At 65.8% G+C, this 55,512-nt stretch carries 59 protein-coding genes and 2 tRNA genes (1 of these 61 cut by a window edge); 29 read left to right on the plus strand and 32 right to left on the minus strand.

From position 1 onward, the window contains the following. On the plus strand, positions 1-586 hold the 3' portion of the coding sequence (gene virB11, locus ASD67_RS22095; protein WP_056351750.1) for a P-type DNA transfer ATPase VirB11. 416 nt of this gene lie to the left of the window's left edge; 586 of the gene's 1,002 nt are visible here — the last part of the coding sequence; its start codon lies off the left edge, out of view; its stop codon occupies positions 584-586. A 50-nt stretch (positions 587-636) separates the two neighbouring features. Here virB11 and ASD67_RS22100 read toward each other — a convergent pair whose 3' ends face one another. The 4 genes from ASD67_RS22100 to ASD67_RS22115 form a co-directional block, all read right to left on the minus strand. Next, entirely contained in the window at positions 637-1,695 is a 1,059-nt protein-coding gene (locus ASD67_RS22100) for a right-handed parallel beta-helix repeat-containing protein (protein ID WP_200938083.1), read from the minus strand. After that, entirely contained in the window at positions 1,661-2,632 is a 972-nt protein-coding gene (locus ASD67_RS22105) for a right-handed parallel beta-helix repeat-containing protein (protein WP_056351758.1), read from the minus strand. Before ASD67_RS22105 ends, ASD67_RS22100 begins: the two co-directional genes overlap by 35 nt. Positions 2,633-2,807: 175 nt before the next feature. Then, positions 2,808-3,755: a NosD domain-containing protein gene (locus tag ASD67_RS22110; protein ID WP_056351761.1), complete on the minus strand. Its 948-nt coding sequence runs from the start codon at positions 3,753-3,755 to the stop codon at positions 2,808-2,810. Positions 3,756-3,814: 59 nt separating this feature from the next. Further along, positions 3,815-4,783 (minus strand): hypothetical protein, encoded by a 969-nt coding sequence (locus ASD67_RS22115; protein WP_056351765.1) that lies wholly within the window; start codon positions 4,781-4,783, stop codon positions 3,815-3,817. 341 nt (positions 4,784-5,124) lie between these two features. Here ASD67_RS22115 and ASD67_RS22120 point away from each other — a divergent pair. Continuing rightward, positions 5,125-5,214, plus strand: a tRNA-Ser gene (locus ASD67_RS22120). Between the two features lie 69 nt (positions 5,215-5,283). Here the strand turns inward: ASD67_RS22120 and ASD67_RS22125 are convergent. Further along, positions 5,284-5,931, minus strand: a complete 648-nt coding sequence (locus ASD67_RS22125; protein ID WP_056351769.1) for a Yip1 family protein — start codon at positions 5,929-5,931, stop codon at positions 5,284-5,286. A gap of 180 nt (positions 5,932-6,111) precedes the next feature. Between ASD67_RS22125 and hspQ the strand changes: the two genes are divergently transcribed. Beyond that, complete coding sequence (hspQ, locus tag ASD67_RS22130) at positions 6,112-6,495, plus strand: heat shock protein HspQ (protein ID WP_082545292.1); 384 nt, start codon at positions 6,112-6,114, stop codon at positions 6,493-6,495. A gap of 9 nt (positions 6,496-6,504) precedes the next feature. Here hspQ and ASD67_RS22135 read toward each other — a convergent pair whose 3' ends face one another. Continuing rightward, entirely contained in the window at positions 6,505-7,389 is an 885-nt protein-coding gene (locus ASD67_RS22135) for an ABC transporter permease (RefSeq protein WP_056351774.1), read from the minus strand. A gap of 111 nt (positions 7,390-7,500) precedes the next feature. On the opposite strand from ASD67_RS22135, the gene ASD67_RS22140 reads away from it, so the two are divergent. Next, on the plus strand, positions 7,501-8,193 hold the full coding sequence (locus ASD67_RS22140) for a GcrA family cell cycle regulator (RefSeq protein WP_056351777.1): 693 nt from the start codon (positions 7,501-7,503) through the stop codon (positions 8,191-8,193). Positions 8,194-8,203: 10 nt separating this feature from the next. Further along, on the plus strand, positions 8,204-8,605 hold the full coding sequence (locus ASD67_RS22145) for a PaaI family thioesterase (RefSeq protein ID WP_056351780.1): 402 nt from the start codon (positions 8,204-8,206) through the stop codon (positions 8,603-8,605). Between the two features lie 63 nt (positions 8,606-8,668). Here ASD67_RS22145 and ASD67_RS22150 read toward each other — a convergent pair whose 3' ends face one another. Then, positions 8,669-9,505 carry an outer membrane protein gene (locus ASD67_RS22150; RefSeq protein ID WP_056351783.1) on the minus strand — a complete coding sequence of 279 codons (837 nt, stop codon included), beginning with the start codon at positions 9,503-9,505 and terminating at the stop codon, positions 8,669-8,671. A gap of 168 nt (positions 9,506-9,673) precedes the next feature. Here ASD67_RS22150 and parE point away from each other — a divergent pair, with 168 nt between their 5' ends. The 4 genes from parE to ASD67_RS22170 all read left to right on the plus strand — a co-directional run bounded on the left by parE (position 9,674) and on the right by ASD67_RS22170 (position 14,143). Then, positions 9,674-11,653: a DNA topoisomerase IV subunit B gene (parE, locus tag ASD67_RS22155; RefSeq protein ID WP_056351787.1), complete on the plus strand. Its 1,980-nt coding sequence runs from the start codon at positions 9,674-9,676 to the stop codon at positions 11,651-11,653. 83 nt (positions 11,654-11,736) lie between these two features. Further along, a complete protein-coding gene (locus ASD67_RS22160; protein WP_200938084.1) occupies positions 11,737-12,258 on the plus strand; it encodes an RNA polymerase sigma factor in 522 nt (173 codons plus the stop codon). Continuing rightward, positions 12,255-12,842 (plus strand): hypothetical protein, encoded by a 588-nt coding sequence (locus tag ASD67_RS22165; RefSeq protein WP_056351792.1) that lies wholly within the window; start codon positions 12,255-12,257, stop codon positions 12,840-12,842. Before ASD67_RS22160 ends, ASD67_RS22165 begins: the two co-directional genes overlap by 4 nt. After that, the gene (locus ASD67_RS22170; RefSeq protein WP_056351796.1) at positions 12,839-14,143 is read left to right on the plus strand and encodes a serine hydrolase; all 1,305 of its coding nucleotides are present in this window, start codon (positions 12,839-12,841) and stop codon (positions 14,141-14,143) included. The genes ASD67_RS22165 and ASD67_RS22170 overlap by 4 nt, the downstream gene beginning before the upstream one ends. Here ASD67_RS22170 and ASD67_RS22175 read toward each other — a convergent pair whose 3' ends face one another. From ASD67_RS22175 to uvrC, 8 genes are all read right to left on the minus strand, one after another. Next, positions 14,144-14,620: a DUF417 family protein gene (locus ASD67_RS22175; protein ID WP_056351800.1), complete on the minus strand. Its 477-nt coding sequence runs from the start codon at positions 14,618-14,620 to the stop codon at positions 14,144-14,146. It lies immediately after the preceding gene. Positions 14,621-14,681: 61 nt separating this feature from the next. Continuing rightward, positions 14,682-15,473 carry a LysR family transcriptional regulator gene (locus ASD67_RS22180; protein ID WP_056351805.1) on the minus strand — a complete coding sequence of 264 codons (792 nt, stop codon included), beginning with the start codon at positions 15,471-15,473 and terminating at the stop codon, positions 14,682-14,684. Next, positions 15,470-15,871, minus strand: a complete 402-nt coding sequence (gene apaG / locus ASD67_RS22185; protein ID WP_187141451.1) for a Co2+/Mg2+ efflux protein ApaG — start codon at positions 15,869-15,871, stop codon at positions 15,470-15,472. Before apaG ends, ASD67_RS22180 begins: the two co-directional genes overlap by 4 nt. Positions 15,872-15,891: 20 nt before the next feature. After that, a complete protein-coding gene (locus tag ASD67_RS22190) occupies positions 15,892-17,097 on the minus strand; it encodes a trans-sulfuration enzyme family protein (RefSeq protein ID WP_056351808.1) in 1,206 nt (401 codons plus the stop codon). 5 nt (positions 17,098-17,102) lie between these two features. Continuing rightward, entirely contained in the window at positions 17,103-18,149 is a 1,047-nt protein-coding gene (gene leuB / locus ASD67_RS22195) for a 3-isopropylmalate dehydrogenase (RefSeq protein ID WP_056351809.1), read from the minus strand. Positions 18,150-18,326: 177 nt separating this feature from the next. After that, positions 18,327-19,064 (minus strand): DNA repair protein RecO, encoded by a 738-nt coding sequence (gene recO, locus ASD67_RS22200; protein ID WP_056351812.1) that lies wholly within the window; start codon positions 19,062-19,064, stop codon positions 18,327-18,329. Further along, the gene (locus ASD67_RS22205; protein ID WP_056351815.1) at positions 19,052-19,444 is read right to left on the minus strand and encodes a PaaI family thioesterase; all 393 of its coding nucleotides are present in this window, start codon (positions 19,442-19,444) and stop codon (positions 19,052-19,054) included. Before ASD67_RS22205 ends, recO begins: the two co-directional genes overlap by 13 nt. 13 nt (positions 19,445-19,457) lie before the next feature. After that, positions 19,458-21,392: an excinuclease ABC subunit UvrC gene (gene uvrC / locus ASD67_RS22210; RefSeq protein WP_056351818.1), complete on the minus strand. Its 1,935-nt coding sequence runs from the start codon at positions 21,390-21,392 to the stop codon at positions 19,458-19,460. An 83-nt stretch (positions 21,393-21,475) separates the two neighbouring features. Between uvrC and ASD67_RS22215 the strand changes: the two genes are divergently transcribed. Both ASD67_RS22215 and ASD67_RS22220 read left to right on the plus strand, forming a co-directional pair. Next, a complete protein-coding gene (locus tag ASD67_RS22215) occupies positions 21,476-22,195 on the plus strand; it encodes an SDR family oxidoreductase (RefSeq protein WP_056351820.1) in 720 nt (239 codons plus the stop codon). A gap of 11 nt (positions 22,196-22,206) precedes the next feature. Next, on the plus strand, positions 22,207-22,851 hold the full coding sequence (locus ASD67_RS22220) for a glutathione S-transferase family protein (protein WP_056351822.1): 645 nt from the start codon (positions 22,207-22,209) through the stop codon (positions 22,849-22,851). Between the two features lie 64 nt (positions 22,852-22,915). On the opposite strand, the gene ASD67_RS22225 is transcribed toward ASD67_RS22220, so the two are convergent. From ASD67_RS22225 to ASD67_RS22260, 8 genes are all read right to left on the minus strand, one after another. Further along, positions 22,916-23,461, minus strand: a complete 546-nt coding sequence (locus ASD67_RS22225) for a F0F1 ATP synthase subunit B family protein (RefSeq protein WP_056351825.1) — start codon at positions 23,459-23,461, stop codon at positions 22,916-22,918. Continuing rightward, on the minus strand, positions 23,454-23,951 hold the full coding sequence (locus ASD67_RS22230; RefSeq protein WP_056351828.1) for a F0F1 ATP synthase subunit B family protein: 498 nt from the start codon (positions 23,949-23,951) through the stop codon (positions 23,454-23,456). Before ASD67_RS22230 ends, ASD67_RS22225 begins: the two co-directional genes overlap by 8 nt. A gap of 71 nt (positions 23,952-24,022) precedes the next feature. Beyond that, positions 24,023-24,253 (minus strand): F0F1 ATP synthase subunit C, encoded by a 231-nt coding sequence (locus ASD67_RS22235; RefSeq protein WP_037515205.1) that lies wholly within the window; start codon positions 24,251-24,253, stop codon positions 24,023-24,025. Between the two features lie 44 nt (positions 24,254-24,297). Continuing rightward, positions 24,298-25,050, minus strand: coding sequence for a F0F1 ATP synthase subunit A (locus ASD67_RS22240; RefSeq protein ID WP_056351830.1), 753 nt, complete (start codon positions 25,048-25,050; stop codon positions 24,298-24,300). A gap of 61 nt (positions 25,051-25,111) precedes the next feature. Continuing rightward, a complete protein-coding gene (locus ASD67_RS22245; RefSeq protein WP_056351833.1) occupies positions 25,112-25,441 on the minus strand; it encodes an AtpZ/AtpI family protein in 330 nt (109 codons plus the stop codon). A gap of 232 nt (positions 25,442-25,673) precedes the next feature. Beyond that, complete coding sequence (locus ASD67_RS22250) at positions 25,674-26,072, minus strand: YdbL family protein (RefSeq protein WP_156377831.1); 399 nt, start codon at positions 26,070-26,072, stop codon at positions 25,674-25,676. A gap of 12 nt (positions 26,073-26,084) precedes the next feature. Next, on the minus strand, positions 26,085-26,210 hold the full coding sequence (locus tag ASD67_RS23840; protein WP_235535788.1) for a YnbE family lipoprotein: 126 nt from the start codon (positions 26,208-26,210) through the stop codon (positions 26,085-26,087). Between the two features lie 86 nt (positions 26,211-26,296). Further along, positions 26,297-29,461 carry an intermembrane phospholipid transport protein YdbH family protein gene (locus tag ASD67_RS22260; RefSeq protein WP_235535789.1) on the minus strand — a complete coding sequence of 1,055 codons (3,165 nt, stop codon included), beginning with the start codon at positions 29,459-29,461 and terminating at the stop codon, positions 26,297-26,299. 156 nt (positions 29,462-29,617) lie between these two features. On the opposite strand from ASD67_RS22260, the gene radC reads away from it, so the two are divergent. Then, complete coding sequence (gene radC, locus ASD67_RS22265; RefSeq protein WP_056351838.1) at positions 29,618-30,295, plus strand: RadC family protein; 678 nt, start codon at positions 29,618-29,620, stop codon at positions 30,293-30,295. Positions 30,296-30,527: 232 nt separating this feature from the next. Then, positions 30,528-30,944 carry a nucleoside diphosphate kinase regulator gene (gene rnk, locus ASD67_RS22270; RefSeq protein ID WP_082545252.1) on the plus strand — a complete coding sequence of 139 codons (417 nt, stop codon included), beginning with the start codon at positions 30,528-30,530 and terminating at the stop codon, positions 30,942-30,944. Between the two features lie 61 nt (positions 30,945-31,005). On the opposite strand, the gene ASD67_RS22275 is transcribed toward rnk, so the two are convergent. Next, complete coding sequence (locus ASD67_RS22275) at positions 31,006-31,548, minus strand: hypothetical protein (RefSeq protein WP_056351841.1); 543 nt, start codon at positions 31,546-31,548, stop codon at positions 31,006-31,008. Positions 31,549-31,743: 195 nt separating this feature from the next. Between ASD67_RS22275 and purB the strand changes: the two genes are divergently transcribed. The 8 genes from purB to ASD67_RS22315 all read left to right on the plus strand — a co-directional run bounded on the left by purB (position 31,744) and on the right by ASD67_RS22315 (position 39,365). After that, positions 31,744-33,057, plus strand: a complete 1,314-nt coding sequence (purB, locus tag ASD67_RS22280; protein WP_056351845.1) for an adenylosuccinate lyase — start codon at positions 31,744-31,746, stop codon at positions 33,055-33,057. Between the two features lie 232 nt (positions 33,058-33,289). After that, complete coding sequence (locus ASD67_RS22285) at positions 33,290-33,652, plus strand: LapA family protein (protein ID WP_056351847.1); 363 nt, start codon at positions 33,290-33,292, stop codon at positions 33,650-33,652. After that, entirely contained in the window at positions 33,649-34,323 is a 675-nt protein-coding gene (gene pyrF / locus ASD67_RS22290) for an orotidine-5'-phosphate decarboxylase (protein WP_056351851.1), read from the plus strand. The genes ASD67_RS22285 and pyrF overlap by 4 nt, the downstream gene beginning before the upstream one ends. 115 nt (positions 34,324-34,438) lie before the next feature. Beyond that, positions 34,439-35,071, plus strand: a complete 633-nt coding sequence (locus ASD67_RS22295) for a phosphoribosylanthranilate isomerase (RefSeq protein WP_056351854.1) — start codon at positions 34,439-34,441, stop codon at positions 35,069-35,071. Then, positions 35,068-36,279 carry a tryptophan synthase subunit beta gene (gene trpB / locus ASD67_RS22300; RefSeq protein WP_056351856.1) on the plus strand — a complete coding sequence of 404 codons (1,212 nt, stop codon included), beginning with the start codon at positions 35,068-35,070 and terminating at the stop codon, positions 36,277-36,279. Before ASD67_RS22295 ends, trpB begins: the two co-directional genes overlap by 4 nt. Further along, a complete protein-coding gene (gene trpA, locus ASD67_RS22305; protein WP_056351860.1) occupies positions 36,276-37,067 on the plus strand; it encodes a tryptophan synthase subunit alpha in 792 nt (263 codons plus the stop codon). The genes trpB and trpA overlap by 4 nt, the downstream gene beginning before the upstream one ends. Continuing rightward, positions 37,064-37,915, plus strand: a complete 852-nt coding sequence (gene accD / locus ASD67_RS22310) for an acetyl-CoA carboxylase, carboxyltransferase subunit beta (RefSeq protein ID WP_056351863.1) — start codon at positions 37,064-37,066, stop codon at positions 37,913-37,915. Before trpA ends, accD begins: the two co-directional genes overlap by 4 nt. A gap of 109 nt (positions 37,916-38,024) precedes the next feature. Further along, positions 38,025-39,365, plus strand: a complete 1,341-nt coding sequence (locus tag ASD67_RS22315) for a bifunctional folylpolyglutamate synthase/dihydrofolate synthase (protein WP_056351866.1) — start codon at positions 38,025-38,027, stop codon at positions 39,363-39,365. Positions 39,366-39,527: 162 nt separating this feature from the next. On the opposite strand, the gene ASD67_RS22320 is transcribed toward ASD67_RS22315, so the two are convergent. From ASD67_RS22320 to ASD67_RS22330, 3 genes are all read right to left on the minus strand, one after another. Continuing rightward, complete coding sequence (locus tag ASD67_RS22320) at positions 39,528-40,271, minus strand: tetratricopeptide repeat protein (RefSeq protein ID WP_056351869.1); 744 nt, start codon at positions 40,269-40,271, stop codon at positions 39,528-39,530. A 2-nt stretch (positions 40,272-40,273) separates the two neighbouring features. After that, positions 40,274-41,686: an MFS transporter gene (locus tag ASD67_RS22325; protein WP_082545253.1), complete on the minus strand. Its 1,413-nt coding sequence runs from the start codon at positions 41,684-41,686 to the stop codon at positions 40,274-40,276. 103 nt (positions 41,687-41,789) lie between these two features. Continuing rightward, on the minus strand, positions 41,790-42,230 hold the full coding sequence (locus ASD67_RS22330; protein WP_056351872.1) for a response regulator: 441 nt from the start codon (positions 42,228-42,230) through the stop codon (positions 41,790-41,792). Between the two features lie 154 nt (positions 42,231-42,384). Here ASD67_RS22330 and ASD67_RS22335 point away from each other — a divergent pair, with 154 nt between their 5' ends. Together ASD67_RS22335 and rsmD are read left to right on the plus strand one after the other, a co-directional pair. Further along, complete coding sequence (locus tag ASD67_RS22335) at positions 42,385-43,257, plus strand: pseudouridine synthase (protein WP_082545254.1); 873 nt, start codon at positions 42,385-42,387, stop codon at positions 43,255-43,257. Further along, positions 43,257-43,799, plus strand: a complete 543-nt coding sequence (rsmD, locus tag ASD67_RS22340; protein ID WP_056351875.1) for a 16S rRNA (guanine(966)-N(2))-methyltransferase RsmD — start codon at positions 43,257-43,259, stop codon at positions 43,797-43,799. Before ASD67_RS22335 ends, rsmD begins: the two co-directional genes overlap by 1 nt. Before the next feature lie 31 nt (positions 43,800-43,830). On the opposite strand, the gene ASD67_RS22345 is transcribed toward rsmD, so the two are convergent. After that, positions 43,831-45,096: an MFS transporter gene (locus ASD67_RS22345; RefSeq protein WP_056351878.1), complete on the minus strand. Its 1,266-nt coding sequence runs from the start codon at positions 45,094-45,096 to the stop codon at positions 43,831-43,833. A 158-nt stretch (positions 45,097-45,254) separates the two neighbouring features. Between ASD67_RS22345 and ASD67_RS22350 the strand changes: the two genes are divergently transcribed. Further along, entirely contained in the window at positions 45,255-45,662 is a 408-nt protein-coding gene (locus tag ASD67_RS22350) for a hypothetical protein (RefSeq protein ID WP_056351881.1), read from the plus strand. A gap of 21 nt (positions 45,663-45,683) precedes the next feature. On the opposite strand, the gene ASD67_RS22355 is transcribed toward ASD67_RS22350, so the two are convergent. Further along, a complete protein-coding gene (locus ASD67_RS22355) occupies positions 45,684-46,238 on the minus strand; it encodes a septal ring lytic transglycosylase RlpA family protein (RefSeq protein WP_056351884.1) in 555 nt (184 codons plus the stop codon). Between the two features lie 185 nt (positions 46,239-46,423). On the opposite strand from ASD67_RS22355, the gene ASD67_RS22360 reads away from it, so the two are divergent. The 4 genes from ASD67_RS22360 to ASD67_RS22375 all read left to right on the plus strand — a co-directional run bounded on the left by ASD67_RS22360 (position 46,424) and on the right by ASD67_RS22375 (position 52,147). Continuing rightward, a complete protein-coding gene (locus tag ASD67_RS22360) occupies positions 46,424-48,718 on the plus strand; it encodes an ATP-dependent helicase (RefSeq protein ID WP_056351887.1) in 2,295 nt (764 codons plus the stop codon). 255 nt (positions 48,719-48,973) lie between these two features. Next, positions 48,974-49,870, plus strand: coding sequence for a DUF4349 domain-containing protein (locus ASD67_RS22365; RefSeq protein WP_056351890.1), 897 nt, complete (start codon positions 48,974-48,976; stop codon positions 49,868-49,870). 47 nt (positions 49,871-49,917) lie between these two features. Beyond that, positions 49,918-50,967 carry an aspartyl/asparaginyl beta-hydroxylase domain-containing protein gene (locus ASD67_RS22370; protein ID WP_235535790.1) on the plus strand — a complete coding sequence of 350 codons (1,050 nt, stop codon included), beginning with the start codon at positions 49,918-49,920 and terminating at the stop codon, positions 50,965-50,967. Positions 50,968-50,983: 16 nt separating this feature from the next. Continuing rightward, positions 50,984-52,147 (plus strand): acyl-CoA dehydrogenase family protein, encoded by a 1,164-nt coding sequence (locus ASD67_RS22375; protein WP_056351895.1) that lies wholly within the window; start codon positions 50,984-50,986, stop codon positions 52,145-52,147. Positions 52,148-52,177: 30 nt separating this feature from the next. Here ASD67_RS22375 and ASD67_RS22380 read toward each other — a convergent pair. Beyond that, positions 52,178-52,253, minus strand: a tRNA-Ala gene (locus ASD67_RS22380). A gap of 87 nt (positions 52,254-52,340) precedes the next feature. Here ASD67_RS22380 and ASD67_RS22385 point away from each other — a divergent pair. Continuing rightward, complete coding sequence (locus tag ASD67_RS22385) at positions 52,341-53,357, plus strand: NADP-dependent oxidoreductase (protein ID WP_200938085.1); 1,017 nt, start codon at positions 52,341-52,343, stop codon at positions 53,355-53,357. A gap of 105 nt (positions 53,358-53,462) precedes the next feature. Here ASD67_RS22385 and ASD67_RS22390 read toward each other — a convergent pair whose 3' ends face one another. Together ASD67_RS22390 and ASD67_RS22395 are read right to left on the minus strand one after the other, a co-directional pair. Then, entirely contained in the window at positions 53,463-54,866 is a 1,404-nt protein-coding gene (locus tag ASD67_RS22390; RefSeq protein WP_056351900.1) for a DEAD/DEAH box helicase, read from the minus strand. A 114-nt stretch (positions 54,867-54,980) separates the two neighbouring features. After that, positions 54,981-55,508, minus strand: coding sequence for a hypothetical protein (locus tag ASD67_RS22395; protein ID WP_056351903.1), 528 nt, complete (start codon positions 55,506-55,508; stop codon positions 54,981-54,983). Positions 55,509-55,512 lie beyond the last annotated feature (4 nt).

The following is a 55,512-nucleotide window of genomic DNA, read 5'->3' on the forward strand; positions in this document are numbered from 1 at the left end:
CGAGGCCAGCGACCTCGACCGCAAATTGCACGACCTGCTCGACGCCGGCGACATTCCCGCACTGCTCCGCGCCGCGGTGCAGAACCGCAAGAATGTCCTGATCTCGGGCGGAACCTCGTCGGGAAAAACGACCTTCCTCAACGCGCTGCTGCGCGAAGTGTCGACAAGCGAACGGCTGATCCTGATCGAGGACACGCCCGAAATCACCATCCACCATCCCAACGCCGTCGGCCTGCTCGCCGCCCGCAGCGCGCTCGGTGAGACGCATACGACCGCGGAGGACCTGCTCAGCGCCTCGCTGCGCCTGCGCCCCGACCGCATCATCCTCGGCGAACTGCGCGGCGTCGAGGCCTTCTCGTTCCTGCGCGCGGTCAACAGCGGCCATCCGGGTTCGATGACGACGATCCACGCCGACAGCCCCGAACGCGCGATCGAGCAATTGACGCTCCTGGTGCTGCAATCGGGAAGTCGCCTCGACCGCGCCGACGTTCATCATTATGTGCGCTCGACCGTCGATGTCTTCGTCCAGCTCGGGCGCAGCGGCGGCAAGCGCCACATAGCGGAAGTCAAACTGCGCGACGTCTGACCGCCGGAAGGCTTCCCACGATTGGCGATCCGTTGAGCGTCCGACGCTAGCTATTTCTTGGTAGCGCTATTGGTGAAACTGCCGTTTGACACATTATCGAGCAGAATATTGTCGCCGTAGCTCGACACCCTGGCACCGCCTTGCGAGGAAACGCCGAGCATGTTGTGCGCGATAACGCTGCCCCTCACGCCGAGGATGGCACCGGCCCCCCGCGCATCGATCGCTCCGATCTTTTGGTCCTTGATGATGCTGTTTTCGATCGTCAGATGTATCTGTCCGCTCGACGCATTTGCCGTTATTCCGTGGTTGTCAAAGCCCCAGCTGTCGTCAGTCGTTGTGGCAATCAGACTCTCCGACACCACGCCTTTCACCGACGCCGTGGACGAAGACGTGCCGACGGTAATTCCTGACCGCAAGCTATCCGTTATACGGATATTTCTGGCCGTAAAGTTCAACGTCCCCGCGGAGCTTCTATGAAGACCCAAACCGCAAAAATTGGCGCTCGAAGTTATATCTTCCAGAAGAACCGAACCAGCGTCGCTGACTCCGATCGCGCAACTGCCCAGATTGTGGAAGGTTGAATTTCGGACATGAAGCTCCTTGCCCGATAGGAACGCTATCCCGCCTTGACCGGCCCAGTTTCCTCCGCGGATATCAAGCCCGCTGAGAAATACCTTATCATCTGGGCCAGCTTCCACGACTATCGCGCCGAAGCGATTTTCGTATGTTAGCTCTGGCTGTATCTTACCAGTCTGGCCTTCGCAAATGATCGAGATCGACTTGGTGATCGTCACCATGCCGTACAGCCCGGCATCGAGACAGTTGATCTCTCCCCCGGACGCCGTTTTGACGATGGCACCCGCAAAGGTTTGGCAGGGCGCCGTGCGGCTGCAAGGATTGAGATCGTCTCCAACTCCGGACACCCAGGTGCGCGTCGCCTGCGCCGATGCGGGCACCGCAAAGCCCATGGCCGCTGCAAGTGCAGACGCCATCACTGTGTGGTTCAAATATCGCATCACGCCATCGCCCCCGGAAAACCTGCCTGTTGCGCATTGTGGATCGACGCGGACCTTCTCACTGTTTTGGTACCACGACAGTAAAAACGCCATTATTGTTGTTACCGGCCACGACGTTGTCGCCAAAGCTAACGATGTTTCCTCCCGTCATTGCCCGAACACCGTTGCCATTGTCAGTGATCGTGCTTCGACTGGCGCTGACTGTGGCGGCACCGCTCTCGGACAGCACACCGCTGCTGCTGTTACCGTTGACGACCGTATCGATCAGCGCAACATTTGCGTTACCGCCGCCAGTTACCGACCGAACATAAAGGCCAATCTGGTTGCCGGAGACGACACTGCTTGAAATCATCCCCTTGACGCTCGCGCCGTCAGCGGAAGCATCGACGCGAATACCGCCCCGATTATTGTCGGTCACCCGGCTGTTGACAATGGTGAAGGAGGCGGAGGCATTCACTGCCGGCTGGATCATTACCCCTCCCGTCACGCCGCTCGACGCGCCGTTGCCGACAATGGTAACATCGTCGAGCACCAACCGGGCGGCGGGTAAGGTTGGTGTGAAATTGATCCCGAACCCATTGGTTCCGCGGAAGTTGCGGATCGTCGAATTGCGGATGAGCAGCCCGCCACCGCCCAAGAACCGAACGGCGTTGACCCCCGTTCCAAAACCCTCAAAGTCAAAGCCGCTTAAGAAAACGACATCATAGTCGGCCGCGTTCACGGTGATCGCATTCGCCCCCGTCACCAGCACACCATTGAATGTGTCGTCACATATGATTGCGATGCTTTTGGTGATGGTCACCGCACCAAAGCCGCCCCCGTCGAGACAGTTGATCTCGCCGCCCCATGCAGTCTTGGAAACCGCCCCGGCAAAGGTCTTGCACGGCGCAGCGCGGCTGCAAGGGTTGACGTCATCGCCAACTCCCGACACCCATGTCCGCGTTGCCTGCGCCGCTGCCGGCGTCGCGAACGGCAACGCCAACAGCGATGCGCACGCGGCGAGCGATGCCCGCATAAAATATTCCGGCATGTTCTTCCCCTCGAGCCGTCGCCGGCCACGATCGTAGCCATAACCGGACAACGCGGGGTTAATGCCCTGCAATCGAGAGCGAAAAACTGATCGCAACAATCCCGCGATGTCTGACGCACACGAAAAAGGGCGCCCGGCTTTCGCCGGACGCCCCGATTTTCTGCCGATCGCGCCGTTACTGCTTCACGACCGAGCCAGTGAAACTGCCGTTCGTCGTGTTGGCGACGATGACATTGTCGCCATAGGATTGCAGATTGGCGCCGCTCGCGGCCGCGATGGCGATTCCGTTGCCCGCGATGCGGTTGCCGACGAGCTGCGACGACAGGCTGCTGCCGGCAACCACCACGCCATTGCTGTTGCCGGTGATGACATTGTCCTTGACCAGCAACTGGATCGAATTGCCCGACGTCGTTGCTGCAAGCGCAGTGCCGGTATCGGCGAGCAGGCTGTTGGACACCGTCGCCTTGACGGTGGTGCCTGCGTTGACCGGCTGGATGAACACGCCCGAATCGGTGTTGCCGGTGATCCGGACATTGTTCACCGAAACCGTCGCAAGGCCGCCATTCGCGGGAACTACGACGATTCCGCCATTATTGGCCGTCATCGTCACATTCTCGACGGTCAACGAGCTTCCCGCATTGGCCGGGGCGAAATTGATCGCATTGCCGGTGGCGCCCCCACGGAACCCGCGAACGGTCGAATTGCGCACAACCACCCCGCCAGCCTGGAGGATGTTCACCGCGCGTCCGCCCTGGCCGAAGCCTTCGAAATCGATGCCGCTGATGATGACAATGTCGCTCACGCCGGCATTGACGTTGATGCCGTTGCCGGCGGAAACCAAGATGGCGGCGGTCGTCGTGTCGCATTCGATGGTGATCGCCTTGGTGATCGTCACCGCGCCAAAGCCGCCCGGATCGAGGCAGCTGATCTCGCCGCTGGCGGCGGTCTTCGAAATCGCCCCGGCAAAGGTCTTGCACGGCGCGGTACGGCTGCACGGGTTGGCGTCGTCGCCTACGCCCGAAATCCAGGTTTTCGTGGCCTGCGCCGATGCCGGTGCGGCAAAGGCCATCGTGCCGGCAACGGCGGCGGACGCGTAAATCAGCGCTTTGATGGAATGTCTCATGATCGTTTCCCCAAATCTGTACCCAAAGCGCACCACCCCCGCGGGCGGCGCGCCGGAGATTATTGCTTGCCGACGGTCGCGGTGAACGCGCCGTTGTTGCCGTTGTTGATCACCTCATTGTCGCCGAGGCTGACCATCGCGCCGCCGCTGACCGAACGCACGCCAAAGGCGCTGTTCTGCGAAATCAGGTTGCCGCTGGCATAAAGGCTTGCGCCGACGTCCTGCGCGACGATGCCGTTCTGGCCGCCGCTGATCACATTCTTGCTGATCACCGCATCGACGACATTGCCGGTCGGAACCTTCGCGAAGATCGCGCTGGCCGAGTCGGTGAACACGCTGTTCGTCAGCGTGGCCTTCACCGTCACGCCGGTAAAACCGGTCGTGTCGAAACGCACCGCCGTGCCGGCGATGTCGCTGGCCCGGAGATTGTTGATCGCGACCTTCGCGGCGACATTGTTCCCCGGCTGCACCAGGATGCCGCCCGACCCGTTGCCGACGCCGTTCTTGACCAGCGTGACATTGTCGATGACCAGCGAGGTCGTGGCGGTGGTCGGCGTGAAGGTGACGCCATAGCTCGTCGCGCCACGGAAACCGCGAATCGTCATATTGCGCAGGTGCACATTGGCCGCGCTATTGATGCGCACGCCGTTGGTTCCCGTGTTGATCCCATCGATGTTGATGCCGCTGATCACGACATTGTCGGACGCGCCGGCGGCGATCGTGATGCCATTGGTACCGCTGGCGATGATCGTTGCATCGACATTGTCGCAGAGCAGCTTGATCGACTTGGTGATCGTCACCGTGCCAAAGCTGGCGGGGTCGAGGCAATTGATCTCGCCGCCCGCTGCGGTCTTCGAAATCGAGCCTGCGAAAGTGCGGCACGGCGCGGTCCGGCTGCACGGATTGACGTCGTCGCCGACCCCCGAAACCCAGGTTCGCGTCGCCTGTGCCGAGGCCGGCGTCGCCAGCGGAATGGCCAACAGCACCGCAAACGCCGCCCACAGCGCGCGTATAGTATATCTGGTCATAAATACCCCCAATGATCGCCCGGTCGCCTGTCGGCTCAAGGCCGCGCGATCGGAACAAGTCCCACCCAAATGCTGCGATCGATCCGGAAAAGCGGTGCCTTTCGTGCCGCCCCTTCCCGATCGCGCACGAAGATTCGCCGACTTCGGTGAAGCGGCGGTCTCCCCGGCGCGAACATGACAGGATCGGACATGGCTAGCAAGCGCTTAACCATGCGAGCAGAAACGGACGGGGACGCGCTATCTCGCTCTTTTCGCGGACTCTTGTCGCCGAGGCACGCTTTGCTTGCCGCAGGGGGGTTGCAACATCATCGCGCCGTCGCTAGGGGCGTCTGCCTCAGCGAGGAGAGTTGGCTGAGTGGTCGAAAGCGTCGCACTCGAAATGCGAAGTGCCGGCAACGGTACCGAGGGTTCGAATCCCTCACTCTCCTCCATTTTCCCGTTATCGACCAACGGCGAGGCCGCGGGCCGCTTCGAAGGATCTTCGGAGCGGCCGCGGGGCTTCAGAGCGTTGGTGCGACGATCGTCGGGGCGATGAGCGGCGCGGCGATCAGCCCGACGACCAGCCCGACCACCAGGAACAGCGCGATCGCGGCGATCACCACGACGACCGTATAGCCGACCGCCTTGTCCTGCGGCACCTTCATCAGGATCGGCAGGCCCAGATAGAGCAGATACAGGCTGTAAAGCCCCACGATCCCCAGGACCGCCAGCGACGGCACAATGCCGAAGATTCCGGCGAGCCAGGCGGCCGTGGCCGAATAAGCCGCAACCTTCAACGCCTGGATCTGGTTCTTCTGCCCACCGAAGTTGGGCGCCAGCCCGTCGATGATCAGCGCCAGCACGAAGGTGGTCGCGAGCGTCATGCCATAGGACAGGATGGACGACACCAGCGCGCCGACGAGCGGCGGGCGAAAGGTCATGCCCAAAATGCTGATGCCGAACACCTGTCCGCCGATGAACTGCGCGACCGGACCGATCGCGGCGAGGACCAGCACATAGGGCATATAGATCGACTGGGTGGTCGCCGGCTCGGTGTCGATCGCGGCCCAGGTCTCGCTCGGCTTCAGGATGATGTCCTTGGCACGCTGGACGATTCCCGCGGCCGGCGTGCCGGGGGGGATGGGTTCGCCAAAAGGTGTTTCGTTCATACTATGCCTTTCCCTGGTTGCCAGGGACGGCCCCGAAACCCGAACGGGTCCGGGTACGCGTCCCGGGAGCAAAGTAGCTCAACTTGCCGACGCCTCTGTAACGGTCGTCACAGCCGGGATTCGGCAGGCCAAGTGTAACGGGCTTGAAACAAGAGGGAATAGCCATAGATAGAGGCGATGATGTCCGAATCTCCCATGGAATTCCCTGCCAGCGCCCCGAAGGCCGTCGTCGCCCCGCTGATCGAGCGCGCGCGCTTCGCGCCGGGCGATATCGTGCGTCACCGCCTGTTCGATTTCCGCGGCGTCGTCTTCGACATCGACCCCGTCTTTTCGAACAGCGACGAATGGTATGACGCGATTCCCGAGGGCATGCGCCCGGCGAAGGAGCAGCCCTTCTACCACCTGCTCGCCGAAAACGAGGATTCGTCCTATATCGCCTATGTCAGCCAGCAGAATCTCGTCGCCGACGGCGAGCATGGTCCGGTCGACCATCCGCAGATCGACGCGATGTTCGAATGGCTCGACCAGGGCGGCTATCGCCTCCGCGCGATCCACCGCCACTGAGGCAGGCGGTTACGCCTTCAGCTTCCAGCCCGACGCCAGCAGGCGATAGGTCACCACGCCCAGCGCGACATTGACCCCGACGAGCACGAGGATCGCGGTCAGCACCGGGTTCGTGATCGTCGAATCGACGGTGCCGATGAACCCGTAGCGGAACCCCATGATCGCATAATAGACCGGGTTCGCATGCGGGACCGACTGAAAGGCCGGCGCCAGTCGGTCGATCGCATAGAAAGTGCCAGAGAGCAGCGCGAGCGGGGTGACGACAAAATTGGTCACCGCGGCGGCATGGTCGAACTTCTCGGCCCACACCGAAGTGATCAGGCCGAGGAAGCCGAGCATCGAAGCCCCCAGGACGCCGAACACCGCGACCGCCCACAAATGGTCGGGCACGACATGGACGTTCGGCCACAGCAGCATCGCGAGCCACAGCGCGCATCCGACCAGGATCGCCCGCGTCACCGCCGCGCCGATCAGCGCGATGATCAATTCGCCGACCGCGAGCGGCGGCATCAGATAGTCGACGATCGTCCCCTGGATCTTGCCGACGAGCAGCGAAAAGGAGCTATTGGCAAAGCTGTTCTGCAACATCGCCATCATGATCAGCCCCGGCGCGACGAAATCGGCGAAGGGCACGCCGATGACGGTGCGCCCCGCCCCGCCCAGCGCGACGGTGAATATCACCAGAAAAAGAAGCGTGGTGATCGCCGGCGCCCAGATTGTTTGCAGCTGCACCTTGAAAAAGCGCCGCACCTCTTTGACATATAGGGCCTGCATGCCGGGCACGTTGAGCGTCCGGATATGCGGCACGCCGGGTTCCGCAAAGCGCGGGGTCGCGGCGAATTCTCCCGACATGGTGCCCGAGTCGGGGCGCGAAATTTGGGGCTGGTCGTTCATGGCGTTCTCGCCTATCGCCTCCCCGACTTTCCCGCAAGCTGGGCAACGACGGCCGCGTTCCGCAGGGGACCGCCGGACCGCCCGCACGGCGGAATGATAAGGATTTGAAGAATGTCTTGGACCGACGAGCGCATCGAGAGCCTGCGCAACATGTGGGAAAAGGGGCTGACCGCCAGCCAGATCGCCGACGAACTCGGCGGCGTCAGCCGCAACGCGGTGATCGGCAAGGCGCATCGCCTGGGCCTGAAATCGCGCCCTTCGCCGGTGAAGGCGACCGAAAAGGCAAAGCCGGCAAAGGTCGCCGCACCGGTGGCTCCCAAGCCTGCGGCACCGCCGCCCGCGCCGCGCGCCGCGGCGCCGGCTCCCGTGCGCCCGGTCGCGCCCGTGCGCCCCGAACCGCAGCCCGCCCCCCAAACGGAGTCGGATGACGAAAGCGGCGTCGACGCCGCACCGCGCAAGCCCGACGCACCGCGTATCGTCTCGATTGGCCCCGGCGGCTTCATCCGCCAGGGTCCCGGCGACCAGCAGGCGCCGATTCCGCCCGCGCCGCCGCGCCGTCTGGTGCCCGCGAAGCCGAGCCCCGAGATCGCCGGCAAGACCACGTTGCTCGACCTCAACGACCGCATCTGCCGCTGGCCGATGGGGCACCCGGGCGAACCCGACTTCCATTTCTGCGGCGTCGCCGTGAACCCGGGCTTCCCCTATTGCGTCGAGCATTGCGGCCGCGCCTATCAGGCGCAGCTGCCGCGCGGCACCCGCCGCCCGCCGCCGCCGCCGCCGTTCGGAGGCCCCCGGGTCCGTTGAGGGGCGTCCGTTGAGGCCGTTCGAGCAGGATTTCGATTTCGCGCGCGCGCTCGGCATGAAAATGATCGAGCGCGGCGACGGGCGCTGCACGATGGCGATCGACATCAATGCAAAGCAGCATTTCAGCCCGCAACGCGCGGCGCACGGCGGCGTCGCCTATAGTCTCGCGGATTCGGCGATGGGCGGAGCGCTGACCAGCCTCCTGCCCGACGATTATTGGTGTGCGACGCTCGAGATCAAGTTCAACTATCATGTTCGGGTCGGCGAAGGCAGGCTGACCTGCGAGGCTTCGGTGCTGCACCGCGGCAAGCGCATCGCCAACATCGAAGCGCGCCTCTACCAGGACGAGCGCCTGGTCAGCAGCGCCAACGGCAGCTTCGCGATTTTTCCGGCGCCTGGCGCCCGATCGTAAAAAGGCGCCGAACCTGTCGCAGGTCCGGCGCCTTCCTTTAAATCTTCCGCAGGTACCAACCGTTTAGAAGCGGAAGTTCAAACTCGCACGCACGCTATGCGTCCGGAAATGGTCGTCGCTGCGCTTGATGTCGGTACCCGGACCGTTCTGCAGGAACGGATTGGTCGCCGCCGCGGTTCCCGGCCCGACATTGACGACAAAATCATCGTCCTGGATGTCGGTGTAGAGATATTCGAGGCCGAGCGAGACATTCTTGGTCAGCATCGCCTCGGCACCGCCGCCCGCGACATAGCCCCAACCGTTGGTGCGGCCGTTGTCGGCGAAGCTGTTCACGCTGTTCGTCGTCGAAAAGCGATTGTCGAGCTTGGCATAGGCGCCGCCGCCGGTCGCATAGAACAGCACGCCGCCGCCGGGGGTATAGCCGGCACGCAGCCGCGCATTGGCCTGATAGTCGGCCGAGCGCGAGAAGCGATAGGCAGCGGGGGTCGTCGAGAAGCCCGACACGCTGTCCTTGGCTTCGCTACGCCCACCTTCGAGGACCGCACCGATCACGATATTGCCCATGCGCCGGTCATAACCAAGCTTGCCGAAATATTCGAAACCGTCCTTGTCGTTCCGGCAATTGCCGTTTGCCGTGCCGGTCGGCGAGCCGCCGCAGAATCCGGGCGAAAAGGCGTTGGCTCCGCCCGACGTATTGACGTTTTCACCATAGGTGCCGTCCTGGTTGGTGTCGAAGACGAAGGTTTCGCGACCATCGTTCGGCTGAACGGTATAACCGCCGGTGACGCCGACATAGGGACCGTTGAAATCCTGCGAGGTGTCGCGACCGCTTTGAGCGAACGCCGGGGTCGCCATTGCCGCCACGGCCGCCGTGGCGGCGAGGAGAGAGAGGGTTTTCATTTTTTGCTCCGCTTTTTGAATGACTTTGCGTCGACGGAGAAACCTTCTCCTTCCCTCCGAAGTTCCTCATGCTGCCGAAAATCGGACGAAGCGAGTGCGTCGGGCGATGGCCGAACGGCGCGACAACCGCCCTTGCCAGCGCCCTTCGCGCCCTCCTATAGCGGGGCCATGAGTCACGATTTGTTCGACGGCAACACGCCCGCCACCGACAGCTACAACGCCTCGCAGATCGAGGTGCTCGAAGGGCTCGAACCCGTGCGCCGCCGCCCCGGCATGTACATTGGCGGCACCGACGAACGCGCGCTCCACCATCTCGCCGCCGAAGTGATCGACAACAGCATGGACGAGGCGGTCGCCGGCCATGCCAACCGCATCGAAGTCACGCTCGACGCCGGCAATCGCCTGACCGTGGTCGACAACGGCCGCGGCATGCCCGTCGATCCGCACCCCAAATTCCCCGGCAAGTCGGCGCTCGAGGTCATCATGACCATGCTCCACTCGGGCGGCAAGTTCGAGGGCAAGGCCTATGCCACGTCCGGCGGCCTGCACGGCGTCGGGGTCAGCGTCGTCAACGCGCTGTCGGCCGACACGGTGATCGAGGTCGCGCGCAACAAATTGCTGTACCGCCAGCGTTTTTCGCGGGGTGCGCCGCAGGGCGGGCTCGAAGAACTCGGCCCCACCCCCAACCGGCGCGGCACCAGCGTATCCTTCATCCCCGACCCTGAAATCTTCGGCGACCACGGGCGTTTCAAGCCGCAGCGGCTCTATCGCATGGCGCGTTCGAAAGCCTATCTGTTTGCCGGGGTCGAGATTCGCTGGAAATGCGCGCCCGAACTGATCGGCGACGACACCCCCGCCGAAGCGGTGTTCCAGTTCCCCGGCGGGCTCGCCGACCATCTGAAGGAACAGATCGGCACCCGCGAATGCGCGACCGCCGAGCCTTTCATCGGTCGCCAGGATTTCCCCGGCGATCAGGGCCGCGCCGAATGGGCGATCGCCTGGCCTTTGTGGTCCGACGGGTCGTACAGCTGGTATTGCAACACCATCCCGACCCCCGCCGGCGGCACCCACGAAGCCGGGCTGCGCTCGGCGCTGACCAAAGGGCTGCGCGGTTTCGGCGAGTTGATCGGGCAGAAGAAGGCAGCGCAGATCACCGCCGAGGACGTGTTCAACGGCGGCGAGATGATGCTCTCGGTCTTCATCCGCGACCCGCAGTTCCAGAGCCAGACCAAGGACCGGCTGTCGAGCCCCGAAGCGGCGCGCCTCACCGAAAATGCGGTGCGCGACCATTTCGACCATTTCCTGTCGGACAATATGGACCGCGGCCGCGCGCTGCTCGGGCTGATCCTCGAACGCATGGACGAGCGCCTGAAGCGCAAGGCCGAGCGCGAAGTGAAACGCAAGACCGCGACCAGCGGTCGTAAGCTCCGCCTGCCGGGCAAGCTTACCGACTGCGCCAATGACGGTCCCGAAGGCACCGAATTGTTCATCGTCGAAGGCGATAGCGCGGGCGGCAGCGCCAAGCAGGCGCGCAACCGCAAGACTCAGGCGATCCTGCCGATCCGCGGCAAGATCCTCAATGTCGCGAGCGCCAGCAACGACAAGATCCGCGCCAACACCGAAATCGCCGACCTTGCGCTCGCGCTCGGCTGCGGGATGCGCAAGGACTGTGATTCCGACCGGCTGCGCTACGAAAAGATCGTCATCATGACCGACGCCGACGTCGACGGCGCGCATATCGCGACCTTGCTGATGACCTTCTTCTTTCAGGAAATGCCCGACATCGTGCGCAACGGCCATGTCTATCTGGCGCAGCCGCCGCTCTATCGCCTGACCGCGGGCAATGTGACCGCCTATGCCCGCGACGATGCGCACCGCGCCGAACTCGAAGCGACGCAGTTCAAGGGCAAGAAGGTCGACGTCGGCCGCTTCAAGGGCTTGGGAGAAATGAACCCCAACCAGTTGAAAGAAACGACGATGGATCCCGCGACGCGCTCGATGCTGCGCGTCACGCTGCCGCAGGAATATGAGGAACGCCATCTGGTCAAAGACCTCGTCGACCGGCTGATGGGCAAGCATCCCGAGCACCGTTTCCAGTTCATCCAGGCCAATGCCGCGACCCTCGACGAGGCGGCGATCGACGCCTGACGAAATAAATTTCACCCCTCCCGTCAGAAATTTCCGTCGCGGTCGACTAAAAGGCCATGCGACACGAAAGACGGGAGATCGGCGTGGACGAAGCCGGACGGGACAGGCTCTTTACGGATGCGATGGCGCGCTTCGGCCCGGCGCTCGCCCGCATGGCGCGCGGCTATGAAGCCGACCCCGACCTGCGCCGCGATCTCGAACAGGATATGCAGGTCGCGCTGTGGCGAAGCTTCGCCAATTTCGACGGGCGCTGTTCGCTGAGCACCTGGGTCTGGCGCGTCGCGCACAACCGTGCGACCTCGCACATGCTCGCGCATCGCCGCCGCAACGCCCGCGGCTGGACAAGCATCGAGGATGTCGACCTCGCGACCGACGCCCCCTCGCCTTTCGACGCGACGGAAAGCGACCGGGCGATGGCGCTGATCCTGTCGATCATCGACCGCCTCGATCCGCCCGACCGCCAGATATTGCTGCTCTATCTCGAGGGGATAACAAGCGCCGAGATTGGCGAGGTGACCGGCGTTTCGCCCGACTCCGTGACGACCAAGATCCACCGCTTCAAAACCATGCTCACGCGCCGCTTCGCGCAAGGAGGTGCCGTATGACCGATTTTTCCGACGACGCCCGCCTGCACGGGCTTTGGCAGGGCGGCGACGCCGTCCTCGCCCCGCTGCCGCTCGACGAGATCAAGCGCCGGGCGGCGCGGTTCGGCGATATCGTCCAGCGCCGCAACCGCCGCGAATATATCGCCGCTGCGATCGTGCTCGCGGGCTTCTCGCTCTACGCCATCATCCTGCCCGGCGCGCTGCTCAAGATCGGCAGCCTGCTTGTCATCGCCGGCGTGCTGGTCGTCGTCTGGCAACTGGCGCGCCGCACCTCGCGCCCCGATCCGGACGCCGAGGCGACCGACGTTCGGGCCTTTTACCGCGCCCGGCTGGTCCGCGAGGAACATATGCTGGCGCGGGTCGGCCTTTGGTATCTCGCGCCGCTGCTTCCCGGCCTGCTGACCTTCATGGCAGGCGAGGCGATATTGCTCGGCCGGACCGATGCGCTCGGCCTGACGCTGTTCCTCGTGCTTCCGCTGCTGCTTTTCGGCGGCATCTGGTTGCTCAACCACCGCGCCGCCGCCATGCTCCGCGCCCGGATCGACCGGATCGACCGCGCGGCCACGCCAGGAGACTCCGAATGAAGCCCATGCTGACCGCCCTGCTCGCTGCGACGCTGATCGTCCCGTCGGCCGTATCTTATGCCCAGCCGCCCGAAACGGCTGCTGCCGCCACCGCCTTCGACAAGCGCGCTGCGCAGCTGGTCGACCTGCTCGCCGGGCGCATCGCCTATGCCGACTATTTCGACCCGTCCTTCCAGACCGCGGTGCCCGAGGCGCAGTTCCAGGCGATCACCGCCAGCCTGATCGCCCAATATGGCGCCCCGGTGGCCGTCGACAGCGCCACATCGGCCAATGGCCGCGCCGGAACGGTGATGCTCCGCTTCGAAAAGGGCGTCGGCACGATCGCGCTCGAAGTCGGCGCCGGCGAGGGCGCCCGCGTCACCGGGCTGCGGATCACCGGCTTCACCATGGCGGGCGACAGCTTCGACCGTGTAACAAGCGAGATCGCCGCGCTCCCCGGCGCCACCGGCTTCCTCGTCGCCGAACTCGACGGCGCGACGATCAGGCCCATCGCCGCCACGCAGCCCGACCGGCAATTCGCGATCGGCTCGACCTTCAAGCTCTACATTCTCGACGAACTGGCGGCCCAGGTCGCCGCCGGCCAGCGCAAATGGTCCGACGTCGTGCCGCTGTCGCACTTCAGCTTTTCGTCGAGCGCGACCGCCAACTGGCCGAAAGACACCCCGGTGACGCTCCAGACGCTTGCCAACTGGATGATCTCGGTCAGCGACAATGGCGCCACCGACACGCTGATCCACCTGCTTGGCCGCGAGAAGATCGAGGCGCGGATGCGCGGCACCGGCCACAGCGACCCGTCGCGCAACATCCCCTTCCTGACCACGGTCGAGGCCTTCGCGCTGAAGGGCGACAATTTCGCCGCCGAACGCACCGCCTTCGTCGCCGCCGACGACAAGGCGCAGCGCAAACTCATCGAAACGAACAAGGATCGGCTGACCCTCGCCAACGTCGACGGCGTCAGCTTCAGCGGCGGCCCGCGCTTCATCGACAGCCTCGAATGGTTCGCCAGCCCCACCGACATCGCCCGCGCCTTCATCGACCTGCGCGCGCGCCAGTCGGATACGACGATGGCAGCAATGGCGATCAACAACGGCGTCGGCCCCGGCGCGGCGAAGGGCTGGTCCTATCTCGGCTACAAGGGCGGCTCCGAGCTTGGCGTGCTGTCGATGAGCCTGCTCGGCCAGCGCGAGGCCGACGGCAAATGGGTCGTCGTCACGATGAGCTGGAACAACCCCGACGCGGCGGTCTCGACCGAAACGATCGCCGGGCTGGTCACCCGGCTGCTCGCGCTCGCCGCCAGATAATCAGGCGACCGCTCCGGCCTGCTCCCGCAACGCGTGCCCGGCATGCAGCGCCAGAGTCACGCACCCGGCGAGCAGCACCGCGTCCTTGAACAGAAATTGCGCGAACGCCCCCATGAACGGAAAACCGTAGCCCGGCTCCCACAAAGGAGCGCCGAGGGCAAAGCTGAGCGTGATCAGGAAGGTGCAGACACCCATCAAGGCCCCGACCAGCCCGGCGCGGTGCGACCAGGCTCCAAGCGCGATTAGCGCGCCCGCGGCCAATTCGATCACGCCGATGACATTGCTCGCACCCTGCCCCCCGATCAACGGGTACATCCAGGCGAACAGCGGATAGCCCATGGCGATCTGCGCGACACCCTCGGCCTCATAGGCGGCGAATTTCGCTATTCCGAAGAGCGCAAAGATCAGCACCAGCGACCAGCGCAGCGTCGCAAGGCCGACGGTTACCGGAGGCAACCGGTCCGCAAATTTCCACATTGATATTCCCCTGTTGGTCTCGATTGCCAACGGGTTCGGGAAAGATTCGCCGCAGGTTACATCAAGCGGTCAGCGCCGCGACCAGCGCCTTGACCTTCGCCTGCCGCCACTGCGGCGTCGGCGCGACCAGCCAGTAACCGCGCTTCACGGCAAAGGCCTCGCGCACCAGCCGCACGCGGCCCGAGGCGATATCGGCCTCGGCGAGCATCGCGGGGACGTTCGCCTGCCCCAGCCCGTTGGCGGCGGCGTCGATCGCCAGCCCCGCATCGCCCAGCCGCAGCGCGGGTTCGCCGTCGTCGACCGGGCAACCCGGCCAGGCGATCCGCGTGTCGCTCGCGCTGCCCGGACCCGCGACGGTCACCATCATCGCCTCGGCCAGCGCGACGCCCTCATGATCGCCGGTGCCGTCGCTCCAGAAGATCGCGAGATCGAGGTTCGCTTCGGTAAAATCGATCCCGCCGTCCGCCGACACCAGGGTGAAGCGCACATCGGGCGCCTGCTGGCTGTAACGCGCGAGGCGCGGCGCCAGCCATTTGGCGGTCAGGTCGCGCGGCGCGGCGATCGTCAGCGACTGCGACGATTGCCCCGCCTGCATCGCGCGCACCGATTCCTCGAACTGCAGGAACCCCTGGCGCAGCGCGTCGAGCCCGGCATCGGCCTCGCCGGTCAGTTCCAGCCCCTTGGGCGTGCGGCGGAACAGCACCACGCCCAGCATATCCTCGAGCGCGCGAATCTGCTGCCCGACCGCGGCGGGGGTCACCGCCAGCTCGTCGGCGGCGCGGGTGAAGCTCAGGTGGCGGGCCGCTGCATCGAACACGCGCAGCGCGTTGAGCGGCAAATGGGTGCGTTTCATGGGGCGGTCGCAGGCATCTTCAGGGCGAATTGGGGGATCGCGATCAGCATATGTCCGCCGTCGGCGCCCTCCATGTCGTAACTGCCGATCATCGATCCCTCGGGGGTCGGCAACGGGCATCCCGAAACATAGTCGAACGCACCGCCCGGCTGGATGATCGGCTGCTCGCCGACCACGCCTTCGCCCTCGACCTCGCTGACCTGTCCGCGCCCGTCGACGATGCGCCAATGGCGGTTGATCAATTGCACGGCGGTGTCCCCATGGTTTTCGATGCGGACATGATAGGCCCAGAACCAGCGCCCCAGCGACGGGTGCGACTGTTCGGGCAGATAGCTGACCGCCACCCGCACCGTCACCGCGCCGGTCGTTTCCGCATAGGGAAAGAAGGAGTCGATCATCGTCACGCTGTCAAAATCGCCTAAAGCCCGACCTTGGTCAATGCCCGGTCCAGATCGGCGATCAGGTCGCGCGGATCCTCCAGCCCGATATTGATCCGCAACATGCCCTCGACCACCCCCATGTCCGCGCGCGCCTCGGCGCTGACGCCATAATGGGTGGTCGAGGCGGGGTGGCAGCACAGGCTGCGCGAATCGCCGATATTGTTCGAAATATCGATCAGTTCCAGCGCGTTGAGAAATCCCATCGCCTGTTCGCGGCCTTCAAGCACGAACGAGAAGATCGGCCCGCACGCCTCCATCTGGCTCATCGCCAGATTATGCTGCGGATGGCTCGCCAGTCCGGGGTGCAACATCCTGGTCACCCGCTTTTCGATCGACTTGCCGACCGCCAGCGCATTTTCGGACTGGCGCCGCGCGCGCAGGTCGAGCGTTTCGAGACCCTTCAGCACCACCCAGGCGTTGAACGGCGACAGGTTCGGCCCGGTGTTGCGCTGGAACGGCAGCAGCACCTCGTTGATGAACTTCTCGGTCCCGCACACAGCGCCGGCGAGCACGCGGCCCTGCCCTTCCATCAGCTTGGTCGCCGAATAGGCCACGACATCGGCGCCGAAATCCATCGGGCGCTGCAGCACCGCGGTCGCGAACGCATTGTCGACGACGCTGGTGATCCCGTGCGCTTTCGCGACGGCGCAGACGTGCTTCATGTCGACGATGTCCATCGTCGGATTGGCGGGCGTCTCAAAGAAAAACACCTTGGTGTTCGGCTTGATCGCCTTTTCCCACGCGTCATTGTCGCGCCCGTCGATCACCGTCGTCTCGATGCCGAAGCGCGGGCAGAGATGGTCGACCAGCCAGCGGCACGACCCGAACGCCGCCTTCGCCGCGACGATATGGTCGCCCGCCGACAATTGGCACAGCAGTGCCGTGGTCATCGCCGCCATCCCGGTCGCCTGCGTCCGGCACGCCTCGGCGCCTTCCATCAGCGCGATCCGCTCCTCGAGCATCGCGACCGTCGGATTCTGCAGCCGCGAATAGGTCATGCCCTGCGCTTCGCCGGCAAAGCGCGCCGCGACTTCCTCGGCGCTGTCGTAGGTATAGCCCGAGGTCAGGAACAGCGCCTCCGACGTCTCGCCATGCTCGCTGCGCCAGGTGCCGCCGCGCACCGCCTGCGTCGCGGGATGCCAGTTGCGCGTCGTACCGCGATCGAAACCCGTTGTCTTTTTCATCTGCCTTATCCGTTCAAAACCGCCACGACCGCATCACCCAGCGCCGTCGTGCTCATGTTGCCGCCCAGGTCGGCGCCGCGGCATCCGTCCGCCAGCACTTGTCCCACCGCCGCCTCGATCCGCGCCGCGCTCGCCTCATCGCCGCCCGAATGGCGCAGCAGCATCGCCAGCGACAATATCATTGCCAGCGGGTTAGCCACGCCCTTGCCCGCGATATCGGGCGCGCTGCCGTGGATCGGCTCGTACAGCCCCTGCTTGCCTTCGCTCAGCGAGGCCGAGGCGAGCAGGCCGATCGACCCCACACACATCGACGCCTGGTCGGACAATATGTCGCCGAACAGATTGCCGGTGACGACGACGTCGAACTGCCCCGGATTGCGCACCAGCTGCATCGCGGCATTGTCGACATACATATGGTTCAGCGTCACGTCGGGGTATTCCGCCGCCACCTCGATCACGACATCGCGCCACAGCTGCGAGGTTTCGAGCACATTGGCCTTGTCGACCGAGCAGAGCCGCTTCTGGCGTCCCTGCGCCGCGCGGAACGCGACATGCGCGATGCGCCGCACTTCGCTCTCGCTGTACGACATGATGTCATAGCCTTCACGCTCGCCGCTGGCGGTGGTGCGGGTGCCCTTCTCGCCGAAATAGACGTCGCCGTTGAGCTCGCGCACGATCAGCAGGTCGATCGCCGAGGCGACCTCGGGACGCAGCGCCGAACTGTCTTCCAGCCCCGCGAATAGCTTCGCGGGCCGCAGATTGGCGAACAGCCCGAGTTCGGAGCGCAGCCCCAAAATCGCCTGCTCGGGCCGCAGATGGCGTTCGACACTGTCGAAGCGCGGATCGCCGACCGCCCCAAACAGGAGTGCATCAGCCGCCTTCGCCTTGGCCAACGTCTCGGACGGCAGCGGGTGGCCGGTTGCCTCATAAGCGGCACCGCCGACGAGCGCGCGGTCGAGCGTCACCGGAAGCGCGAGCGCGGCGAGCACCTTCTCGGCCTCCACCATGATTTCCGGACCGATACCGTCGCCAGCCAGCAGCAGGATATTCAATGCGTCGCCCTTTCGTGTCTCGCGAGCCGCTTAGGCAGCGAGCGCGCGCGACGCAACCGTCGCGTTGGCGGGGCACCGCCGGGCCTTCTTGTTCCTTATCCCGGACTTGATCCGGGGCCTGCCTTGTCTTGAAGATGAAAAGGCGGGTGCCAGGTCAAGCCCGGCATGGCAAATGGGCTATGCAACCGCCCTGCCGAGCCGGTCGATCAGCCGCGCGCGTACGCCGAGCAGTTCGCGGTTGCGCCCTTCGAGCAGATCGCGGTCGAGGAAATGCCCGGTGATCGCCAGCCCGTCTAGTACATCGTCCATCGCCTCGACCGCGCCTGCGCCCCGCAGGAACGCCGGAAGGCGAAGCAACCGCTCCTCATATCCGACCGCCGCCTCGACACACACCGCGCCGCCCGACTTCGGACTGACAAATGCCAGACCATTCCGTGACCCCGTCACCACGCATTCGTCGAGATCGAGCCCGAACCCCAGTTCGGCGAGCAGCAACAGCTCATACCGCGCCAGCGCCGCCGCCCATAGCCGCGCCGAAGGCGCCACCCCGATCGCATCGAGCAACCCCGACAGCGCATCGAAAAGCGCCGGGTAAGGCTGGCTCTCGGGCAGGATCGCGGCGGTCAGGCTCGTCACCCAGTCGATCGCCGCCGACGGCAGCGGCTCGGCCAGCAACGGGGCCCGGCTCGCCAGCAATTCGGCCGTCGCCCCCGCCAACTGCTCCTCGGTCCGCGCCCGCAGTTCGAGCGCGACCAGATTGCCCGGCATCAATATCGGGCGCAGCCGCCGCGACCGCCCGCCGCGCACATAGCCCGCGACCAGCCCCGCCTCGCGCGTCAGCGCGCGCAGTATCGCGCCATGCTCGCCATGCGCGCGCACCGCGCAGACGATCGCTTCGGCGCTCAGGCTGGCCAAAGCACCAGCTGCGTCTGCGTCACCAGCGCGACATCGGCGCCCTCTTCCGTCCGAATGCGCGTCTGCCACACCGACACGCGCTTGCCGACCTTCACCGGGGTCGCTTCGCCGACCAGCACCGACCCGACCGGCCCGCCACCGAGGAAATTGGTCTTGCTCTCGATCGTCGTCGTGCCCGTGGCGCCCTCGGGCAGCGTCAGGAAAGCGCCGACCGCGCCAAGGCAATCGGCGAACGCCATGATCGCGCCGCCATGGACAATGTTCCCAGCGGTGCAGATCTCCGCCCGCACCGGCAGCTTGCCCGCGACGCGCTCCTTAGTCCCTTCGTGGATCGTCACCCCGAGCGTCGCCGCCAGCGGCATCATCGCGCCAAAATCCATCGTCCCGCTCTCCTCACCGTCCCGCGTGGTAGAAATCATGCACCGCCTGCGCCACCGCCGCGCTCACGCCCGGCGCTTTCTGCAAATCCTCGAGGCTCGCGCCGCGCACCGCGCGCGCGGTGCCGAAATGCATCAGCAGCGCCTTCTTGCGCGCCGGACCGATCCCCGGCACCTCGTCGAGCGGCGACGATCCCATCGCTTTCGCCCGCTTCGCCCGATGCGCGCCGATCGCGAAGCGGTGCGCCTCGTCGCGCAACCGCTGGATATAGAACAGCACCGCATTGTTCGGCGGCAACGTGAATTCGCGCCCGTCGGGATGATAGAAAGTCTCGCGTCCGGCATTGCGGTCGGGCCCTTTCGCCACACCGATATACGTCAGGTCGTCGATTCCCAGCTCGGCGAGCACCGCGCCCGCCGCCGATACCTGCCCCTTGCCGCCGTCGATCAGCACCAGGTCGGGCCATTCGCCCTTGGTTCGCTCGGGGTCTTCCTCGATCGCGCGCGCGAAGCGGCGCTGGAACACCTCCGCCATCATCGCGAAATCGTCGCCCGGCTGGGTCTCGGCACGCTTGATGTTGAACTTGCGATAGGCGCCCTTGATCCAGCCCTCGGGACCCGCGACGACCATCGCGCCCAGCGCATTGGTGCCCTGGATATGGCTGTTGTCGTAGATTTCGATCCGCTGCGGCGGATTGTCGAGGTCGAACAGATCGGCCAGTTCGCGCCCCAGCTTCGCCTGCGAACTGCTCTCGGCGAGCCGCCGGTCGAGTTCCTCGCCCGCGTTGCGCACCGCCTGCTCCAGCAACCGCCGCCGGTTGCCGCGCTGCGGCACGCTGATCTCGATCTTGCGTTCGGCGAGTTCGCCCAGCGCCTCGGCGACCAACGCGCATTCCTCGGGCTCGCGGTCGACGAGGATCAGCTTCGGCGGCGGCACGCCTTCGTAAAATTGCATCAGGAAGCTCGCCATCACCTCGGCTTCGGGAACCCCCGACACATGCGCCGGGAAAAAGCTGCGATGCCCCCAATTCTGCCCGCCGCGGATGAAGAAGCCGGCGATGCAGAGCTGCCCGCCCTTCGCCGCCAGCGCGAACACATCGGCATCGCCCAGCCCGTCGGCGTGGACCGACTGGCTCCCTTGGATGAAGGTCAGCGCCTTCAACCGGTCGCGCACGATCGCCGCCGTCTCGAAATCCATCGCCTCGGCAGCCTGCGTCATCGCATCGCCGAGCCTTTTCTGGACCGCGATCGACCGCCCTTCGAGGAAATCCTGCGCGTCGCCGACGAGCTGCGCATAATCCTCGGTCGAGATACGACCGACGCACGGCGCGCTGCACCGCTTGATCTGGTAAAGCAGGCACGGCCGCGACCGGTTGGCGAAAAAGCTGTCGGTGCAACTGCGCAGCAGGAACGTCTTCTGCAACGCGTTGAGCGTCTGGTTCACCGACCCCGCGCTGGCGAACGGGCCGTAATAGCGCCCCTTCGCACGCCGCGCGCCGCGATGCTTCTGCACCCGCGGGAATTTGTGATCCATGCGCAACAGGATGAAGGGAAAGCTTTTGTCGTCGCGCAGCAGCACATTGTACGGCGGGCGATAGCGCTTGATCAGCTGCGCCTCGAGCAACAGCGCCTCGGCCTCGCTCGTCGTCGTGACGATCTCCATCGCGCGCGTCTGCGACACCATGCGCTGCAACCGCTGCGGCAGCCGCGCGACCTGAGTATAATTGGACACCCGGTTCTTCATCGCGCGTGCCTTGCCGACGTAAAGCACATCGCCGCGCGCATCGAGCATGCGATACACCCCGGGCCGCGTCGGCAGCTTCTTCACGACATTGCGGATCGCTTCCGCGCCGCGCTCGAGGTCGGGCTGGTCGCCCTCCCCGTCGCCGCCGCGCATCACATAGGTCGCCTTCTCTTCGTTGAATCGGTCGGGAGCGTTCGGGCGGGCCATGATTTTGCATGTAGGCGAGGACGATGCGACCCGCCATAGTGTGACAGGTAAAGTGACAGGCAAATTGACATCGGAGGGGTCGGATGGAGATACGCGGCAAATTGGCGCTGGTTACCGGCGGCAGCGACGGCATCGGGCGCGAGATCGCGCTGCAACTGCAGGGATCGGGCGCCGACGTCATCGTCACGGGCCGCTCGCCCGACAAATTGCAGGCGATGGCGGCGCTCGGCTTCGGCACCATCGCGGGCGACCTGTCGACCGCGGCGGGCGTCGATGCGGTGGTCGACGGCGTCGCGGGCAAGCCGCTCGCGATCCTCGTCAACAACGCCGGGGTCGGCAGTGACTATGAACTCGACGACCCGGCCACGCTCGACAGCGCCGCGCACTGCATCCGCACCAATCTCGACGCGCCGATCGCGCTGTGTACCCGGCTGCTCCCGGTGCTGCGCGCCCAGCCCGAGGCCGCGATCATCAACGTCACCTCGGGCCTCGCCATCGCGCCGCGCGCCGGCGGATCGATCTATTGCGCGACCAAGGCGGGGCTGCGCAGCTATACGCAGGCGATCCGCCACCTGCTCAAGGACAGCAACGTCCATGTGATCGAGGCGCTCCCCCCGGTGGTCGAGACCAATATGACCGCGGGCCGCAGCGGCAAGAAGATGAGCGCGCACGACTGCGCCGCCGAAATCGTCGCCGGCATCCGGTCGAACAAGCGCGAGGTCAACGCCGGCATGGTGAAGCTGTTGCAGACCCTCCACAGCATCTCCCCCGCCCTCGCCCGGCGGATCATGATCCGGTTCTGAAGGAGGACGCGATGATCACCCTCTATGGCGAAGGCCGCGGCTTCCGCGTCGCCTGGCTGCTCGAGGAACTGGGGCTGCCCTATCGCATGCGCCCGGTCGATCTGCTTAACGGCTTGGAGAAGGACACCGAATTCCTCGCCGTGAACCCCGCCGGCTTCATCCCGGCGATCGTCGACGGCGACACGGTGCTGGTCGAATCGATCGCGATCCTCGAATATCTGCTCGCGCGGCACGGCCCGAGCCCGCTCGCACCCGCGCCGACCGACGCCGATTTCGCGACCTATCTGCAATTCCTGCACATGGGCGAGGCCGGGCTTGCCGGGCCGATCAACGCGATCGTCGCCACCATCATCCTCGCTCCCGAGGCCGAGCAGGCGAACTGGACCACCCGATGGGCGCGCGACGTCTTCGAAAGCCGCCTCGGCCTCGTCAGCCGCCAATTGGCGAAGACGCCTTACATCGCAGGCGACCGCTTCACCGCCGCCGACATCTCGGTGACCTACGCGCTGCAGTTCGCCCAGCGCACGATCGGCTACCTCCTCGGCGACACCGAACGCGCTTACATCGCCCGCACCACAGCGCGCGAAAGCTATGGCCACGCGATGGACGCCTGTCCCGCCACCAAGGCGTGGGCCACGGGGCTCACCATCCCCTAGCACCCCAAAGCAAAACGCCCGCGGAAATCCGCGGGCGCCTTGTTGTCGGCACTATCGCCCGGGCTCAGCCCTTGGCGACGCCCGCGATCGCCTGGTCGACCAGCGCCTTGTCGGCCCCGGCGTCATGCTTGTCGGCGATCAGCTTCGCCGCGGCATCGGTTGCGGCCTTGGCGGTCGCCGCACGAACCTCGGCGAGCGCACCGGCTTCGGCTGCCGCGATGCGGTCTTCGGCCATCTGCTTGCGGCGCGCGATCAGCGCGGTGGCGTCGGCCTTGGCCTTGGTCACCAGCGTTTCCGCCTCGGCTTCGGCGCGGATGCGCATCTGGTCGGCTTCCTTCGCCGCATCGCCGAGCTTCGCTTCATATTCGGCCTTCAGCGATTCGGCGTCGAGGCGGAGCTGCTCGGCTTCCTTGAGCTGCTTCGAAATCTCGGCAATCTTGTTGTCGAGCATGCCCGCGACCAGCGCCGGCACCTTTTTCCAAAGCAGGATGGCGATGAAGATCGCCATCGCGATCGAGACCCAGACGGTCGCGTCGATGAAACCGAACGACGCCGGTTCGACGTGCGTCTCGCCCGCGGCTTCGGACAGGATCAGAGCAAGATTAGCCATGGAGCACCGCCTTCACCGCCGACTTGGCATCCGCCGCGCCGATCTTCACACCCGACAGCTTGGCGACCAGGTCGGTCGCCGCCTCGGCCGCGACCGATTCGATCTCGGCCATCGCCGAGGTGCGCGCCGCCGAAATATCGGCTTCGGCCGCACCCAGCTTGTCCGCCAGTTCGGCATCGACCTTGGCGAGACGCTTTTCGGCGTCCTTCGCGGCCTTGTCCTTGGCGTCGGCGACCGCCTTTTGCGCGGCGGCGCGGCTGGCGTCGCTTTGCTGGCGATAGCTTTCCTCGAGGTTGTCGGCGGCGGCATGCGCCGCCTTTGCCGCCGCGAGATCGTCGGCAACCTTGCGGTCGCGCGCGTCCACCGTCGCCTCGATCTTCGGCAGCATGCCGCGGCCGATGACAAGGAAAACGAAGCCGAAGGTCAGCAGCACCCAGAAAATCTGCGATGCGGCATACCAGTTTTCAGCGAATTGGCTGATCTGAGGCATGGACTATCTCAACGAACAAAGAGGAAAGCGGTCGCGGGGCGGGCGCCGAAACGCCCGCCCCGCCGACGAAATCAGGCTGCCTTGAGGTACAGCAGGATCGCGATCAGGAACGACAGCAGACCCAGAAGTTCGGCAGCCGCGAAGCCGATGAACAGGCGGCCCTGCTGGCCGTCGGCAGCTGCCGGATTGCGAAGCGCGCTTTCGAGGAAGCTGCCGAACACATTGCCCACACCGATGGCGGCCATACCGGCGCCGATGGCGGCCAGACCGGCACCGATGAGCGAAGCTGCTTGAACGTCCATTGTATAAACTCCTTGGGAAAAACGTTAGTTAAACGGTTGAAAAATCAGTGCAGGTTGATCGCGTCGTTCAGATAGAGCGACGTGAGCAACGCGAAAACATAGGCCTGGATACCCGCGACCAGCAGCTCGAGCCCGCTGATGCCGACCATCAGCGCCATGCTGGGGATGCCGACGCCGATGCCGATCGCCGGGCTCGCGGCCAGACCATCGATGATGAACGAAGCGAACACCTTCATCAGCACGTGACCGGCGGTCATCGCGACGAACAGTCGCAGCGCGAGGCTGAACGGGCGGACCATGAACGACACGAGTTCGATCACCGGGATCAGCCACAGCAGCCACCAGGGCGTGCCGTGCGGGACGAAGAGCGAGAAGAAATGCAGGCCGTGGCGCCAGAAACCGACGATCAGCACGATCGCGAAGCTGAGGATCGCGAGGAAACCGGTGATCGTGAAATGGCTCGTCACGGTGAAGGGATGGACGCCGAACAGCCCGAGCGGCGCGAGGCCGATGAGGTTGAGCATCAGGATAAACATGAAGAGCGAGAAGACATAGGGCGTATATTTGCGGCCTTCGGGGCCGATATTCGCGTTCATCATGCTGGAGATGAAGCCGGTGAAACCCTCGACCGCGACCTGCCAGCGACCGGGGACGAGCTGACGCTTCATGCCGCCGATCATGAACACCCACAAAAGCAGGCCGGCGACGATCATCCACATCGCACTCGTCGTGAAAGCGACCTCGTGACCCCCGACATGGAACATGTCGAACATCTTCTGCACCTCGAACTGGTGCATCGGGTCCACTTTACCTTGATCCGCCACGCGATACCTCGCCTAAATCCCAGTCAAACCAGCTTCAATCCGGCTTTGTCGGCCGAATATTGGCAATTCGAAATATGTTTCTGAAGGCGACCGCCACTCCGAGGAACAGCACCACCAACAGACCCCAGGGCGCAGTGCCGGCAAAATGATCGATCGTCCAACCGACCAACGCGCCGCCACCGATGCCGCCCAGCAATTCCGCCAATACGCGGTTACCGAGCTTGTAATTGGCATCGGTCTCCGGTCCGGCGTTCACCGCGTTCCGTTTTGCTTCTGCGGCTTCGGCCCGGTCCAATCGCTCTTCGAGCGAGACCAGGCGCGAATCCTCCGAAGCTGGTTCCGGATCGCTGCCGTTCCCCGTCATTTCCCGCCATCCTCCTGAAACAGCGCCGGAAAGCTCCGGTTCCGCCTGCGAAAAAAGGCCCGAAAAATCGGGGGACCCCTAAGGCGCGGTCCGTTTAGGAATGACGCCCCATTAAGTCAATGCTTGTGCGCAACTGCACAAAAATGGCGCCGGGCGGGCGCACAAAAATGCCGCCGCGTTTAGGGGCGCGGCGGCATGTGACGCCCGCAGGCGCCCTTGTCGTTCCGAAAAATCAGGGGCAGCGCGAATCGCGAACCGGCGCGCCGGCGTCACGGGTCTTCCAGCTCTTGTCGGGCGCCATATATTTCTCGCCCGGCTTGGTCTTGGCGATCAAATTGCAACCGGTGACGAAAGCGAATTGTTCGACCGTGCTGCCTGCCGGGGCCCCGCTGGTGTAGGCGGCCTTGCGCTTGATATTGATGTCGTCGACGATCGCGCGGACCGCCGGGGTCGGGGTCGAGGCATAGCCGAGATAGCCGTCGGGTTGCTCGCCGACCTGCCCCGCCGAACGGGCGGCCTCATAAGCGGGGTCGCGCTGCGCCATCGCCGCGGGCACCATCAGCGCCACGGCGGCGGTCGCAGCCAGGGCGGCCATCGCAATTCCGGTGGGTTTCCAAATCTTCGTCATCATATTTTTTCCCTGTCAGAATATCGAGCTATTCTGTTCGATCAGCTTTTTGGCATCTCCATCAAGCCGGTACACGATTTCCTGCTTGATGTTGATATTCAGGTTGATCTCGATCGGCTTGTCGGGGGTTTCGATCTGCACGCAGCCGGTGAGAGCCGCCGCGCCGATCGTTACCGCAAGACACCGACCGATCCCGGCCCGCCTCCTCGCTTCACTTCTTGTTCTCTTCATTGCACGGGCTCGCTTGCTGGAGGCTGAACGGTCGAATTTTTCGCGGCGGCGGCTTTGGCGTCTTCCTGCGCCTGCATCAGCGCCGGCAGATTCTGTTCGATATAGACGGTCGGATCATAAAAGCCCTTGGCCGATGTGATCAACTGGCGGAACGGCGCCTGAATCTTGATGTTGAACACGAGCGGCAGCTTGGCGACCTGGCGCGTGATGAAGTTCTGCGTCGCGCCTTCGCCCTGCCCGATGCCGCCGAAGCGGATGTCGGTGACCATCTCGCCGTCGAGGTCGCCGTTGAGGACGATGGTGAGGTCGTCATATTTGAGGCTGCGCAGCGCCCCGAAGGCAAAATTGGCCATCACGCCAAGGTCGTGGTTGGTCAGCTCGCCGACATAGGCCAGCGTTCCGCCGCCATCGCGCGCGTCGATGCGGCCGCCGACGATCCGTCCGCCGAGTCCGTCGAACTCGACCGGCAGGGTGCCGTCGAACTTGCCCGTCGCGTTGATATTTTCAAACCCGAAATTCTGCAGGAAGATCGCCGCATCGACCCCGACGAGATCGAAGGTCAGCCGTCGCGGCTGATCGGCGTTGAAATTGAGCGTCGTCGGATGCAGCTCGAGCGTGCCGCCGGCAAACGGCCAGCTGCCGCCCTGGATCCGCACCCGATTGTCGCCGAGCAGCTGATATTCGATCTCGCCGTCCTTCACCGGAATTCCCGGATTGAGTTCGGCGAGCCGGACCTTCTGGTTCGGCGCCGAATGGAGACCGATCAGGTCGTCGAAGGTCAGCGTCGTCGTCGCGCCGGTGACCGGACCAAAGGCGGCGGCGAGATTGCTGTTCGCGGTCGCAAAGGTGCCGCGGCTCGTCACCCCGGCGGGCGACCAGTCGATCCTGCCATCGCCGACCACCGATCCCTGCACATTGGCGACGACGCCCAGCGCAAGACGGGTGAGTTGGTCCGGCTGAAAAGTGTCGCCAAAGCGCAATTCGGGAACCTTCAGATCGGCAAATCCGGTTCCACTGCCGAGTTCGTGCCGAATCACGGTGTCGAGCACATGCGCGCCGCTCCGCCGTTCGGCGAAGCCCGCGGTCGCGTCGATCCGGCCATCGGCGAAGCGCAGCGCGGCGTTGGTACTGATCAGCGGGAAGAAGCGCGCGTCGGGTTCGGGCAGCGCGTCGGTCACGACGATCGACCCGTCGAGCCCAAGCACGCCGCCGGTCCAGGTCCAGCGCCCGCCGATCTCGCTCATGTCGAGCGGCACCGCGCCGATCTTGCCGGCCGCGCCGACGAGGTCGCCCGCGAGCCCCTTCGGCGTCGACGCGCCGGTGATCCGTTCGGCGCTGAACCGGGTGACGCCGTCGCCTTCACCCAGACGGACATCGGCGCCCGCCAGCGACCAGCGCATCGTCGTCAGGTCGAACTCGCCGGCCCCGGACGCCAGCGAGAAGGGCGAGCTCCCGCTCGTCCCGCGCAGCGCCAGCCGCGGCATGCGGATCTGTCCGCGCAGCCCGTCGGGACCCGCCGCGAGCAGGGGCTGGCCTGCGCGGCTGCACAAGTCGACCGCCGGCCCGGCGAGCCGGAAGCCGCTGACGTCGATGCGGTCGGCGGCGATCCGCGTGCAACCACCGCTCAGCGCCAGCGCCCCGGTCGGCGCCAGCACGCCGTCGATCGGCACGCGCAATCGCTCGACACGCCCGCCCGCGAGTGGGCCGGTGAGTTCGGCCACCGTTGCAAAGCGCATCATCCCGCCTGCCCCGCCAGAGAAGCGCACCGGCGCCAGCGCCAGCCGCGAACCCTCGGCGACATAGGGCTCAATCCGCGCCAGGCCGGACAGCGTGCCGTCGGCGCGGCGGTCGAGATCGAGTGTGCCTTCGGGCAGTCCGCCACCGCCGAACGCCCATTGGCCCTGCACGACGAAAGCTGGCGCGGCGGCCGCGAATAGATAGCCGATCCGGCTGTCGGCGCCTCCCGTCAGCCGCGCGCCGCTTTCGCTGACCAGATCGAGCCCGATCAGTTCGATACGTGCGGTCTTGCCCTCGCCCGCCAGCACAAAATCGGCCTTGCCGCCGATGTCGCCCAGCATCCGCGCCAGTGCCCCGCTGGCCTTGGAGCCCAGCGGTCCGACCGGACTGCCGGCCAGTCCATTCGCACTCGCGGCGATGCGCTGGCGCAGCCCGGCGCTGGCCGAAGCGCGCGCGAAGCCGATGCTGCCCTTAAGCTTAGGTGCCGCTTTGCCGACCTCGCCGGTCGCGTTGATGTCGACGCGGCTCGCGGCGAATTCGGGTCCACTCAACCGCTGCGCCTCGCCGTCGAAGGTCAGCGCGGTCTTGTCGGCATTGCCCTTGAACCCGGCGAGCAGCGCCACCCGCTCGGCACGCGCCGGGCCGGCGACGAGCGAGGCCAGCGCCGCATCGGCCTTGCCATCCCAGCTCAGCAGGTCGGCGCCCAGCGTCACGTCGAGCGCGACCTGCGGCGCGCGCGCGATGACGCTTTCCTCGGCGCAGCGCACTTCGCGCCCGCGCAGCGGTCCTTTCAGACGCGGTTTCAGGTCACGCACCGTCAAGGGGCCGTAAAAACTGATCGCATCCCCCCGGCATCCGCCCGCATCGATCGTCGGGGCCACCAGCGCGAGCGTCCCCGAAAAATCGCGCTGCAGATGCCCGCGCCCGTTCAGCGTCGCGCCGACATTGCCCCATGGCGTCTCGACCCGCGCCCGCGCGTCGGTCAGCACCGCCGACAGGTCAGGCAGCGCAAAGGGATCGGTGCTCGTCGGATCGCGAAACTTGTCGAGCGCTCCCAGCGACAGCCGTCCGTCCGCGAACCGCCCGTACAGCCGCACGCCGTCGGCGGTGATCGTCGAAACATAAGGCCCGCTCCAACCGTAACCGAGCGAGATTTCGACGACCTTCGCGGTCAGGTCGGGGCGTTTGGGGTCGCCGATGACGACATTGGAAATGCGCTCGGTACGAAAACCGATCTCTTCGATGTCGTAAGTCGCGGGTACGCCCAGCGAATCGAGCTGTTCGCGCACGAAGCGGTCGGCGATCGGCTCGCGCGCCAGCCACAGCCCGCCGACAAGCACCGCGAGCGCCGCGCCGGTCAGCCAGCGCTTCTTGATGCGGCGACGCTGCCTGACCATTCTGGCTGTTTCGACGGAGTCGGTCATGGCGCCTTTATTCGATCCTCATGCGCCCCGGCGAGTCCGCCCTTTGCTGAAAGATAACGCCGAAATGGCGCAATTGGCTGCAAAAGACAGGACGTTGCCATATGCGACAAACCTTATGGCCGTTGAGTGCGCCCCACAAGCTGCTATTCCGGATCCATGGGGGACGCCGATCATACGGGACATCGCGCGCGGCTGCGCGCGCGCTTGCTCGACACTGGCGGCGAGGCGCTCGCCGATTACGAACTCGTCGAATATCTGCTCGCCCTCGCCATCCCGCGCCGCGACACCAAGCCGCTCGCCAAGGCGCTGCTCCGCGAGTTCGGCTCGCTGGCACAGCTGATCGCCGCCGACCCCGATGCGCTGCGCCGTGTCGACGGGCTCGGCGACGGCGCGATCGCGGCGCTCAAGGTCGTCCAGGCAACCGGCCTGCGCATGCTCAGGGGCGAATTTGCCGAACGTCCGCTGCTCTCCAGCTGGGATGCCCTGCTTGACTATCTGCGCGCCGACATGGGGCCGCTCGATATCGAACGCGTCCGCGTCCTCTATCTCAACACGCGCAACATGCTGATTCGCGACGAACTGGTCAGCGAAGGATCAATCGACCAGTCCGCCATCTACACCCGCGAAGTCGTCAAGCGCGCGCTCGAGCTTGGCGCCGCGGCGATCATCCTCGTCCATAATCATCCCAGCGGCAGCCCCGAACCGAGCCGCCAGGATATTGCGATCACCCGCGATATCGCGGCAGCGGCGGCGAAGCTGAGCATCACCCTCCACGACCATATCATCATCGGCGGGTCCGATTATCGCAGCATGCGCGCGATGGGATTGCTCTAGAATCCTGACTGAAGACCCGCGATTTGACTTCCCCCGCCACACAGGACATCATCCCTTTATGCAGATTCGACGCGGCCTTCTCCGCTTCCGTTTCCACGGGGGTCAACTTCTCGCGGGCATCTAGCCCCGGGTTCCGGCGCGTTCGCCCCGAGCCCGGGGCAAATTTCCGACAAAATTTGATCGCGTGCGCGAACGATTGCGTGCGCCTGCCCTTATCCGGAAAGTCCGCACCATGACCCAGACCAAAACCAAATCGCGCGCCGCGCGTCCGGCGATCCACATGATCGACGTCGAAGCCGACCGGCTGACCGAACTCGCGCTGCACAAGCAGCACGAACTGAACCGCATTTATGAAATGCTGCTCGGCGAGATCGACCGTGCGTCGATCTGCAGCCGCGACAAGATTGCCGCCAATGTCGTGACCATGGGGTCCGAGGTGACCTTCACCGATGAAAAGACCGGGACCCAGCGCACGGTCGAACTCGTCTACCCCGCCTTTGCCGACATCGCGGCGGGACGCGTGTCGATCCTGACGCCGGTCGGGGCAGGACTCATCGGCCTGCGTACCGGCCAGTCGATCATGTGGCCCGACCGCGGCGGACAGGAACATCGGTTGACGATCATCGCGGTGAAACAGCCGTCCGAATGAAGGCCAGACGCGATGAAGCCGCCGGATCGCTCCGACGGCTTCACCACCCAGTCAGGGGCGCTTACGCGCCGCGCGACAGGAACGCGGTCAGTTCTTCCTTGCTGACGGTGCCGTTCTTGTCGGCATCGGCAGCACCCCAAGCCTGACCAATCCAGGTCTGAACCTCGGCCGATTCGACATCGACCGTCGGCTCGCTGGCGCTGCGCAGCTTCTTCATCCAGCCCGCGAATTCGACTTCGCTGAGCTCGGCGCTCGAATCGGCGTCATAGGTGGGGAACTCCTTATCGACGATCTGGGCGACCTGGGCCGGAGTTGCGGCGCTGCCGCTCGGCGCGGACTGCGCGGTGGTTGCTTCGCCAGCCGGGGGAGCGGGCTGGCTCGCCGGCGGGGTTGTCGAAGCATCGGGAGCCGGGGTCGGCGCGGGCTGCGCGGCGTCGGGCGCCGGTGCAGGCTGCGTGGCCTCGGTCGCGGGTTCGGACGGCTGGCTTGCCGGCGGCGCGCTGTCGGTCTGGGCCGGCGGCGCGGTCGGATCGGCGGGCTGGTCCTGCGCCAGCGCGGGGAAACTGATCGCGGCGGCGCCAATCAAAAGCATGGTTTTCAACATGATATTTCTCCTGTTGTGATGCGACGCTTCGCCTTGCGCGCCGCTGTCCTGAAGGGGCATAGGGTCAACCGCGCGCCAAAAGCGTAAGTTGCATTTCGGTGGCGATTGGCGGGGCGGCCCGTCCCTGCTAGGGCGCGCCCTGTCGCGATTCCGCGCCGATTCCGCGATAAATTGATCCTAAAGGAAGGAAAAACCATGGTCCCGCGTTACGCCCGGCCCGAAATGACCGCCATCTGGTCGGCCGAAAACCGGTTCCGCATCTGGTTCGAGATCGAGGCGCACGCCACCGACGCGCTCGCCGAAGTGGGCGTCGTACCCCAGGATGCCGCCAAAGCGCTGTGGGACTGGTGGGCGACGAATCCCGTCATCGACGTGCCCGCGATCGATGCGATCGAGGCGGTCACCAAGCATGACGTCATCGCCTTCCTGACCTGGGTTGCCGAGAATGTCGGCGACCAGGCGCGCTTCATGCACCAGGGCATGACGTCGAGCGACGTGCTCGACACCTGCCTCGCGGTCCAGCTCAGCCAGGCCGCCGACCTGTTGCTCGCCGATCTCGACGCCTTGCTCGCCGCGATCGAACGCCGCGCCCGCGAACATAAAATGACCCCGACGATCGGCCGCAGCCATGGCATCCATGCCGAACCGGTGACCTTCGGATTGAAGCTGGCTCAGGCCTATGCCGAGTTCGACCGCTGCAAGACGCGGCTGATCGCGGCACGCGCCGATATCGCGACCTGCGCCATTTCGGGCGCGGTCGGCACCTTCGCCAACATCGACCCGCGCGTCGAGGAGCATGTCGCGGCAAAGCTCGGCCTGTCGGTCGAACCCGTCTCGACCCAGGTCATCCCGCGCGACCGCCATGCGATGTTCTTCGCGACGCTGGGCGTCATCGCCGGATCGATCGAGCGGCTCGCGACCGAAGTCCGCCACCTGCAGCGCACCGAAGTGCTGGAAGCCGAGGAATATTTCTCGCCGGGCCAGAAGGGTTCGTCGGCGATGCCGCACAAGCGCAACCCGATCCTGACCGAGAATCTCACCGGCCTTGCGCGCATGGTGCGCAGCGCGGTCGTCCCGGCGCTCGAAAATGTCGCGCTGTGGCACGAACGCGACATCAGCCATTCGTCGGTCGAGCGCTTCATCGGTCCCGACGCGACGATCACCCTCGACTTCGCATTGGGCCGCCTGACCGGCGTGGTCGACAAATTGCTCGTCTATCCCGAACGGATGCAGAAGAATCTCGACCGCATGGGCGGCCTCGTCCATTCGCAGCGCGTCCTGCTCGCGCTGACACAGGCGGGGGCGAGCCGCGAGGAAAGCTATGTCCTCGTCCAGCGCAACGCGATGAAGGTGTGGGAAAGCGACGGCGCGCTGTCACTGCTCGACCTACTCAAGGCCGACGCCGACGTCACCGCGAAACTGTCGGCCGACGAACTGACCGCGCTGTTCGACCTCGGTTACCACCTCAAGCATGTCGACACGATCTTCGCGCGGGTGTTCGGGGAGTAATGGCTCAATCCTCCCTGTCGCGAAGCGATGGGGAGGTGGCAGCCCACAGGGCTGACGGAGGGGCCGACGCCGTCAGGCGCCGTGCAAGCTTTCGGCCCCTCCACCATTCGCTTCGCGAGCGGTTCCCCTCCCCGCCGCTTCGCGGCAGGGAGGATCAAAGGCACGCCCCCCTCTGGAAACCCGCGCCAAACTCGCTTAGGACTCATGCGGGGTCGGAACAGGAGCAACAGACGTGGGCATAGTACGGACGATCATCTGGGTTTTGCTCACCGCGGTGCTGGTCGTGTTTTCGATGGCGAACTGGAACCCGATCACCGTCACCATCTGGCCGGGTCAGGTGCTCGACACCAAATTACCGGTGCTGATCCTCGTCTCGTTCCTGATCGGCAGCGTCCCGCTATGGATCGCGCTGCGCGCCGCGCGCTGGTCGCTCAAACGCCGCCTCGACCATAGCGAGCGCCAGCTCTCCGACCTGCGCGCGATGGCGAACCGCCCCGCAGATGCCCCGGCGACCGCGCCGCTTGCCGCGACGCCGGTGAACGACGTTCCCCCGACCGCCACCCCGACCGACCTCTTTCCTACGGACAAGCCATGACCTCGCCGCTCTATCTCGCGATCGACACCACCCACCTCGACGTCGCGCAGACGCTGGCGCAGAAGGTGCGGCACCATGTCGGCGGGCTGAAACTCGGGCTCGAATTCTTCTGCGCCAACGGCCATCATGGCGTGCATGAAATGGCCAAGATCGGCCTGCCGATCTTCCTCGATCTCAAGCTCCACGACATCCCGAATACCGTCGCCAAGGCGATTCAGGCGCTGCGCCCGCTCGAACCCGCGATCATCACCGTCCACGCGGCGGGCGGCCGTGCGATGCTCGAAGAGGCGAAGGCGTCCGCCGGGACGAACACCAAGGTTGTGGCGGTCACGGTGCTGACCAGCCTCGACGCCCCCGATCTCGAAGATATCGGCGTCGGCGGCACCCCGCACGACCAGGTCGTCCGCCTGACCAAACTCGCGCGCGAATCGGGCCTCGACGGCATCGTCTGTTCGGGTCAGGAAGTGAAGATCGCGCGTAACACCTGGCCAGGCGGCTATTTCGTCGTCCCCGGCGTCCGCCCCGCGAACGGCAGCGCCGGTGACCAGAAGCGGATCGTCACCCCGGCGCAGGCGATGGCCGACGGCGCGTCGATCCTGGTGGTCGGCCGCCCGATCAGCCAGTCGCCCGACCCCGACCTGGCAGCGCGCGAGATCGAGGCAACGCTTTAGGCCTGCACGCACTCCCTTTCCCGTTCGTGTCGAGCGAAGTCGAGACACGCCAACACAGCGCCAGACGTGTCTCGACTTCGCTCGACACGAACGGACATTGGATCATCCGGTAGCCATGCCTCCACTCGTCAAAATCTGCGGCCTCAAGACGTCCGAAGAGGTCGAGGCCGCCATCCGTCACGGCGCCACGCACATCGGTCTCAATCATTACGAACCCAGCCCGCGCTACGTCGATCTCGACACCGCGGCCGAGTTGCGCAAGCAGGCCGCCGCAGGCGGCGTCAAGGTCGCACTCCTGCTCGTGAACGCGGGGCCGCAACTCACCGGCGCCGCATGGAGCGCGGTGCGGCCTGACATCCTCCAGTTCCACGGCAACGAGACCCCCGAGTGGATCAACGCGGTCAAGACGAACACCAAGACCGAGGCGTGGAAGGCGGTCGGGCTGAAGGATGCGGGGACGCTGACGCGCTCGCTGCAATATGAGGGCGTCGTCGACCGGCTGCTCTTCGATGCCCCCGCGCAGGCGATGCCGGGCGGGACCGGCACGCGCTTCGACTGGTCGCTGCTCGTCGGGCATCGACACAGCATCGACTGGGGCATTGCCGGCGGCCTCACGCCCGTCAACGTCGCCGAGGCCATCGCCGCGACCAACGCGCCGCTCGTCGACGTCTCGTCGGGTGTCGAGAGCGCACCGGGCGTCAAGGATGTGGACAAGATCGCGGCTTTCCTTAAAGCGGCGGGCCGATGACACACGCACCCAACAGCCTTCGCACCGGCCCCGACGAGCGCGGCCATTTCGGCCAATTCGGCGGGCGCTACGTCGCCGAAACGCTGATGCCGCTGATCCTCGACCTCGATCGCGAATATCGCGCGGCGCAGGCCGACCCGGCGTTCAAGGCCGAATTCGACGACCTGCTGAAGAATTATGTCGGCCGCCCGAGCCCGTTGTGGCTCGCGCAGCGGCTGACCGATCACCTCGGCGGGGCGAAGATCTACCTCAAGCGCGAGGACCTCAACCACACCGGCGCACACAAGATCAACAATTGCATCGGCCAGATCCTGCTCGCGAAAAGGATGGGCAAGCAAAAGATCATCGCCGAGACCGGCGCCGGCCAGCATGGCGTCGCCACCGCAACCGTCGCGGCGCTGTTCGGCCTGCCCTGCACGATCTTCATGGGCGCGGTCGACGTCGCGCGGCAGCAGCCGAACGTGTTCCGCATGAAGCTGCTCGGCGCCGAGGTGGTCGCGGTCGAGAGCGGCGCAAAAACGCTCAAGGACGCGATGAACGAGGCGCTGCGCCATTGGGTCGCGAACGTCCACGACACCTTCTACATCATCGGCACCGTCGCCGGGCCGCACCCCTATCCCGAACTGGTTCGCGATTTCCAGTCGGTGATCGGCGACGAAGCGCGGGCGCAGATATTGGAGGCCGAGGGTCGCCTGCCCGACATGCTGATCGCCCCCGTCGGCGGCGGATCGAACGCGATCGGGCTGTTCCATCCGTTTCTGGATGACGACGGCGTCGAGATCGTCGGCGTCGAAGCGGCGGGCGAAGGGCTGGACGGCAAGCATGCCGCGAGCCTTGCCGGCGGGCGGCCGGGCATCCTGCACGGCAACAAGACCTATCTGCTCCAGGACGAAGACGGCCAGATCACCGAGGCGCACAGCATCTCGGCGGGGCTCGACTATCCGGGCATCGGGCCCGAGCATAGCTGGCTGCACGACATCGGCCGCGTCCGCTACGAACCCGTCACCGACGATGAGGCGCTGGCGAGTTTCCAGAAACTCACCCAGCTCGAAGGGATCATTCCGGCGCTGGAAAGCGCGCATGCGATCGCCGCGGCAGAGCGCATCGCGCCGACGTTGGGCCGGGACAAGATCATCATCGTCAACTGCTCGGGCCGCGGGGACAAGGATATCTTCACCGTGGCCGAAGCGTTGGGGGTGGCGTTGTGACCCGCTTCACTACCACCTTCGCCAAGCCCCACCCCGCGCTCGTCGCCTTCATCACCGCGGGCGACGGCGATACCGCAGCGAACCTCGACGCACTCGTCGCGGGCGGCGCCGATGTGATCGAACTCGGCATGCCGTTCACCGATCCGATGGCCGACGGCCCCGCGATCCAGGCGGCGAATTTGCGCAGCCTCGCGAAAGGCACGACCACCGCCGATATTTTCGCGATGGCGACGGCTTTCCGCGCGCGCCATCCCGACACCCCGCTCGTCCTGATGGGCTATGCCAATCCGATGACGGTGCGCGGCGCCGACTGGTTCGCCGCCGAATGCACCAAGGCCGGGGTCGACGGGATCATCTGCGTCGATATCCCGTCGGAGGAAGACCCCGAACTCGGTCCCGCGCTCCGCGCCGCCGGGGTCGACCTGATCCGCCTCGCGACGCCGACCACCGACCCCGCGCGCCTGCCCGCCGTCCTCGATGGCGCGGGCGGCTTCCTCTATTATGTCAGCGTCGCCGGCATCACCGGCCAGCAACAGGCCGCGCAGGCGAGCATCGACGAAGCGGTCGCGCGGCTGAAAGCCGCGACCGACCTGCCCGTCGCGGTCGGCTTCGGCGTCCGCACCCCCGAGCAGGCGGCGCAAATCGCGAAGGTCGCCGACGGCGTCGTCGTCGGTTCGGCGTTCATCGACATCATCGCGCAGCATGGCGACACCGCTGCGCCTTATGTCGAGGCCTTCACCCGCACCCTCGCCGATGCTATTCATAGCGCCAAGGAGATCGCCGCATGAGCTGGCTCGAACGCGTCCGCAACGCCCTGCCCTTCGCGGCGAAGCGCGATACCGCCGACAATCTTTGGCACAAGTGCCGCGAATGCCAGCAGATGGTGTTCGTCAAGGAATGGGCCGACAATCTCAACGTCTGCCCGCGCTGCGACCATCACGACCGCATCGGCGCCAGCGAGCGGTTCCTGCAATTGTTCGACGGCGGCCTGCACGAAATCCTCGCCGCGCCGCCGGCGCCCGAGGATCCGCTGAAGTTCCGCGACACCAAGAAATATGTCGATCGCATCAAGGCCGCGCGCGCCTCGACCGGCGACCGCGACGCCTACCAGAACGCTTTTGGCCGCATCGGCGGGCATCCCGCGGTCGTCGGCGTGCAGGATTTCGCCTTCATGGGCGGCTCGATGGGGGTCGCGGTGGGCGAAGCCTTTGTCGCCGGGGTCGAGGAATCGATGCGGCGCGGTGCCCCCTATATCGCGATCACCGCCGCGGGCGGCGCGCGGATGCAGGAAGGCACGCTGTCGCTGATGCAGATGCCGCGCGCGACCGTCGCACTGGCGCGGCTGCGCCGGGCGGGGCTGCCCTATATCGTGCTGCTGACCGACCCGACGACCGGCGGGGTCACCGCGAGCTATGCGATGCTCGGCGATGTCCAGATCAGCGAACCCAAGGCACTGATCGGCTTTGCAGGTCAACGCGTGATCGAGAATACGATCCGCGAAAAATTGCCCGAAGGCTTCCAGCGCGCCGAATATCTGCTCGATCACGGGATGATCGACATGGTCGTGCACCGCAAGGAATTGCCCGCGACGCTGGGCCGCCTGATCGGATATCTGGCGCCCGAGAAGGCGGCCTGACGACCACAACATCGTCATTGCGAGCGAAGCGAAGCAATCCAGTGTCGCATAAACCGCCCTGGATTGCTTCGCTTCGCTCGCCATGACGAAGTGATTTAGAGCAACGATCATGCCCGACCACGCGCACAGCGCCGATCCCGCCGTCCAGGCCCAGCTCGACCGCCTCACCGCGCTGTCGCCGGGGCGCGACATCCTCGGCCTCGAACGCATCGCCGAGATTTGCGCACGCCTCGGCAACCCGCAGAATAGCCTCCCGCGAACCTTCCATGTCGCGGGCACCAACGGCAAAGGGTCAACCTGCGCCTATCTCCGCGCGATCCTCGAAGCGCAGGGACGCCGCGTGCACAGCTACACCAGCCCGCATCTCGTGCGCTTCAACGAGCGCATCCGGATCGCGGGGACGCTGATCGACGACGCTGCTCTGGCGTCGCTGCTCAAAGAAGTGCTCGACGTCGCCCAAGACCTGCAGGCGAGCTTCTTCGAGATCACGACAGCCGCCGCCTTCCTCGCCTTCGCGCGGACCCCCGCCGACGACTGCATCATCGAGGTCGGGCTCGGCGGGCGGCTCGATGCGACCAATGTCATCCCGGCGCCCGCGGTGTGCGGCATCGCCTCGCTCGGCATCGACCATGAGGCGTTCCTGCTCGCGCCCGAGGCGGGCACGCCCGGCGATCCCGCCGTCCGCATCGCGTGGGAAAAGGCCGGCATCTTCAAGCCCGGCGCGACGCTCGCGACGCTCGCTTATCCCGAACCGCTTATGCGCATCATCGGGGATCGCGCCGAAGCCGTTGGCGGTTCGCTGTTTTCCGAAGGGCGCGACTGGAGCATCGAGACACAGGACGAAGGCTTTCGCTGGACCTCGAAATTCGGCTCGATCGCCGCCCTGCTCGAAACACGGATGGCCGGCGCGCACCAGCAGCGCAACGCAGGCCTCGCGATCGCGATGCTCAACATCGCCCCGCATCCGCGCCCTGACGAGGCCGCGGTGGCGCAAGGCGTCGCCACCGCCTTCTGGCCGGGTCGGATGCAGAAGCTCGCCGACGGCCCGCTCACCCGCCTTCTACCCGCCGGCACGACCGTCTGGCTCGACGGCGGTCACAATCCCGACGCGGGGACCGCGCTCGGACGCGCCCTCGAGGACCATGCGCCGCTCCACATCGTCTGCGGCCTGCTGAGCAACAAGGACGCGACGGGCTTCCTGCGACCCTTCGCCAACCGCATCGCATCATTCCAGGCGGTGCCGATCCCCGGCCACGAGCATCACGATCCCAAGGATCTCTGTCATTGGGTACAGAGCGATCTGGGGATCATCGACGCACAGCCCTGCGCCGATGTCGTGGCGGCGCTGCGTCATATCGCGGCGCACCGACCGCCGGGCGAGGTGCTGATCTGCGGGTCGCTGTACCTCGCGGGGGTGGTGCTGGGCGCCAATGGCGAAGTGCCGATTTGAGGGGCGGTTTGGGGGAGGGATTTCAATGCCATCTCCCATTTCCATTCGTGTCGAGCGTAGTCGAGACACGCTTTGGGAGCGCCGGCCTTCAGGGTGTCTCGACTACGCTCGACACGAACGGGATTCATGGGACGACTTGCCGACGAACGCCCAAAAGCCGCCCTAGCCCAGCTCGGCCAGCATCCGCTTTGCCCAGTCATACATGTCGGCGTTGGCCTTGAGCATCGCCGGCGGGGTGCGCTTCTTGCGCATCTCGACCTCGTTCAGCATCGCCCGGGCTCCCGCCTTGTCGCCGCCCGCAATGAGCAGCCCCGCGATCCGGCAGCGCACCTCGTCGCCGGGCACGCGGTCGACGATGCCGCGATACAGCGTCAGCGCCTCGACGCTGCGGTCGTCGAGCTCCGCAACCTTGGCGCGCAGCAGATCGCGCCGGTCGCGCTCCGATTGTGATCCGGTTTCGGGTAGCCGGTCGAGCGCCGCCAGCGCATCGGCGACGAGGCCGGCGTCATAGGCCGCCTCGGCGATCCGCATCCCGATCGCGCGGTCGACGTGCGGCGACATGCGCTCGGCCTCGCGAAACTGTTTCAAGGCCTCGTCATAGCGTTCGCGGATCATCAGCGCGTCGCCATATTCCAGCCGGTTGGCGATCGTGTCGCTGAACGCGACCGCGTCGCGCGCCTCGCGCACCCGGCGTTCGGGATCGATGCTGTCGGCGATATTCGCCTGCACCTGCCGCACCCGCCGGTCGCGCGACAGGTTCGGCATGATCTCGACGATGAAATAGGCGAGCATGCCGATCATCGGCAGGAAGGCGATCGCCATCACCCACGCCGTGTTCCGCCCGTTGCGGAAGACATGGACGATGCAGGCGACCTGCAGCGCGATGGTGACGCCGATCCAGAGCATGGTCAGCCCACCGGCTTGGGAGCGGCTTCCTGGTCAACATCCACCTTGCCGGCTGTGCCGACCGACAGGTCGACCAGCCCGCTCCGCATCATCCACCAGAACAGCAATATTCCCGGTAACGCCGCGACGACGGTGAAGAGGTAGAAGTTCACATTGCCGAACTCCTCCATCATCGTACCCGCGGTCGTACCCGTCAGGAAGCGCCCGACGACGCTCGCCGCCGAGCTGATCAGCGCATAATGCGCGGCGGTGAAGCGGAGGTCGCACAGGGCCGAGAAATAGGCGACGACCACGACGCCGCCGATCCCGCTCGCGATATTCTCAAAGCCAATCGCGCCCGCAAGGCCCCAATTGCTGTGCCCCGCCATCGCGAGCAGCGCGAAACTGAAATTGCTCACCGCCATCAGGATCAGGCTGATCAGCACCGACTTCTTCATGCCGAGCCGGGCATAGAGGATGCCGCCGATGAAAATGCCGATCAGATAGGCCCAGAAACCGATACCGACGTCATAGATGGCGATCTCGTCGTTGCTGAATCCCAGGTCATCGAGCAGCAGGCGCAGCGTCAGCTGGCCCAGCGTGTCGCCGATCTTGTGGAGAAGGATGAACAGCAGCACCAGCCACGCGCCATGGCGGCTGAAAAATTCGGTGAACGGGCCGACGATGCCGGCGACGATGCCGGGACGCCCCTCGCGGGTCACCGCGTCGCGGTGTCGCTCGGGCTCGCCGACCCAGAAGGCGGCGATCACGGCCGGCAGGGCGAACAGCGCGCAGGCCAGATAAGCCGCTTCCCACCCCTGTCGTGCCGCCAGAAACAGCGCCAGCCCGCCCGCGCCTGCGGAACCCAGCCGCCAGCCATATTGCGACATGCCCGACCCGACGCCAAGCTGTTCGGGCTTGAGAATCTCGATGCGATAGGCGTCGATGACGACGTCGAACGTCGCGCCGGCAAAGCCGACGAGGACGGCACCGACGGCCATTTCGAACAGCGCGGCGAATTCGCCTTCGTGGCCAAGTCCGAACAATTGCATGAATTGGCCCACCGGCGACCCACCGACGTTGGTTGGATCGACCAGCGCGAGGTTGCCCACCGCGAGCATCACCAGCGCTGCGGTCAGGATCAGCCACGACACGCGCTGACCGAGACGACCGATGACGGGAAGGCGCACCGCATCGACGACCCACGCCCATAGCGGCTTGAGATTATAGACGAGGAACGCGAGCGAAAAGGCGGTGATGGACGATTTCTGAAACCCGTCCTGCGCCAGTCGCGTGGTCAGCGTCGCCCCGATCATCGCAAAGGGAAAGCCCGACGAAATGCCGAGAAGCAAGGCAGCCAGCGGCGCGCGCTGAAGATAGGGGCGGATACTGTCCGACCAGCTCTGGCGCGGCGGCGTCACGGTTTCAGGCTGCAAGCTCGTCTCCCCTTCCCGCCACGCGGAACCTCGAAGACGGGCCTAAAGCCTCGGGGTCAAATTGGAAGCGCCTATTTGGCGGCCCAGCGCTGAACCGTTCGGCTTACGCCGCCTCGGGCCGCCAATATGTCGTCAGCCCGCTCACCTTGCGCGGCGGCGCCTCGTTCTTGCAGCTCATCGCCTCGAGCGCCCGCAGCGCCGCGACCAGCGCCGACGCGCTGTGTGGCTTGTTCAGGCAGGCGAGCGCGATGTCGGCGGCATCCTCGGGGCATTGGCCGGTCACCAGCAGCACCGCGATGCCGCGATCGCGCGCCAGCCGCGCGACGTCGCGCCCGGTCATGTCGCCCGCGAGTCCGAGGTCGAGCACCAGCGCGTCGATCTGTTCGACCGCCATCAGCGCCACCGCCGCCTCACCCGAATCGACCGAGGCGATCACGTCGTAACCGCTGTGTTTCAGGGTCCGCTCATTGTCGAACGCGACCAGCGGGTCATCCTCGATGACCAGCAGCCGCTTAATGCACGACGGGCGGGGCGCGAACAGCATGATGACTCCCTTTATCGGCGACATGACGCGCTGATACCCTTCCTGCAAGCCGGCTTTTGCGCACCATCGACGAAGCGGTGCATTTCCGGCTATGAGCGTGGTCACAGCGCAACACTTTGCCCCGAATAACGACAAGAAAGCCGTTTCCGTTCCCATGAAATCACCCCGCCCTCCCCGATCGGGGCCGCGCACCGCGCGCCCCGCCGACGACAAGCCCGATGCCCTCCGCGGCCGCCGCGCCGCGCGCGTCGCCGCGCCCCCGCGCAAAGCCAAGGATGCCGAGCCCGAGCATGAGGACGGCCCGCAGCGCATCGCCAAGCTGCTCGCCCGCGCTGGCGTCGGATCGCGCCGCGACGTCGAACGCATGGTCGAGGAAGGGCGCATCGCGCTCAACGGCCAGATCGTGGTGCACCCGGCGCCGCTGCTGACCTCGCTGGAAGGGCTGACCGTCGACGGCAATCCGGTCGCCAAGCCGGTCTCGACGCGACTCTATCGTTTTCACAAGCCCGCGGGCTGCATCACCGCGGCGCGCGATCCCAAGGGGCGCAAGACGATCTATGACCTGCTGCCCAAGGGCCTGCCGCGCCTGATGCCCGTCGGCCGCCTCGACTATAATACCGAGGGGCTGCTGCTGCTGACCAACGACGGCGAGTTCAAGCGCCAGCTCGAACTGCCCGCCAGCGGGGTCGAACGCACCTATCGCGCCCGCGCCTTTGGCGAGATCAGCCAGGTCCAGCTCGAGGAACTGGCGATGGGGATCGAGATCGAGGGCGTGCGCTATGGCAAGATCATCGCCAACCTCGAACGCCGCACCGGGCGCAACCAGTGGGTCGAAATGACGCTGACCGAGGGGAAGAATCGCGAAGTGCGCAAGGTGCTCGAACATTTCGGGCTGCAGGTCAGCCGCCTGATCCGCACCCGTTACGGCGAGTTCAGCCTCGAAGGGCTTGGCATGGGCGATGTCGACGTCGTGCCGCGCGACGATCTGTTCAAATTCCGCCGCCACCTCGGTTCGGGCAAGCCCTGATGCGTGTGATTTCGGGAGAATGGCGCGGCCGCAAGCTGATCGCGCCCAAGGGCGATGCGACGCGGCCGACCGCCGACCGCACGCGCGAGACCCTGTTCTCGATGCTCGCGAGCCGCCTCGGCAGCTTCGAAGGGCTCCACGTCGCCGACCTGTTCGCGGGATCAGGCGCGCTCGGCATCGAGGCGCTGTCGCGCGGCGCCGAGCATTGCCTGTTCGCCGAGCAGGATCGCGACGCGCTCGATGCGTTGACGGGCAATCTCGCCGCGCTTGGCGCCGCCGCGCGTGCGGATGTGCGCGCCGGATCGGTGCTCAGCCTCGGCCCGGCGAAACGCAGCTACGACCTGCTGCTGCTCGACGCCCCATACGCCACCGGCGCCGGCAGCGTCGCGCTCGACAAATTGAACCGCCTCGGCTGGATCGCGCCCGAGACCTGGGTTTCGGTCGAAACTGGCGAGAAGGAGGCCGTCGAGGTCGCGGGCTTCGAGATCGATGCCGAACGCAAGGTTGGCAAAGCGAAGCTGACGCTGCTGCGTTCCGTATAGATCCTCCCTGCGGCGTAGCCGTGGGGAGGATTCAGGATGGGCGCCCGCGCACCATCGCCAGCCCGCCGAAACTGATCACTCCGGCGAGCGCGAGATACAGCCCGACCGCCCCGGTGCCGCGCCAGTCGCCGAGCGCCTGCGCGACGATCGGTGCGGCGGCGCCGCCCAAAATGCCGCCGGCGTTGAAGGTCATCGACGCGCCGGTGTAGCGCACCTCGACCGGGAACAGCCCGGTCAGCCAGGCGCCGAGCGGGCCATAGACCAGCCCCATCACGAACAGCGCCGACGCGAGTCCGGCAAAGATCAGCCACCACGATCCCGACGCCAGCGCCGGCCCGAACAGGAAGCCGATCAGGATCGTCGCGCCGCATCCCCAGGTCAGCACTTTCTGCGCGCTCGCCGCGTCGCTCCAGTAACCGGCGACGATAATCCCTACCGCCATGAACAGGATCGCGCCGAGCTGGATCAGCAGGAACTGCTCCTTCGGATAACCGAGCGTCGTCGTGCCATGCGCGAGCGCGAAGCTGGTCGAGAGGTAGAAGATCGCGAAACAGGCGACGACCGCGAAGGTGCCCGCGAGCGTCGGCAGCAGATGATGCTTGACCAGCTCGCCGATCGGCACCCCGACGGGGCGATCCTGTTCGAGCGCCTCGGCGAAATCGGGGGTCTCGCCGATCTTGAGCCGCACCCACAGCCCGAGTCCGACGAGGATCGCCGACAGCAGGAAGGGGATGCGCCATCCCCATGCGGCGAACTCGGCATCGCTCATGCCCAGCCCGAGCAGCAGGAACAGGCCATTCGCCGCGATGAACCCCACCGGCGCGCCCAATTGCGGCACCATGCCGAAACGCGCGCGCCAGCCCGGCGGCGCATTCTCGACCGCGAGCAACGCCGCTCCGCCCCACTCGCCGCCCAGCCCGAAGCCCTGTCCGAAGCGCAGGATGCAGAGCAGCAGCGGCGCGACCCAGCCGACCATCGCATAGGTCGGCAGGAAAGCGATCAGCAGCGTCGAAATGCCCATCAGCATCAGCGACGCGACCAATGTCGATTTGCGCCCGATCCGGTCGCCATAATGGCCGAACACCACCGCCCCGACGGGCCGCGCAAAAAAGGCGAGGCCGAAGCTCATGAAGCTCAGCATCAGCTGCGCCGACGGCGATTCGGACGGAAAGAAGAGCGGCCCGAACACCAAAGCGGCGGCGGTGCCATAGATATAGAAATCGTAGAATTCGACCGCGGTGCCGACGAGGCTCGCGGTCAGGATGCGCCGATGCTTGCGATAGGGTGCCAGATCCATGGGCGAACAACCCCTCCCCTTGTTGATTTTCGCCGCCTTGGGCGCTTTGGGCGGTCGAACGCAAGACCGAATAGATTTCGCGCGCTGGCGCACGACGGCCGCGGCAATCCCCATCGGCGATGGTTGACGTCCGGCCTCGCTCTTCTAAAACGCGCGCAATGCAACTGGCCTATATCAAGGACGAGCCCGGGTTCGAAGCCGGCTTGCGTTTCCAGATATCGCCGCACGTCGAACATTTCGCCAGTCTGGTCTGGAGTTTTCCCTTCGGCGAAATCTTTTGCGCCCCTCTTCGCCGCGCAACCGACCGGTTCGATCCTTATGGGGTGTGCGAAATTCCATCCCCCTGTTGGATCGAAATCGCTCGCGCCGCCGACGAATGGGATAATCGGCTGCGCGCCGACCTCCCGATTCCGGACGATATCCGCCTCTTCGGTGGAGGAGAACTCGCCCAGCTGCTGGAAAATAGCGGAGGTCGACGCCGATGCCTCGACGCGCTCCGGCTGACATCATATTGGCTTCGCAAGGCTGCGGCGGAGTATCCGACGCTCACTTTCTACGGCGTATAGATCCGACGACGTCTACCCGCATCACTGGCCTTTTGCCGGTACCCGCGCCCGCAACCCTTGCAATTCCCGCCCCGACAAAGGCGGCAGCGACGCCGCCGCTTTGCCGTCGCGCAGGCGTTTGCGATCCTTTTCCGACGGCTCGACGCGGCGGACGCGCACCGCGGCATGACCCTGCGCCTTGATGCCGAGTTCCTCGGCCGCGGCGCGCGACAGGTCGATGATCCGGCCCTGCGCAAAGGGGCCGCGATCGTTGACCCGCACGATGATCCGGCGGCCGCTGTCGAGCGCGGTCACCTCGACATAGGTCGGCAGCGGCAGCGTGGTGTGCGCGGCGGTGATCCAGCCGGGCCGGAATGGCTCGCCATTGGCGGTGCGGTTGCCCGATTCGTTGCCGTACCAGCTGGCGTAGCCGACCGCGTCATAACCCGGCGCGGCGGCGGGCACATAGGTGGTGCCGCGAACCGCATAAGCCGGGCCGATCCGCACCGGGGTGTCGCTGACGGCACGGAAATTGCCGCCGGCGCAGGCGGTTAGCAGCAGGGCTGCCGATGCGGGGATCAGGGAACAGGCGCGCATCTGGGTGACGGTAGAGGCGAAGATGGGCGGGATAAAGGGTTGCGTGGGTATTTGGGCGTGGGGAGCGGACGATCCTCCCCGGAACGGGGAGGATCGCTATGTCCGCAACCAAATCCACCCCTCCCCGCTGGACAGCGCGCGCGCTGTTCCCTAATCGTTCGCGCGTGAACGATACCCCTGCCTCGATGCCCGACCTCGCCCGCCCCGATCCCTCGGACCCGCCCTATCTGCGCGGTCTCAACGGCCCGCAGCGCCAGGCGGTGCTGACCACCGAAGGTCCGGTGCTGATGCTCGCCGGCGCGGGCACGGGCAAGACCGCGGCGCTCACCGCGCGGCTCGCCCACATCATCGCGACGCGGCGCGCCTGGCCGTCCGAAATCCTCGCGGTCACCTTCACCAACAAGGCGGCGCGCGAGATGCGCGAGCGGATCGGGCGGATGATCGGTGACGCGGTCGAGGGCATGCCCTGGCTCGGCACCTTCCACAGCATCGCGGCGAAGATGCTGCGCCGCCACGCCGAACTGGTCGGCCTGCAGAGCAATTTCACCATCCTCGACACCGACGATCAACTGCGCGTGCTCAAGCAGCTGATCCAGGCCGAGGGGCTCGACGAGAAGCGCTGGCCGGCGCGCCAGCTCGCGGGACTCATCGACAAGTGGAAGAACCGCGGGCTCGTCCCCGCCGACCTCGATGCCGCCGACAAGGAAGCCTGGGCCGACGGCAAGGGCCAGCATTTTTACGCGCTCTATCAGGCGCGGCTGAAGACGCTCAACGCCTGCGATTTCGGCGACCTGCTGCTCCACATGCTGGTGATCCTCAAGACCCACCGCGACGTGCTCGAACAGTATCAGCAACGCTTCAAATATATCCTCGTCGACGAATATCAGGACACCAACGCCAGCCAATATCTGTGGTTGCGGCTGCTGGCGCAATCGCGCAAGAATATCTGCGTGGTCGGCGACGACGACCAGTCGGTGTACAGCTGGCGCGGCGCCGAGGTCGCGAACATTCTGCGCTTCGACAAGGATTTCCCGGGCGCGACCGTCATCCGCCTCGAACAAAATTACCGCTCGACACCGCAGATCCTCGCCGCCGCCTCGGCGCTGATCGCGCAGAACAGCGGCCGCCTTGGCAAGACCTTGTGGACCGAACTCGAGCCGGGCGACAAGGTCCGCGTCGTCGGCGTCTGGGACGGCCCCGAGGAGGCGCGCCGCGTCGGCGAGGAACTCGAAACGCTCCAGCATCGCCGCGTGTCGCTCGACCGCGCCGCGATCCTCGTCCGCGCCCAGTTTCAGACCCGCGAGTTCGAAGACCGCTTCATCGCGATCGGCATGCCGTACCGCATCGTCGGCGGTTTCCGCTTTTACGAACGCGCCGAAATCCGCGATGCCCTCGCCTATCTGCGCCTCGTCCAGTCGCCCGCCGACGACCTCGCCTTCGAACGCATCGTCAATGTCCCCAAACGCGGCCTCGGCGACAAGGCGATCCAGCGCATCCACCAGTTCGCCCGCGCCGAACGCGCGCCCTTGCTGCAGGCGGCGTCGCAGATCACCGAAACCGACGAACTCACCCCGCAGGCGCGGCGCCAGCTCGCCACGTTCGTCGCGCAGATGCGCGGCTGGCGGACCAAGGCGAACGACCTGTCGCATCCCGAACTCACCCAACTGATCCTCGACGAATCGGGCTATACCGCGATGCTCCAGGCCGACCGCAGCGTCGAAGCCGCGGGCCGCCTTGAAAACCTGTCCGAACTCGTCCGCGCGATGGAGGAATATGACTCGCTCGAGGCGTTCCTCGAACATGTCAGCCTCGTCATGGACCGCGACAATGACGACACGACCGAGACGGTGACGATCATGACGATCCACGCCGCCAAGGGGCTGGAGTTCGACCATGTATTCCTTGCGGGGTGGGAAGACGGCGTGTTTCCGTCGCAGCGCTCGATGGACGAGGGCGGCATCGCCAGCCTCGAGGAAGAGCGCCGCCTCGCCTATGTCGCGATCACCCGCGCCCGCGTGCGCGCCAGCATCTATCATGCCGCGAACCGCCGCATCTATGGCCAGTGGACGAGCAGCATCCCCAGCCGCTTCATCGCCGAAATTCCGCCCGAACATGTCGACAGCGAAAACAGCTTCGGCGGCGGCCAAAGCCTGTGGCGCGCCAACTGGTCGGCGCAGGGCGATCCGTTCGCGCATGTCGCCGAGCGCAACCCCTCGCGCACGATGACGCGCGGCCCCGCCTGGCAGCGCGCGGTGTCAGGGTCGACGACGGTGACCCGCGCCCCCGCGCCCAGCGAGCGCGGCCCCGCAGCGTCGGTTGGCGCCAAGCCGCGCGCCGACCTGGCGATCGGCATGCGCGTGTTTCATGAGAAGTTCGGTTACGGCGAAATCATGGACATCGACGGCAACAAGCTGGAGGTCGAATTCGAGTCGGCTGGCAGCAAAAGGGTGCTCGACAGTTTTGTGAAGGCGGCGGGATAGCTTCACGCGGGCGCTTTTGGTGTATGGTGGATCGCTGACGTAAATATCCTCCCTGTCGGGCAGCGATGGGGAGGTGGCAGCGGCAAAGCCGCTGACGGAGGGGCCGACGCCGTCACGCGTCGCGCAGCCTTTCGNGGGGAGGATTTCAACGTCCTCCAACGGCGGCGACCACTCCACGCAAACCCTATTGTCAACCAGATCAGTTATGATACTCCATATCGTGCGGCCAACGAGTCGCATCTTTGGGAGAGTCTCATGAAAACCAAGCTCTTGGCGGGCGCGATGGCGCTCGTGCTGGTCGGCTGCGGCCAAAAAGCGTCCGAGGAATCGGCGGCAAGCAGCGCCCCCGCCGCTGCCGAAATGGTTTCCGCCGACGCCGCCGGCGGCCCCGACGTCCCTATCACCGCCGCCCCCGGCGTTGCCTTCAACTATCGCTACGCCTTCCGCCTCGACGACGACCGCATCGCCGCGGTGCAGGAGGAACATGCCGCCGCCTGCGAAACGCTCGGCGTCGCGCGCTGTCGGATCACCGGCATGGATTACCGGCTGATCCGCGACAATAAGGTCGAGGGCCGGCTGGAATTCAAGCTCGACCCCGCCATCGCGCGCAAGTTCGGCAAGGATGCGATCGCCAGCGTCGCCAAGGCCGAGGGCGTGCTCGCCGCGGCCAATATCACCGGCGAGGACGTCGGCGCACAGATCAGCGATTCGCAGCGCCGCAGCGCGGGCATCGCCGACGAGATCGCGCGCCTCGAAGCGCGGCTCAAGCAGGGCGGGCTCGGCGACCGCGAACGCACCGAACTCCAGCAACAGATCGCCGGACTGCGCCAGCAACTCGACGGCGAGCGCGAAACGCGGCGCGGCGGCGAGGTCCAGCTCGCGACGACCCCGATGGTCTTCGACTATCAGGGCACCGGCGGCCTGCCCGGCATCGGTTATGGCAATCCGTTCAGCGACGCGGCGAACATGCTGATACGCAGCGGCGGTACCCTGCTCTCGTTCGTCCTCGTCGTCGGCGCCGCGATCCTGCCCTGGGCGCTGTTCTTCGCCGGCCTGCTGCTGCTGTGGCGCACCCCGCCGGTCGTCGCGGTCCGCAGGTGGCTGGTCGGCAAGCGCGCCGCGCCTTCAGCACCGCCGCCGCCAGAGATCTAGGCCCACCGCTTCTTGCAAAGGGGCCGCGCGGCGCTATGGCAAGCGCCATGACCGGCGAGGGGACATGGCTGGAGCAGGCGCGCGCGGCCCACTGGCGCGGCGACGACGCGGGCGAAAGCGCCGCGCTCGACGCCGCGATCCGCGCCGATCGCGCCAATATCGCCGCGATCCTCGCCATGGCCGAACTCAAGCGCCGGCTGTCCGACGACCGCGCCGCGGGCAGCTTTTACCGCCTCGCGCTCGGCACCGCGGCCCAGGCGCGCAGCGTCCCGCCGGCGCTGCACCCCGGCCTCCAGCGCGCCGAGGTCTTTCTCGCCGCGACCGAACAAGCCTTCGCCGATCACCTGCTCGGCCAATTACGCGGGGCGGGGATCGACGCCGCGGGCGCGACCCCGCGCGTTGCCGAGGCGCTCCGCATGCTCGCCGGAGACCAGCCGCTCTACCTGCAGCAACCGAGCATGTTCTATTTCCCCGGCCTCGCGCAGCGCGCCTTTTTCGACCGCGCCGATTTCGACTGGGTTCCGGCGGTCGAGGCCGCGACCGATGCGATCCGCGCCGAACTGCAGGCCTTGGTCGCGAGCACCGCCGACCGTTTCGGCCCCTATGTCACCGCCAGCCCCGACCGGCCTCCCCCCAATAATCCGCTGCTCGATAAACCCGACTGGGGCGCCGCCTGGCTTTGGAAGGACGGCGAAATCGCCGAGGGCATGGACATGCTCTGCCCAGAGGCCCTCGCCGCGCTCGCGCAGGCGCCGCAACCGGTGATCCCGGGCCGCGCGCCACTCGCGCTCTTCTCGCGGCTCAAACCCGGCACGCATATCCAGCCGCACCACGGCATGCTCAACACCCGCCTGATCTGCCACCTGCCGCTGATCGTCCCCGACGGCTGCGGTCTGCGCGTCGGCGCCGAGACGCGCGTATGGCGCGAAGGCGAATTGACGATCTTCGACGACAGTTTCGAACATGAAGCGTGGAACCGCGGGACCAGCGACCGCACCGTGATGCTCTTCGAAATCTGGCGCCCCGACATCGACGCCGACGAGCGCGACCAGTTGACGCGCATCTTCTCCGCGATCGACAGCTACTCCGAACAATGACGAAAGAGGAAAGACGATGACCAACCCGGGAATGGACGCCGACATCTACGAAGCCTTTATCGAACAGTTGCAGCGCTATGTCCGCGACCGGCTGATCCCCGCCGAAGACCAGCTTGAGGAGCTTGGCCGCGTTCCCGACGACATCCTCGCCGAGATGAAGGACATGGGCCTGTTCGGCATCACCATGCCCCCCGAATATGGCGGGGCGGGCATGAACGTCAGCCAATATGTCGGCTTCATCCGCGAGATCGCTTATGCCTCGCCCGCCTATCGCTCGATCGTGTCGATCAACATCGGCATGGTGTGCAAGTCGCTGACCGGTTTCGGCACCGACCAGCAGAAGGAACATTGGCTGCCGAAACTCGCGACCGGCACCATCGCCGCCTTCGGCCTCACCGAACCCGACAGCGGCTCCGACAGCGCGGCGATGAAGACCCGCGCGGTACGCGACGGCAATGGTTATGTCCTGAACGGAACCAAGCGCTACATCACCAACGCCCCCTTCGCCGACGTCATCCTGGTGATGGCGCGCACCAATGCCGAGGCGCTGCCCAAGAACGCGCATGTCAGCGCCTTCATGGTCCCGCGCGACGCGCCCGGGGTGTCGATCGGCAAGCCCGACGGCAAGATGGGCCAGGCGGGATCGCAGATCGCCGACGTCATCCTCGATAATGTCCGGGTTGACGGCGACGCGCTGCTCGGCGGCGAGGAAGGCATCGGTTTCCGCGCCGCGATGCAGAGCCTCGACAACGGCCGGCTTTCGGTCGCCGCCGCCAGCGTCGGCTATGCCAAGCGCATGCTCGATGCGGGCCTGCAATATGCGATGGAGCGCAAGGCGTTCGGCGAGCCGATCGCCAATTTCCAGTTGATCCAGGCGATGCTCGCCGACAGCAAGGCCGAAATCTACGCCGCCGAATGCATGCTCGCCGACGCCTGCGCGCGCGCCGACCGCGGCGAAAAGATCATCGTCGAGGCTGCGGCGACCAAGATGTTCGCGAGCGAAATGTGCGGGCGGGTCGCCGACCGCGTCGTCCAGATCCACGGCGGCGCCGGCTATCTCAAGGAATATCTGGCCGAGCGCTTCTATCGCGACTGCCGCATTTACCGCATCTATGAAGGAACCACGCAGATTCAGCAGCTAGTGATCGCGAAGAACATGATTCGCGACTTCGCGGGGTAAACGGTTCGGAAGTTGGGGGAATCGGGTCGCTGGTGGAGCCGAGGGGAATCGAACCCCTGACCTCTGCAGTGCGATTGCAGCGCTCTCCCATCTGAGCTACGGCCCCGCGACGGCGGGGTCTTAACGGCACCGAATACGGCTGGCAACGGCTTTTCTGACGATTGGGCGACAGACACTTATCGAGGGGGATATGATGGCGCGAGCGTGGCACCTGACCAGCAGGCCAACGGGCTTGCCGACGATGGACAATTTCGCCCTCCGCGACCTCCCCGACGCGCCGTTGCAGGCCGACCAGCTGCGGGTGAAGAATCTGTGGCTGTCGGTCGACCCCTATATGCGCGGCCGGATGAACGACGCGAAAAGCTATTCGGCCAGCTTTCAGATCGATCAGCCGATGACCGGCGGCGCGATCGGCGAGGTGATCGAAAGCAATATGGGCGGCTTCGCCCCCGGCGACCTGATCCTCCACATGGGCGGCTGGCGCGACGGCGGGGTCATCGGCCTCGACATGTCGCCGAACAAGCTGCCCGCGGCGGCGCTCGCGGCGGGGATGACCCCGCAGACCTTCCTCCACAATATGGGGCTGACCGGTGGCACCGCCTGGATCGGCCTGCTCCGCATCGCGGCGGCGAAACCCGGCGACACTGTCTTCGTTTCGGCGGCGGCGGGCGCGGTCGGGTCGGCGGTGGTCCAGATCGCCAAGGCGCGCGAGATGACGGTGATCGGCTCGGCCGGCGGCGCCGACAAATGCGCCTGGGCCCTCGATCTCGGCGCCGATGCGGTGATCGACTACAAGGCCGGCCCGGTGCTGCCGCAACTTGCCGCGGCGCTCGAAACCCTCGGCAAGCCGGGGATCGACGTCTATTTCGACAATGTCGGCGGCGAACATCTCGACGCCGCCTTCGCGACCGCCAGCGATTTCGCGCGCTTCGCGATCTGCGGCATGATTGACGTCTACAACGACGGCAAGGCGCAGGAGATGAAATATCTGATCCGCACCATCCCGGCGCGCATCCGCATGGAAGGCTTTATCTACACCGACCAGTTCTTCGACTGCGTCGAGGAATTCTACGCCGACATGGGCGGGCTGATCGCCAGCGGCGCGGTGACGATGCGCGAGACGGTGCATGAGGGGCTGGAGGCGACGCCCGCGGCGTTCCTGGGGCTGTTCGCGGGGACGAATATGGGGAAGATGCTGGTTCGGGTTTGATGCCCATACCGTCGCCCCCGCGAAGGCGGGGGCCGCTGGCCGCCTTGCTCGACCTCGCCGCGTAAACCGATAGCGGCCCCCGCCTTCGCGGGGGCGACGAGCAGATCAGCTACCGAACCCGAACGACAAAAAGTCGGGCATCGGGCCGTTCCAGCCGTCGTCGGGGCCATCATCATCCTGATTGCGCGACTTCGCCGGCGCGGGCTTGCGATCGTCGGCCTTCTTCGCGGGTCTGGCCGCCGGCTTATCCGCGACGGCTTCGGCACGCGGTGCTTCGGCGCGTTTCGATTCGGCAGCGGGCTTGGCGCGGCCGCGACCGCCGCGGGCGGATCGTTCGCGGCGCGGCTCGCGCTCTTCGCGCGGCTCGTCCGTCGACGCCTTGGCAGCCTCGGCCTTGCCGCCGCCATGAACCGGGATCGTATAGCCGGTCAGCTTCTGGATATTGTCGATCGCCTCATCGTCCGACGGCGTGATCAGCGTGAAGGCACGGCCCTGTGCGCCCGCGCGGCCGGTGCGGCCGATGCGGTGGACATAATCATCGGGGTGCCAGGGTGCGTCGAAGTTGAAGACATGGCTCACGCCCTTCACATCGAGCCCGCGCGCCGCGACGTCGGACGCGACCAGGATATTGATCGTCCCGGCCTTGAAGCGGTCGAGTTCGGCGATGCGGCTCGACTGGTCCATGTCGCCATGGATTTCGCCGGCCTTGTACCGGTCGCGCTGCAAGGCTTTGGCCAGGTCGCGCACCGTCGTCTTGCGGTTGCAAAAGATGATCGCGGTGCTGATGTCTTCCGACTCGAGCAGGTCGCGCAGCGTGTCGCGCTTGCCGCGCTCGCTGGTCTTGACGACGAACTGCTCGATATTCTCGTTGCGGCTCGCCGGGCGTGCGACTTCGATCGTCTTGGGATTCGACAGGAATTTGTCGGCCAGCTTTTTGATCGGCGGCGGCATCGTCGCCGAGAACAGCAGGGTCTGCCGATTCGCCGGCAGCTTGGTGCAAATATTCTCGATGTCGGGGATGAAGCCCATGTCGAGCATGCGGTCGGCTTCGTCGATCACCAGCAGGTTGCACCCGGTGAGCAATATCTTGCCGCGCTCGAACAGATCCATCAGGCGGCCCGGGGTCGCGATCAACACGTCGACGCCCTTTTCAAGCGCCTTGACCTGATCGCCCATCTGCACGCCGCCGATCAGCAACGCCATAGAGAGCTTGTGATATTTGCCGTATTTTTCGAAGTTTTCCGCGACCTGCGCCGCGAGTTCGCGCGTCGGCTCGAGGATCAGCGAGCGCGGCATGCGCGCCCGCGCGCGGCCATGCGCCAATATGTCGATCATCGGCAGCACGAAGGATGCGGTCTTGCCGGTGCCCGTCTGGGCGATGCCGATCATGTCGCGCATCATCAGCACCGAGGGGATCGCACCCGCCTGAATCGGCGTCGGTTCGTCATAGCCCGATTCAGTGATCGCGCGCAGGGTTTCGTCGGAAAGGCCGAGGTCGGCAAATTTCATAGGGTCATCATGTCCGGAAAATTGAGGTCGCACGGCGTCCCACGCCAGCCCGCGCTGCGGCGCCCTTGCGGAACTACCAGCCGAAAGTCAAGAAAAGCTGGCGAAAATCGCCGATTAATCGTCGTCGCGCACCGCGACCATCAGGCGGAACTTGTCGATTTCGCATTTGGCACCGGTTCGTGCGTGAATCTCGTCGCGATCCTCGCAAAGCTGGCCGTCCTCGTTACCCTTCATGTAGAAACCGGCATAGAAATCGAGCGCGCGGCAACCGCGGTTGAGCTGCGCGCGCAATCGCTGCCTCTGTCGCGTGATCAGGTCGATGCTGTCGCGCTGAACCGCCTGCATTCCGATGATGTTGCGCATCGCGACGCATTTCGGCGCCTTTTTCTCTTTCCAGACCATCGGCGGCGCTTCGCGCTTGCGCTGCGGCTCGCCGGGGCTTGCCGCGAAATTGGTGAGCGACGATCGCTGCGCCGGTACGCGGATGATCAACTGCTGTTCGATGATAACCTGGAACCACGGAGCGCCGGCGCTTTCGGGCATGGGCACCATCGCGGCGATCGGCTCGGGCGGCGCTATCGGCGCCTCCGTGTCGGCCGCGGGTGCCGCGGCCACGAGGAACAGGGCAAACGCTGCCGTCACTGCG

The organism is Sphingopyxis sp. Root1497 (assembly GCF_001427085.1).
In the GTDB taxonomy this organism is placed as follows: Bacteria; Pseudomonadota; Alphaproteobacteria; order Sphingomonadales; family Sphingomonadaceae; genus Sphingopyxis.

Coding starts and splice junctions, on each gene's coding strand:
- ASD67_RS22100 (WP_200938083.1), bottom strand. CDS start 1,695: ATGGCGTTTTTACTGTCGTGGTACCAAAACAGTGAGAAGGTCCGCGTC.
- ASD67_RS22105 (WP_056351758.1), bottom strand. CDS start 2,632: ATGCCGGAATATTTTATGCGGGCATCGCTCGCCGCGTGCGCATCGCTG.
- ASD67_RS22110 (WP_056351761.1), bottom strand. CDS start 3,755: ATGAGACATTCCATCAAAGCGCTGATTTACGCGTCCGCCGCCGTTGCC.
- ASD67_RS22115 (WP_056351765.1), bottom strand. CDS start 4,783: ATGACCAGATATACTATACGCGCGCTGTGGGCGGCGTTTGCGGTGCTG.
- ASD67_RS22125 (WP_056351769.1), bottom strand. CDS start 5,931: ATGAACGAAACACCTTTTGGCGAACCCATCCCCCCCGGCACGCCGGCC.
- hspQ (WP_082545292.1), top strand. CDS start 6,112: ATGTCCGAATCTCCCATGGAATTCCCTGCCAGCGCCCCGAAGGCCGTC.
- ASD67_RS22135 (WP_056351774.1), bottom strand. CDS start 7,389: ATGAACGACCAGCCCCAAATTTCGCGCCCCGACTCGGGCACCATGTCG.
- ASD67_RS22140 (WP_056351777.1), top strand. CDS start 7,501: ATGTCTTGGACCGACGAGCGCATCGAGAGCCTGCGCAACATGTGGGAA.
- ASD67_RS22150 (WP_056351783.1), bottom strand. CDS start 9,505: ATGAAAACCCTCTCTCTCCTCGCCGCCACGGCGGCCGTGGCGGCAATG.
- parE (WP_056351787.1), top strand. CDS start 9,674: ATGAGTCACGATTTGTTCGACGGCAACACGCCCGCCACCGACAGCTAC.
- ASD67_RS22165 (WP_056351792.1), top strand. CDS start 12,255: ATGACCGATTTTTCCGACGACGCCCGCCTGCACGGGCTTTGGCAGGGC.
- ASD67_RS22170 (WP_056351796.1), top strand. CDS start 12,839: ATGAAGCCCATGCTGACCGCCCTGCTCGCTGCGACGCTGATCGTCCCG.
- ASD67_RS22175 (WP_056351800.1), bottom strand. CDS start 14,620: ATGTGGAAATTTGCGGACCGGTTGCCTCCGGTAACCGTCGGCCTTGCG.
- ASD67_RS22180 (WP_056351805.1), bottom strand. CDS start 15,473: ATGAAACGCACCCATTTGCCGCTCAACGCGCTGCGCGTGTTCGATGCA.
- apaG (WP_187141451.1), bottom strand. CDS start 15,871: ATGATCGACTCCTTCTTTCCCTATGCGGAAACGACCGGCGCGGTGACG.
- ASD67_RS22190 (WP_056351808.1), bottom strand. CDS start 17,097: ATGAAAAAGACAACGGGTTTCGATCGCGGTACGACGCGCAACTGGCAT.
- ASD67_RS22205 (WP_056351815.1), bottom strand. CDS start 19,444: ATGGATTTTGGCGCGATGATGCCGCTGGCGGCGACGCTCGGGGTGACG.
- uvrC (WP_056351818.1), bottom strand. CDS start 21,392: ATGGCCCGCCCGAACGCTCCCGACCGATTCAACGAAGAGAAGGCGACC.
- ASD67_RS22215 (WP_056351820.1), top strand. CDS start 21,476: ATGGAGATACGCGGCAAATTGGCGCTGGTTACCGGCGGCAGCGACGGC.
- ASD67_RS22220 (WP_056351822.1), top strand. CDS start 22,207: ATGATCACCCTCTATGGCGAAGGCCGCGGCTTCCGCGTCGCCTGGCTG.
- ASD67_RS22225 (WP_056351825.1), bottom strand. CDS start 23,461: ATGGCTAATCTTGCTCTGATCCTGTCCGAAGCCGCGGGCGAGACGCAC.
- ASD67_RS22230 (WP_056351828.1), bottom strand. CDS start 23,951: ATGCCTCAGATCAGCCAATTCGCTGAAAACTGGTATGCCGCATCGCAG.
- ASD67_RS22235 (WP_037515205.1), bottom strand. CDS start 24,253: ATGGACGTTCAAGCAGCTTCGCTCATCGGTGCCGGTCTGGCCGCCATC.
- ASD67_RS22240 (WP_056351830.1), bottom strand. CDS start 25,050: ATGCACCAGTTCGAGGTGCAGAAGATGTTCGACATGTTCCATGTCGGG.
- ASD67_RS22245 (WP_056351833.1), bottom strand. CDS start 25,441: ATGACGGGGAACGGCAGCGATCCGGAACCAGCTTCGGAGGATTCGCGC.
- ASD67_RS22250 (WP_156377831.1), bottom strand. CDS start 26,072: ATGATGACGAAGATTTGGAAACCCACCGGAATTGCGATGGCCGCCCTG.
- ASD67_RS22260 (WP_235535789.1), bottom strand. CDS start 29,461: ATGACCGACTCCGTCGAAACAGCCAGAATGGTCAGGCAGCGTCGCCGC.
- radC (WP_056351838.1), top strand. CDS start 29,618: ATGGGGGACGCCGATCATACGGGACATCGCGCGCGGCTGCGCGCGCGC.
- rnk (WP_082545252.1), top strand. CDS start 30,528: ATGACCCAGACCAAAACCAAATCGCGCGCCGCGCGTCCGGCGATCCAC.
- ASD67_RS22275 (WP_056351841.1), bottom strand. CDS start 31,548: ATGTTGAAAACCATGCTTTTGATTGGCGCCGCCGCGATCAGTTTCCCC.
- purB (WP_056351845.1), top strand. CDS start 31,744: ATGGTCCCGCGTTACGCCCGGCCCGAAATGACCGCCATCTGGTCGGCC.
- pyrF (WP_056351851.1), top strand. CDS start 33,649: ATGACCTCGCCGCTCTATCTCGCGATCGACACCACCCACCTCGACGTC.
- ASD67_RS22295 (WP_056351854.1), top strand. CDS start 34,439: ATGCCTCCACTCGTCAAAATCTGCGGCCTCAAGACGTCCGAAGAGGTC.
- trpB (WP_056351856.1), top strand. CDS start 35,068: ATGACACACGCACCCAACAGCCTTCGCACCGGCCCCGACGAGCGCGGC.
- accD (WP_056351863.1), top strand. CDS start 37,064: ATGAGCTGGCTCGAACGCGTCCGCAACGCCCTGCCCTTCGCGGCGAAG.
- ASD67_RS22315 (WP_056351866.1), top strand. CDS start 38,025: ATGCCCGACCACGCGCACAGCGCCGATCCCGCCGTCCAGGCCCAGCTC.
- ASD67_RS22320 (WP_056351869.1), bottom strand. CDS start 40,271: ATGCTCTGGATCGGCGTCACCATCGCGCTGCAGGTCGCCTGCATCGTC.
- ASD67_RS22330 (WP_056351872.1), bottom strand. CDS start 42,230: ATGCTGTTCGCGCCCCGCCCGTCGTGCATTAAGCGGCTGCTGGTCATC.
- ASD67_RS22335 (WP_082545254.1), top strand. CDS start 42,385: ATGAAATCACCCCGCCCTCCCCGATCGGGGCCGCGCACCGCGCGCCCC.
- rsmD (WP_056351875.1), top strand. CDS start 43,257: ATGCGTGTGATTTCGGGAGAATGGCGCGGCCGCAAGCTGATCGCGCCC.
- ASD67_RS22345 (WP_056351878.1), bottom strand. CDS start 45,096: ATGGATCTGGCACCCTATCGCAAGCATCGGCGCATCCTGACCGCGAGC.
- ASD67_RS22350 (WP_056351881.1), top strand. CDS start 45,255: ATGCAACTGGCCTATATCAAGGACGAGCCCGGGTTCGAAGCCGGCTTG.
- ASD67_RS22355 (WP_056351884.1), bottom strand. CDS start 46,238: ATGCGCGCCTGTTCCCTGATCCCCGCATCGGCAGCCCTGCTGCTAACC.
- ASD67_RS22360 (WP_056351887.1), top strand. CDS start 46,424: ATGCCCGACCTCGCCCGCCCCGATCCCTCGGACCCGCCCTATCTGCGC.
- ASD67_RS22365 (WP_056351890.1), top strand. CDS start 48,974: ATGAAAACCAAGCTCTTGGCGGGCGCGATGGCGCTCGTGCTGGTCGGC.
- ASD67_RS22370 (WP_235535790.1), top strand. CDS start 49,918: ATGACCGGCGAGGGGACATGGCTGGAGCAGGCGCGCGCGGCCCACTGG.
- ASD67_RS22375 (WP_056351895.1), top strand. CDS start 50,984: ATGACCAACCCGGGAATGGACGCCGACATCTACGAAGCCTTTATCGAA.
- ASD67_RS22385 (WP_200938085.1), top strand. CDS start 52,341: ATGGCGCGAGCGTGGCACCTGACCAGCAGGCCAACGGGCTTGCCGACG.
- ASD67_RS22390 (WP_056351900.1), bottom strand. CDS start 54,866: ATGAAATTTGCCGACCTCGGCCTTTCCGACGAAACCCTGCGCGCGATC.